Raw genomic sequence first — 56,561 nt, forward strand, 5'->3', positions numbered from 1 at the left:
CAACTCGATGGCGCTACCCATCTCCTCACGTACCACGGCCTCGATCGCATCGCGTTCACCATTGGCCACTTCGACGACGAGCTCGTCGTGCACCTGCAGCAGCATGCGCGAATCGAGCTTCTCCGCGCGAACCCGCTTCTGCACGTTGATCATTGCAACCTTGATGATGTCTGCTGCAGTTCCCTGGATCGGCGCGTTGAGGGCCATGCGTTCGGCGGACTGTCGACGCTGCCAATTGTCGCTGTTGAGGTCGGGCAGGTATCGGCGACGACCGAAAAGCGTTGCGGTGTACTCGTTTCGGCGTGCCTCCGCCACGACGTTGTGCAGGTAGTCACGGACCCCACCGAACCGGGCGAAGTACGCTTCCATCTGCTCCTTGGCCTCGTCACGGGAGATCTTCAGCTGCGCGGCGAGACCGAAGGCACTCAGCCCATACGCGAGGCCGTACGACATCGCCTTCACCCGATGCCGCATCTCCGTGGTCACCTCGTCGATCGGGACGCCGAACGCCCGCGAACCCACGAAGTTGTGCAGATCCTCCCCGGTGTTGAACGCCTCGATGAGCCCGGCATCCTCGGACAGGTGCGCCATGATGCGCATCTCGATCTGGCTGTAGTCGGCGGTCATCAGGCAGTCACTCTCGGCGCCCGCTACACCGGGCCCGCTCGCTACGCTCCCGGCGCCCACAATAAAGCCCTGCCGGATCTCCCGACCAGCCGCCGTGCGGACCGGGATGTTCTGCAGATTCGGCTCGGTCGACGACAGGCGTCCGGTCGCGGCGATCGTCTGGTTGAACGTGGTGTGGATACGACCGTCGTCGGCGACGGATTTCAACAACCCGTCGACGGTGACCTTGAGTCGGGTTGCGTCGCGATGCTCCAGCAGATGCGCGAGGAACGGATGCTCGGTCTTCTCGTACAGCGCCTGCAACGCGTCGGCGTCGGTGGTGTAGCCGGTCTTGGTCTTCTTGGTCTTCGGCATGTCGAGCTTGTCGAACAGCACGGTCTGCAGTTGTTTAGGCGATCCAAGGTTGATCTGCTCGCCGATCACGTCGTAGGCAGCGTCCGCGGCGACCCGAATCCGTTCGGCGAAGTTCTGTTCGAGCTCCTCGAAATGTGCGACGTCGACGGCGATTCCGGCCGCCTCCAGATCGGCGAGCACAAACGCCAGCGGCAGTTCCATGTCGGTCAGCAGGGGCCGCGAATCGATCCGGTCGAGCTCGGTGTCCAGGGTGTCGGCGAGTTCCGCGACGGCACGCGCCTCGAGCATGTGCTGTTCGGCCAGCTTCGCGGCACCGCCGTCGTCGTCGAGCAGCGACAACTGCCCGTCGTCGGTGGCCGTGTCGTCGCGCAGTTCCCGCCGCAGGTAGCGCAAGGCCAGATCATCGAGGTTGAAGGTGCGCTGACCGGGCCGGACGATGTAGGCGGCCAGTGACGTGTCGCTGGTGACGCCGGCCAGCGCCCAGCCACGCGACGCCAGTGCGTGGATCGCCCACTTCACCTCGTGCAGCGCCTTGCCGACGGCGTCGTCGGCCAGCCACTCGGCCAGCGCACGCTCGTCGTCGGGGTCGACCGCACTGGCATCGATGTAGGCCGACGTACCGTCGGCAGCGGCGATCGCCAGACCGGTGGGATCGGCCCCCACCACGACGTGCGGTGCGGTCACGGCGACTCCGCTGCGGCCAGTGCGCGCATGAGTGGTCAGCCAGTCCGACACCTCACCCGGCGCCAAGATCGCGCCGTCCAGGTCGAATCCGGATTCCGCTTCTGGCTCAACAGAACTCAATGTCGAGAACAGCCGGTCGCGAAGAACCCGGAATTCGAGATCGTCGAAGAGCTGATGAATGCGGTCACGATCCCATCCGACCACGGCCAGCTCGTCGGGCGTCGCAGGCAATTGCATGTCCCGGACCAGTTCGGTCAGCTGACGGTTGGTCTGCACCGACGCGAGATGCGCGCGCAGGGCGTCGCCCACCTTGCCTTTCACCTCGTCGACGTGGTCGACGAGCGACGCAAGCGAACCGTACTCACGGATCCACTTCGAGGCGGTCTTCTCCCCCACTCCGGGGATGCCGGGCAGGTTGTCGCTCGGATCGCCGCGCAACGCCGCGTAGTCCGGGTACTGAACCGGCGTGAGCCCATACTTCTTCTCGACCTCTTCCGGGGTGAAGCGGGTCAGATCCGACACACCCTTGCGGGGATAGAGAACGGTGATTCGCTCGTTGACCAGCTGCAGCGAATCGCGATCACCGGTCACGACGAGCACCGAGAATCCCTCGGCGTCGGCCTGGGTGGCCAGCGTCGCGATGATGTCGTCGGCCTCGTATCCCTCGATGGCCATCACCGGGATGCCCAGCGCATCGAGGACTTCCTTGGTGAGGTCGACCTGCCCGTTGAACTCGTCGGGCGACTTGGATCGTTGCGCCTTGTACTCCGGATACATCTCGGAGCGGAACGTCTTGCGCGACACGTCGAAGGCCGCGGCGACGTGCGTGGGTTCTTCGTCGCGCAAGAGGTTGATGAGCATGGACGTGAAGCCGTACACGGCGTTGGTGGTCTGGCCGGTGGCGGTCTTGAAGTTCTCCGCGGGAAGCGCGAAGAACGCCCGGTAGGCCAGGGAATGCCCGTCGAGGAGCATCAGGACCGGCTTACGGTCGGTCGCCTTGCCACGAGTCGCGGATCGGGCGGGGCTGGAACTCTGCGCGGGGCTCACCTCTCAAAGTCTAGTGATGCGCCCCGACAGCCTGAGCGCCCATGCACCTCACGGCATGGGCCGATACATCAGCCACACCGTCGGACCGTCGAACGGCAGGACGACCTCCTCGGTCACCCGGAATCCGAACCGCTCGTAGAGCGGCAGATTGCGCTCGTTGGAACTCTCCAGATACGCCGGCGCGTCGATCTGCGACAGGCGTTGTTCGAGCAGCGCGGTCCCTGCTCCCAAACCTGGAGCAGCGGCACCGAGTTGACCGAGGTACCAGTGTGGCTCCTTGGGACGCCGTTTCATAAAGGTCTGTTCGAGTACGATCCCCCGACCAATCCGCGGTCCGAGGGCACGAATGAACCACAACGAGGACATCACCTGCCCCTTGGCGCTGATCGTGTGCCCGGGCGGGTCCCAGGCCGCCGCTCCGATGGTGGCGCCGTCGCGGACGGCGAGTTCCAGCGTGGCGGTCGGGCCGTGCACATTGCGCAACAGCGTATGGAAGATCATCCGGTGACGACGCGCGTCGGGCTGTATCCACAGCATGACCGGGTCGTCTGCGAACGCCTGCGTGAGCACTCGCTCAACGGTGTCCAGATCGGTCGCGGTATCCACTGTGACGTCCACCATGGCATCGACAGTACTCATCGACGACGGTGCGTTCGGTCCTCACGCCACGCCGAGGTACGCCTCTCGCACCGCGTCGTCGACCAACAGCGCTTTGCCCGGCCCCTCCTTGGTGATGGTCCCGGTTTCCATGATGTAGCCGCGGTCGGATCGGCTCAGCGCCTGCTGAGCGTTCTGTTCGACCAGCAGGACAGTGGTGCCATCGGCGTTGATCTGCGCGATGATCCGGAAAATCTGTTGAATCACCATGGGCGCCAACCCCATCGACGGTTCGTCGAGCAGCAAGAGCGTGGGTCGGGCCATCAACGCGCGACCGATTGCCAGCATCTGCTGCTCGCCGCCCGACATCGTGCCACCGTATTGCTTGCGTCGCTCACCCAGACGTGGGAACACGTCGAATACGTGGTCGAGCGCCTCTTTGTAGGCGGCCTTGTTGGGGAATTTCCTTCCGTAGCAACCCATGTCGAGATTCTCCAGGACGGTCATCCCCGGGAAAATCCGACGCCCCTCCGGTACTTGGACGATCCCACGGGCCACCCGCTCGTGCGGCGACCACTTCGTGATCGATTCACCGTGGAAGCGGATGTCTCCGGCGCTGAGTTTGTTGAGCCCGGAGACGCCGCGCATGGTCGTCGATTTCCCCGCCCCGTTGGCACCGAGCAGCGTGACGAGTTCGCCCGCGTTCACGTGCAACGAAATCCCGTGCAGGGCACGGATACGTCCGTAGTGGATGACGACGTCGGTCAGTTCGAGGACTGGCGTCCCGTTGTCGGCGGGCGTGGCTTCCGCGGTCGCTGCGTCCGACTCGATGGTGTTCGTTGTTTCGGAGTCGTCGTGCTCAGGCGATCTCGTCATCGGGAACTCCTAGGTAGGCGGCAACGACGGCAGGATTGTCGCGGACCTCGCGAGGACTGCCCTCGGCGATCTTGCGTCCGAACTCGAGCACCACGATCCGGTCCGTCACGCCCATGACCAGCCGCATGTCGTGCTCGATGAGCAAGATCGTGTATCCGTCGTCGCGAATCTTCTTGATCAGTCCCATGAGCGCCGTCTTCTCGCTCGGGTTGAAGCCGGCGGCCGGTTCATCGAGGCAGAGCAGTTTGGGTTCGGTCGCGAGTGCCCGCGCGATCTCGAGACGCCGCTGATCGCCGTAGGGCAGATTGGACGCCTTCTCCGCCGCACGCGGTCCGATGCCCACGAACTCCAGCAACGCCATGCCGCGATCGACTGCATCGCGTTCTTCACGGTAATGGCGTGGTGTGCGGAAGATTCCCCCGAAGACCGACGTCTTGTGTCGGGCGTCGGTGCCGACACACACGTTCTCCAGCGCCGTCATCTCACCCCACAGCCGCACGTTCTGGAAGGTGCGCGCGATTCCGCGGCGAGTGATCTTGTGCTGCTTGAGTTTTCCGAGTGGCGCCTGATCAAAGGTGATGATTCCCTTGGTGGGCCGGTAGACACCGGTGATCGCGTTGAAGCAGGTGGTCTTGCCCGCACCGTTGGGTCCGATGAGTCCGAGGATCTCGCCGCGCTTGATGTCGAAGCTGATGTCGTCGAGTGCGGCCAGCCCGCCGAACTCCACGGTGAGACCCTCGACCTTCAGTAGCGTCTCACCCTCTTCGGCAGCGATCTCGCGTTGCGGCGCAACGGCTTCGGCAACGGCTTCCGGATCGGCAAGAGCGGGGTCGACGTCTGCTGGGTTCACCACCACGGTGGCCTCGACGTCGGCGTGGGCTTCTGCCAACTGCTCGGCGAGGTCGGGTGTCGAGGGCGTCTGTTCTGGCTCGTCGGGCAAGCGGTGCGTCATGCGCGGGCCTCCTCACTGCCCGACGGTGCGGGCGCTGGTGTGCGCCGCGCAACCGAATACACTTGCCGACCGAAGGTGATCAATCGTGCTCGGGCCGGGAACAGCCCTTGCGGGCGGAAGATCATGAGCACCACGAGTGCGAGCCCGAAGAAGAGGTACTTGTATTCACTCAGCGCCTGCCCGCCGACCTCGACGCCCTGAACACGCGCAGGCAGGTACACGATGATGAACGCACCGGCGATGACCCCGAGCTTGTTTCCCTGACCGCCGAGGACGACGGCGCACAGGAACAGCATCGAGTTGATGACCGTGAACGCTTTGGGATCGATGTACTGCACTTGACCCGCATAGACCGCCCCGGACAGCCCGCCGATTCCCGCACCGATGACGAACGCCCAGAGCTTGTATTTGAAGGTCGGCACTCCCATGATTTCTGCGGCATCCTCATCCTCACGGATGGCGACCCACGACCGGCCGACGCGACTGCGCTCGAGATTTCCGACGACGATGAGCACGATGATCACCGCGACTATCCCAAGCCAGTACCACCACACGCCGTAGTTGAGGTCGGTCCTGTTGTTGGCGGTCGAGAACACACCGCCTGGGCTCTCGTCACTGCGGCCGAGTTCGGGGTACAGGACGCCCTGCAGGCCCGACGCCCCGTTGGTGACCTCGGTGAGATTGTCGGCGAGCAGTCGCACGATCTCACCGAAGCCGAGCGTGACGATGGCCAGGTAGTCGCCGCGCACACGGAGGGTCGGCGTGCCCAGGATGAGCCCGGTGACACCGGTGATCACGATCGCGAGCGGAACACACGCAAGCCAGGCCCAGGGGCCCGAGAAGAACCCATGGTCTGGGCTGTTCCACAGCGGACTCGACGGACTGGTCATCAGCGCAACGACGTAGGCACCCACTGCGTAGAAGCCGACGTAGCCGAGGTCGAGGAGGCCGGTTTGTCCGACCACCACGTTGAGGCCGATGGCAATGAGCGCGGTCATGGCGAACGTCGCCATGACCACTCCGAAGTTGGTGGCCGTCGTGGTGATCAGCGGCGGATTGATGACAGGCAGCAGCGCCAGGAGAAGGATCAATGGCGCACCGACCAGCCACTGCTGTACGCGCGGAAGTGCCTCCCACCACGTGCGGATCGCGTCGCCGAGTCCGTGGCGCTCGGGGGCCTGGGGCGTTGTCGTGCCGACCGGTTGCGTCGTCATACCCTCGCCTTTCCGAGCTTCTCACCCAGAATGCCCGTCGGACGGAACATCAGCACCAGGATCAGCAATGCGAAGGCCACCACGTCTTTCCATTGATTGCCGAACAGCACCGATCCGTAGTTCTCCATCACGCCGAGCAGCAGCCCACCCAGCAGAGCTCCGCGGACATTGCCGATGCCGCCGAGGACCGCGGCGCAGAACGCCTTGATGCCCAGGATGAACCCGCCATTGAAGATGATCCCGTTCGGGACACGCAGCGTGTAGAGCAGTGCTGCCGCACCGGCCAGAAGACCACCGATCAAGAAGGTGAGCAGAATGACCCGGTCCCGCGACACGCCCATGAGCAGGGCCGCATCCGGGTCCTGCGCCACCGATCGAATCCCGCGCCCTAGCCGGGTGTTGTTGATCATGAAGTCGGTGCCCAGCGCCAGAATCACGGCCGAGAAAATGATGACCATCGTCAGGTTGGTGACCGGGGCTCCGAAGATCGTGAACTGTTCGACCGGCGCGACCAAGCGAATTGTCGGCTGAGCCGACGAGCCGCCCAGCGGTGGCTCGACCGGGGCCTTCGGCAGCACGTAGTGCACGAATTCCTGCAAGACGAACGACATGCCGATGGCGGTGATGAGGAAGGCCAACGGCTTGGCGTTTCGCCGTCGCAGCGGCCGATAGGCCACGAACTCCAACCCCATGGCCGCACTGCCGGACACGATCATGCCGAACAGACCCGCCAGCACCAGATAGACCACCGTCATCAACGTGCCCTCGGCGTACGTGTTGCCGGACGGAGTGAATCCCAGCAGCAGCAATCCGACGTAGGTGCCGAACATGCCGAGCATGAAGACCTCGGAATGCGCGAAGTTGATGAGCCGCAAAACGCCGTAGACAAGCGTGTAACCGACCGCCACCAGGGCGTACACGGAGCCGTACGTCAGGCCCTCGATGGTCAGATACCAGAAGCTGTCGACAAGCGATCCGACGTCGAATCCAATGGTCGACGCCACCGCTGTTGTCGTCTCGGCCACCAGGTAGGTGGTGGTCATTCGTCCCCTTCAGCCGTCATCGTTCACGGGTGTACTTCACAAACACTCGGTGCGCCCGAACGCCGGTGGGCGGCACGGACGCACCGAGTGTTTGGTTGATGCGTTACTTGACCTCGTACACCCAGATCAGCGATGTCGAGAGCTCGCCGTTGGTCTGCCACGAGTACTGACGCGCAAGACCCGCGCCCTTGTATTGCCCGATGTACTGCAGGAGCTTCGGTCGGGTGGTGTTGCCCTCCTCGATGCCCTTCATCATGATGGCCGCGATGTCGTAGGCCTCGACGGAGTAGACGCCCGGAGCCTGGTTGAACGCCGACTGGTACTCCTGCGCGAACTGCGAGGGAGCAGGACCACACGGGCACGACAGGTAGGCACCCTTCGCCGAGTCGCCCGCCTGCGCGGTGAACTGCGGATCGTTGGCACCGTCACCCGACACGAAGGTCACGTTCGGGGCTGCGGTCTTCAGCTGCTGTGCGAGCGGCGCTGCCTCCGCGTAGTACCCCGCGTAGAACACCGCATCCGGTTGTGCCGCTGTAACTTTCGAGATGACCGCCGAGAAATCGCGCTCACCCTTCTTCACATCGCCGGAGCAACTGGCGTCGGCCTTGGCGCCCAGCGCCTCGGTCACCGCATTCTCCAGGCCCGCGCCGTAGTCGGTGTCGTCCTTGATGACGCACACCTTTTGCTTGCCGAGCTTGCCGGTCAGGTAGTTGGCGACGGCGGGACCCTGCACGTCATCGTTCGCCAGCCCGCGGAAGAAGGTCTTCCAGCCGTTTCCAGTGAGGCCCGGATTGGTGGCCGACGCCGTCACCGACACCAGCCCGGCCTGATTGAAGATGCCGCCGGTCGCCTTGGTCTCGCCCGAGAAGGCAGGACCGATCAGTCCGATGATCGAATCATCGTTGGTGATCTGCGGGGCTACCTGAGTTGCCTTCTGCGGATCGCCTTCGGTGTCGAAGGTCTTCAACGTGATCTGGCAGTTCGGGTTGGCCTTGTTGTGCTGGTCGACGGCCAGTTGAGCGCCGTACTTGATGTTGATGCCCAGAGCCGCATCGGCACCCGTGAGGGCACCGGCCATCGCGATGGTCGCGGGCGCACAGGTCTGGCCGCCGGGTTCGGCGGGATTGAGCGCGTTGGCCTCCTGTACCGCGGGCTGTTCCTCGCCTGCGGTATTGATCTGGGCCACAGGCGAGATCGTCAGTCCTGAGCCGGCAGATCCACTGGATTCAGATCCCGAATCCGTGGATTTGCTACTACATGCCGAAACGGCGAGTACAGCTGCCAGCGTCGTCGCCAGTGCAACTGTCGTCACGCGACGGTGCATTGTTCAGTACCTCTCTCCAAGAGCCGGCCCGACCCCGCGGTCGAGAGATCTGCTGAGCAGACCTTGAGAAAACATAGACCGCCCAAGCGCTGGGTGCGATGGATTGGGCGCAAACTCCCACGACAAACGCGGTGAGGTTTTCCCAGAATTTACGAGGCTCGCAATTCGCTCAGCCCTGGGGACCGAGCGTCTCCACGACGACTTGCGCCACCGCCTTCATCGTCGTCCGACGATCCATCGCTGCGCGCTGAATCCACTTGAACGCCTCGGGTTCGGACAAGCCCTGTTTTTCCATCAGCAAGCCCTTGGCCCGCTCGACGACCTTGCGTGTCTCCAGACGGTCGTTGACCGTCGCGACTTCACGCTCGAGCATCTTGAGTTCTTGGTAGCGACTCACCGCGACCTCGATCGCCGGGACCAGATCAGCCTTGGTGAACGGCTTCACCAGATATGCCATCGCGCCGGCGTCGCGAGCCTTCTCGATGAAATCGCGCTGGCTGAATGCCGTCAGCATCACCACCGGCGCCAACCGTTTCTGGGCGATCTCGGTGGCCGCGTCGATCCCGTCGCGGATCGGCATCTTGATATCCATGATCACCAGGTCGGGACCCAGGCTCTCGGTGAGTTCGACGGCCGCCTGACCGTTGGGCGCCTCCCCCACGACGTCGTAACCCTCTTCGCGAAGCATCTCGATGAGGTCCATCCGAATCAGCGAGTCGTCCTCGGCGACGAGCACCTTGTGTGCCGTCGTCGCACCGTCGGCATGTGCCTTGACGCTGTCGGTCACCGTCACTTCCCCTCCTCGATGTCGGCGACCCCGCAGGTCGGGCCGCCGAGCAAGGCCCGGCAGCACGGAGGTCGATGGTGGCAGAGTACCGGGTGACGTGCCCACCGGCCGATCATCTAGAGTTGGCTGTTGCAACCGGCACCGTCGCGCGCATGCCCTCGTAGCCCAATTGGCAGAGGCAACGGATTCAAAACCCGTCCAGTGTGAGTTCGAGTCTCACCGAGGGCACCAGAAAGACCAGTTCAGAGCCTTAATCGGCATCGCCGACGAGGCGCAGACCCTTCTCAGTCCGCAGCTGGTCCGCAGCAGAATCGAACGAGTCCGCAATCCGGTCCAGGTCATCCGGGAACAGGTGCCCATATCGGTCGAGCGTGAGGGTCGCAGTTTTGTGCCCGAGCAGCGTCTGTAGGACCTTCACGTTCCCACCTGCCTGTATCGCCAGCGACGCGCACGTGTGGCGCAGCTCGTGCGGTGTGAGTCCCTTCTCCCCTATCGCCTCGGCCGCGGTGTCGAACACCCAGCGCACCTGCCCCTCGGTCAGCCAAGAACCCTCACGGCCCGGAAACACCAACTCGCCAGCGCCCCGCACGCCGATCTCGGTCCTCAGCAGCGGAACGAGGAACTTCGGCACCGGCACCTTGCGGCTGGTCCGATTCTTCGGCGCTCCCTCGACCTGTCCCTGCCCGGTCACGTAGGTGACCGAGCGACTCACCGTGATACGCCGAGCCTTGAGGTCGACCGACCCGACGCGCAGCGCCGCCGCCTCACCGAAACGCAGGCCGCAGTACGCCAGCACCAGGACGAAGGTGCGGTAGTGGCCTGACGCCACCGCGAGCCGGTGAGCCTGCTCGTGCGACAGGTAGCGCTGCTCGACCTCGGTCCTGTCCGGGAGGTCGATGCCCTCGGCAGGATTGACTGCCAGATACTTCGACCGCACCGCGAACTTCATCACAGCGCCGACGACCTGGTGCGCCTGAATCACCCGCGAGGCAGACAGGCCGCGCTTGGCGAACCGAGTCGACCCACCCTTGACCGACAGCCCCGAGACCCACACCTGCATGTCGTCGTAACGGACGTCCCGCAGCGGCACATCTTCCCAGCGCGGAAGAATCACCGTGTCGAGCAGACTCCGGTATCCCGCAACGGTTTTCGGCTTGCGATTCGCCTTCGTCGCAATCCACTTCTCGGCCACCGCCCCGAACGTCTGCGTCGACAGGTCGGGGTCGGTCCACGTGCCGGTGACCTGACCCGAAATCTCTTTGTTGAGCCAGTTCTGTGCGTCTGCCTTGCGCCCGAAGCTCTTGGTGCGCTCCCGGCCATCATCAGCGACATATCGCGCCATCCAGCGCAGACCTTTGCCATTGCGAGCGGTCGGCACCCTGGTCTCGTTGTTGTCGTCATCGCGGACGGTTTTCGTCCAACGGTCCTCGACGCCCGCCCGCCTATTGCGTCTCATCTCCACCGTCATCCTTCTTCGTTTTGGCAGCATCGAGGTACGAATTGAGGCTGCCCCACACGTCGTATCCCAAGGCATCTTCGGCCGCGTTCATGCTGGCAGCGAATGTTCGCCCCCTGCGCTCATGCTCGTCTGCCTTCTGGTCACCAAGGGTCACCGAATCAGGGATTTCGAACTGGGACGCGGCGTGGATCGCATTCATGGCCCTGTAGGCGTGCTCGTAAAACTCCGGCCCGATGGCCTTGAGGTCTTCCGCACCAACGAAATCCAGACCGTCGAGCCCACTGAACGCCGCATCGACCTCGCCCATATACTCCGCAAGCCGCCACTGAGAGCGTCGGCTCACTTCAACGACCTTCCGGATGGGGTAAACCAGGTCGTCCTCGGTGCGTTCCTTGAGTCCCAGAAGCCAATCGACCGAAACATCGAAGAGCTTCGCGATGCCGGCCGCTTCGTCAATCCTCACCGCCCGGTCGCCGGCCTCAATTTTCGCAATAGTGGTCGAGTGCATCGGAATCCCGTTGTCCGTCAACATCTTTGCCATTGCGCTCTGTGACCACTCCCTGCTCTCGCGCTCGGTTTTGAGCCTCTCCCTGAAATAGACCTCGGTGCGTTCACGTCTTCCCATATTCGCAACTCTACTGTTTTCGCATTGACCAACACAACCACCGCAAACTACAACGGTGTTAGTTCCAATTCGGGAACACTGCGAAATCAGAAAGGAACGAACCGTTGGACAAGGACTATCTCGACGCCAACGAGCTGGAAGGGATGACCGGCACGCCCGCAAGCACGTGGCGCTACTGGGCACACATCGGCGACGGACCTCAAAGCATCAAGCTCGGCCGCCGACGCGTGTGGAAGAAGTCGACCGTCCTCGACTGGCTGGCAGCGAAGGAGAGCGCTTAGACATGACCGACCTAAAAGGGAACGGCCCCGCTGGTGACGGGGCCGCTCAGACATCCAAGGCGTGGACTTACCGAGAGCATAGCGCAGCGATGCGACGTCGCCGAGCCGCCGCGCTTCGGCTCGAACCAATCCGGTGCCCTGCCTGCCAGGCGTGGCACCGGGACCCGCTCGAACACCGTTGCACCGGTCCTCGGCTGCCGGTCAACGACTGCCCGCAGCACGGCATCGTGCTCGGCGCGTGCCCGTTCACCCATGACTGCGGGTGCGAAGACCCGATGCGCAAAGGCCACCGCAATGACACGTGCACCCAGCTCGGCGAACTCCCGCCGCCACGCGTCGGACCTGGGAGCCGCCGCCGATGACCGGATGCATCCCACCTAAGGGTACGGTTGCAACCCAACGCCCTGACCTGCACGTTTACAACGGCGCATCCGAAGTGCAGCCGGCCCCTGAACCTGACGAGGGTGTCAACCCGGATGCAACCGAGATGCACGACCAATGCGGCTACGTCGATGTCGCGGCACTCCTCGACGACGGCATACCCGAGCCGCCAGCTCCCGGCATCTGCAAACGCCGCGACGGCACAGGCATCTTCTACGCCCGCCAGTACAACGTCGTGTTCGGCGACCCCGAATCGGGCAAGACTCTGCTGTGCGACTTCGCGACCGTCGAGGCCCTGGCAGAAGGTGGCCGTGTGCTGCGCCTGGACCTTGACCACAACGGTCCCGAGTCCACCGTCAGCCGGCTCATCGACTTCGGAGCCGACGAGGACACACTGCGCGACCCCGACAGATTCCTCTACGTCGAACCCGTCGACCGTGTGCAGATGGCTCGCATCGTCGAGCACATGGAGACCTGGCAGCCCGTCCTGGTCATCGTCGACAGCATCGGTGAACTCATGCCGCTCTACGGCGCAGGCAGCAACTCAGCCGACGAATTCACCGACGTGCACACACGAGTCATCAAGCCACTGACCAGAACTGGCGCGTGTGTCGTCGCCATCGACCACCTGTCGAAGGGAGCCGACTCCCGCAAATTCGGAGCCACCGGCACCGCAGCCAAGAAGCGCGCCATCGGCGGCACTTCCATCCGGGTCACCGTCGACAGCGCATTCACCCCCGACAAAGGCGGCTCGGCATACCTCGCCATCCACAAGGACAGGCACGGCGGCCTACGCCGCCGATCACCAGGTGGAGACCGGGAACCGTTGGCCGGCAAGTTCACCATCCTCGGCGACGAACGCTTCATCAGCGCCCCGGACGCCAACGAACGCAACCCCGCCGAACGTGCCGACCCCGAGGACGTAGCCGCAATGGACGCCCTCGAACCACCACCCAAGTCAGCACGAGACGCACGAGAACGCCTGAAGTGGAACGACTCTCGCACACGCCTCGCCTACAGGAACTGGAAGGACCTGCAATGACAACCGGAACTATCCGCCGCCAGCCAGACGGCGAACTCTACATGGACGACCAGGCCACAGCCCTGCTGTTCGGCGTCGACATGGACACCATCACCTTCGTGTCGAAGAGGAGTGGACGAGCAGCGATGAACCTGCCCGACCAACTCCGCAAGGCTGGCATCCGCAGGCGCAAGGAATACGAGGCCATGACCGGCGACCCCAACCCGGACATGCTCGGATGCCTCGTCTACCACGCCCACCTCGAAGGCATCGGCCTCATCTACGACAACGGCGAAGGCGACCTCATCACCCTCGTCGAACCCACCAACCAGGAGGACCAGTGACCACGCCAGCCGACATGCCCGACGTCGCCGCCTACACCACGATCAGCCGCACCGAACACCGCAGACTGCAGCACACCGCAGCCAAGCGCCTCGAAGGCATCGGCCGCAAGGTGCGGCTGATGGACCCCGACAGCCTGATCCTGCTGCACCAGGCCCTCGACGACTTCCACGACGAGTCACGCGAACTCCGAGCCGAACAGGAGCAAGCATGACCGCCAAACCCTGCATCGTCTGCGGCACACCGGCATTCGGCACCCGCTGCCCCGACCACCGACTGCCAGACCACCAGCCACCGGCCAGCGCACGCGGATACGACACCGCATGGCGAAAACTCTCCGCACGCGCCCGCCGACTACAGCCGTTCTGTTCGGACTGCGGAGCCGTCGACGACCTCCAAGCCGACCACAGCCCCGAAGCATGGCAGCGCAAAGCCGCGGGCAAGACCATCCGGCTCCAAGACATCGACGTCGTATGCGGACCATGCAACCGGACCCGAGGCGCAGCACGCACCAACGGCAAGCTCCTGACCAGGGGGGATGCCCCAACCGAAGCGGACCACTACCGCGCGGCCAAGCCGCAGAGGGCAATGAAGGCCGGTGCTGATGCGCTCGGGTAACAAGGGGCGACTCGAGAATGCCGAGGTGCCGCTGCCTTTTCGGCCTCGTACCGACGTGGAGTCGGAGCGGTTCCTGAAGTTCTGCGAGAAGTTCTTGCGGGTGCCGAAGGGGACCGGTGCGAAGAAGGTGTTTCGACCGCGGGATTGGCAGGTCGACATCGTGTCGGACGTGCTCGATTCGGGTGCTCGCACGGTTGGCATCATGCTCCCGCGAGGCCAGGGCAAGACGACGCTGACCGCCGCCATCGCGCTCTACGTGTTCTTCTGCTGGGGAGAGGCCGCGAACGTCGTGTGTGTCGCGGTAGATGAACGGCAGGCCGGTCTGCTGTTCAACGCGGCCCGCCGCATGGTCGAGCTGTCCGACGACCTGTCGAGCCGGTGTTACGTGTATGCCGACCGCCTCGTGTTGCCGCTGACCGACAGCACGTTTCAGGTTCTCCCGGCCTCACCGGCCGCGCTGGAAGGGCTGGAATACGTGTTCGCGGTGGTCGACGAGGCCGGTGTGGTCAAGCGTGATGTTTTCGAGGTGGTGCAGCTCGCGCAGGGCAAGCGGGAGCGGTCGGTGCTTGTCGCGATGGGCACTCCGGGACCGGACCCGAACGATCAGGTGCTGGTTGACCTCCGCAACTACGCCGCCGAGCATCCCGAGGACACGTCGCTGCGGTGGCGCGAGTACAGCGCGGCCGGTTTCGAGGACCATCCTGTCGACTGTCCGCACTGTTGGCAGCTGGCGAACCCGGCCCTTGACGACTTCCTGCATCGCGACGCGGTTACCGCGCTGCTGCCTCCGAAGACACGAGAGAGCACGTTTCGGCGGGCACGCCTGTGCCAGTTTGCGACTGACACCGACGGTGCGTTTCTGCCGGCTGGTGTGTGGGACGGACTGTCGACCGGCCAGCCTGTCCCGGATGGTGTCGAGGTGGTCGTGGCGCTCGACGGCAGCTTCTCCGATGACACGACCGCGCTGCTTGTCGGCACCGCGACGACCGAACCGCATTTCGACAAGCTGCGGGTGTGGCAGCGGCCACCGCGTGACGACTCGTATCGGGTGCCGGTCGCCGAGGTCGAGGACGAGATCCGCAAGGCGTGCACCCGGTGGCGCGTCGTGGAGATCATCGCCGATCCGTTCCGTTGGACTCGTACGCTGCAGGCTCTCGAATCCGAAGGGCTGCCGGTCGTCGAATTTCCGCACAGCCCAGCACGGTTGACTGCCGCGACTGGCGACCTGTACTCGGCAGCGCTGAACGGTCGCATGTCGCATTCCGGTGACACGACGCTCGCTGAGCATGTCGCGGCCGCGGTCATCACCGAGGACGCCCGCGGTATCCGACTCAGCAAGTCCAGCCGCTCCCGAGCGGCCCGAAAGATTGACCTCGCCGCGTGCTTGGTCATGGCTCACTCGCGCGCCACCTGGCGAGCAACCCACCAAAAGCGAAAGAAGACAAGGAGTTTCAAATGACTGAACTACTCACCACACTGCTGCAGAAGCTCGAAGAACCATCGGCCCGCTACGCCGACCTCGAACGGTACTACACCGGCCGGCAGGCGCTGGCGTTCCTCGCTCCCGAGGCCCGCACCGCGCTCGGAGACCGCTTCGGCCGCATGGCCTCCAACATTCCGCGCTTGGCGGTCACCTCGCTCACCGAACGACTGCGGGTCATCGGCTTCACCGGAGTCGACATCTGGGACGACTGGCTACGCAACGACCTCGACCAAGAATCTGGGATCGCGCACCGCGAGGCCCTACTGCTCGGCAGCTCGTACGTGATCGTGTGGGCCGACCGCTACGGCCGGCCGAAAGTGAGCATCGAATCGGCACGACAGGTCACCACCCTGCACGACCCCGGTACCCGCACCATCACCGCTGCGGTCAAACGCTGGGAAACAGCGAACACGACCGAGGCGGTCCTGTACCTGCCGAACGAAATCGTGCGGCTACGCGCCGAGCAGACCGGCGCAACCCCGAACGGCCTTAAGGTCGTCGAGTCGCTGGCGAACCCGCTCGGCGTCGTCCCGGTCGTCCGGTTGCTCAATGCCGACCGACTACCGCTCGTGGACAACGTGTTTCGCCACGACTGGGGGTCATCGGAGATTGACGACCTGATGCCGCTGGTCGACGCCCTCAACAAATCGCTGACAGACATGATGGTCACGAGCGAGTACGTCGGCCGGCCGCGGCGTTGGGCCACCGGAATCGAGCTCGAAGAGTCCCCGGTCCTCGATGACGACGGCAACCCGACCGGCGACACCGAAGCGGTGAACCCGATCCCGGAGGGTGACCGGGCGATGATCTCGGAGAACCACGAGGCGAAGTTCGGTCAGCTCGATGCCGCGCGCCTCGACGGGTACGAGGCGGCCGTCCGGGTACTGCTTGGCCAGATCATGGCGGTCTCAGCGCTCCCCGCCCACTACATAGGACAGTTGGCCGACACTCCGGCATCGGCCGATGCGCTGCGGGCTGCTGAGGCGTCGCTGACCGCGAGAGCCGAAGCCCGACAGCAACAGTTCGGTCGGTCCTGGGAGGACGTGGCGCGGCTGATCGTCGCGGTCCGCGATGGTGCCGACCCGCTGACTGTCGACTGCCGGGTCTCGTGGGCTGACGCCGCGACCCGCAGCGTCGCGCAGGAGGCCGACGCGGTGGTCAAGCTGTACTCTGCGGGTCTGCTCCCAGCCTCGTATGCGCTGCAGCGTCTCGGCTACGGCGACGACGAGATTCGAGCCATCAGCGCGGCCCGACGAGCCGACAGCCTCGACGTCGCCGCGATCGACCTCGGCAAGCTGGTCAACTGATGGCCGGCTACCAAGAGTCGCTGACCGCGCTCGCCGCGGGAGCAGTCCGCCAGGTCGTCGCCGCCTACCTGTCATTCCTCGACGGCCTGCTGACCCGTGACGAGACCGTGCGCTACATCGCCTCGGCTATCGCGGTCGCCAACGGTCGCGCTCGAGCGCTCGCCGACGTCGCAATGGCTACCGAGGTCATGGCGCAGCTCGGCGAAGCCGTCCCGGTCCAGCCGTTGGAGCGGGTGGACGACACCGAACGTCTGATCCAGGCCGTAACCACCATCTTCGACGAGAGTGAACCCGAGGTCGTCGACCTGGACACATCCACGGAGACGACCGCACCTGCGGAACCCGCGCCGCGGGTCCGGGTCCGGCTGGAGCGCCTTGCCAAGAGTGAGCCGCTGGAGCAGGCAGCCGACGCGGCATCGGAGGCGCTGGCGAAGACACCTCAGGTGACCGGCTGGACCCGGCAACTGTCGGCGAACGCCTGCCAGCTCTGCCGGTGGTGGTGGCGCGAAGGCCGCATATGGCCGGCCGAACACCCCTTTCAACACCACAAGGGTTGCGCCTGCACACCGAAACCTGTTGTCACAGATCAGATTCAAGAAACCCGCTACACCAAGAAACTGAAAGGAATCCGATGACCGAGAACATCGAGCCCGAACCGCAAGAGGTCGACGAAGGTAGGGCACCAGCTCCCACCCCTGACGACGAAGGGGTACACGACAGCGTGCAGCCCGACGACGAACCAGAGACCTTCCCTCGCAAGTACGTGGAGGACCTCCGGCAGGAGAACGGCAAGTGGAGGCAGAAGGCTCAGCGCGCCGACGACCTCGCGACCCGCCTGCACGCTGCGCTCGTCGCCGCTGACGGCCGGCTCCAGGACCCCACCGACCTGCCGTTCGACGAAACCCACCTCGACGGCGACAACCTCACCACGGCCATCGACGAGCTAATCGTCCGCAAGCCTCACCTGAAAACCCGCCGCGTTCTCGGAGACGTAGGGCAAGGTGAAACAACCTCGACCAGCTCGGTCGATCTCGCCGCGCTCATGCGCGGCGGCAGATGATGGAAAGGTGACAAATGCCGGAGGAACGGAACTGGGTTGAGACGCCACACTACGACTTCGATCGGGATTGGCATATCAGCGGCGTCATGGAAGGCGACATCGTCAACGGCAAGAGCCTTGAGAGTCTTGCAGGTCTTGGAACCGGCTGGATGATCGTCGGCCTAAACATCTATCCACCTCGTGCGAGCGCGGATAGCTGCGACTCAAAGGGAGTCGTGCACGTCCACGCCGTCAACACGGAAGAACTCGGCCTCGACACGTACGAGGCTGTCCAGCGGTACGGTGCCGAGCACGGCGGTCTGCCGGTTACGGACATCTTGCTCCACGACGTTTCGTTACAGGATGTCTTGAGACAAATGGCGAAAATCCACATCCACATACGCGGGCATGGGCATGCGAACCTGAAGCTGTACGAGGTCAAGCGGACCGACTTTCCCAACATCGAGTACACGTGAACTAAACTCGCTGCGTTATCATCGAGGGGACCGGCCTGGTGCTGGTCCCCTCGAATCGTCCTGGTGGCGAAGGTGAACCGAATCCCTTCCCTCACTAGGAGACCCGCGTGACCACGCAAACCACTGCCACGTTCCCCACCCTGCAGCAGACCGAAATTCAGTCGCTGCTCGTCCAGCCCCTCGAATCCGAGAGCGTCTTCCTCGCCTCCGGTCCGAAGATCATCGACACCAACGGCCCGATCCGAATCCCGCGCGTAGCGTCCGGCCTCACCGTCGGATTCGTCGCCGAAGGCGGAACCATCCCCGAATCGAGCGTCGGGCTCGACGAGGTGACCATGCTCCCGAGCACCCTCAAGAGCCTCAAAGTCATTTCCCGCGTCACGGCCGAAGTGCTCCGCAGCTCCGCAGCCGCGCTCGATTCCATTCTGAAGCAACGCCTTTCGACCGACACCGCCGCCGCCCTCGATGCCGCGCTGTTCACCGGCACCGGCAGCTCCAACACCATCAAGGGACTGCTCAACCAGACCGGAGTCGCGACCGGCACCCTCGACGCCGACGACTCCGACAGCCTGCTCGACGGCATCGGCGTGGCACGCGCCAACGAGGTCAAGCCCAACCGCTGGTTCCTGTCGCCGGCCGACTACCTGTCGGTGCGGAAGATCAAGGACGCTGACGGCCGCTACATCCTGCAGCCGGACCTCACCGCCACCGGTCAAGAGGTGTTGTTCGGCGTGCCGGTCACCATCACCAGCCGAATCCCGACCGGTAAGGCCGTCCTCGCCGACATGAACCTCGTCGCCGTGGCGCGCGACATGTCGCCGAGCATCACCATCGACTCGTCGCGCTACTTCGACACAGACGAGACCGCGCTGCGCGTCGTGTGCCGGTACGACCTCGCGCTGCTGCAGCCCAAGGCGGTCACCATCCTCACAGCGTCGGGCAGCTGATGGTCGACGGGCAAGCCGTCGCCGACTTCCTCGGCCGTGGCAGCGAAGAAGCCCTCGCAGCGATGGCCGAACAACACGCGGCCATCGTGACGGCGATGGCGCAGGCATACACCCGCGGGGGAGGCTTCACAAACGGTGAGCCGACCGACGACGTGGCCGCGGTCATCACGACCGCGACCGCACGCCTGCTCACCAACCCGGGCCAGCTCGACACCGACGACAGCATGGGGCCGATGCGCGTCGTGATCCGGGGCAGCTTCACCGGATGGACGCTCGCCGAGCTGTTCGTCCTGAACCGCTACCGGAAGCGGGCGCAATAGACCTGGTGGGCGTCAAGCCCGACCATTCGGGCAAGGGCGGCCAGGACCGCAGTCCAGGGCGCTGCGCGAGCCCAACCCCTGCGCCCACCGGACACGACGAGACCCCGGCAGTCGCAAGCTGCCGGGGTCTCGTTGCGACCGCCAGTCCGCAGCCAGTCCGCAGTAGTTTCACGAACGGTCAACGCGGGCCAACGTCACCAACACTCTGACCTGCATGTTTCCAACACCGCCAACGGCGACAAACACAACAAACGCCAGAGGCAACGGATTCAAAACCCGTCCAGTGTGAGTTCGAGTCTCACCGAGGGCACCATGAAACCCCTGTTCAGCGGGGTTTTCTGCTCGCCACCCGACAACATGAAATGCCGGGTCATCGGCGTCAACCTGGCTTCCGCGATGCCGCGGAGGTAAGCGAGAACCGTCGGTCGCTCACGAATATCCCGCTTGCGCAATCCTTCTGGTGCGCGGGTGGGAGTTCTCCGGTCAGCCGTCGGCGTGGCCGACGCACTGTTCCGCGGGAAGATGACTGTGGGCCCACTTGACCAGCGCCTCGAAAACGGGTGAGATCGCCAGTCCGTCGTCGGTGAGCGCGTAGGTCACGGCGACTGGAGGTCCGGGGTCCACCTTGCGCTCGACGAGATTTGCTCTCGTCAGTTCGTTGAGTCGGTCCGACAGCATCGAATCGCTGATGCCCAGTCCGCGCTTGAGCTCGGCAAAACCTGCCGGCCCGTGCATCAACGTGCCCAGCAGAAGTCCGTTCCAGCGTTTGCCCAGAAAGGTGAACGCCCGGGTCAGCGTCGCATCGCAGGCGGGGGGCTGACCATCCGTCGACGATGCCACCGATGCAGCGCGACGAGTAGGCATGGGTCCGATCTTAGCAACTCTCGGTTTGGACTTAACTACTAGATTAGTAGTACCATCAAATTGAAGAGCCACACTGATTATAGGAGTAAATCGATGAGTGTAGATCTTGGGTATGACCTCGAACAGCTGGACGAGCGCGGCCGATCGCTGCTGTTCACCGAAGCGCGAACCGCCAATTCGTTTGCCGACATCCCCGTCTCCGACGACGAGTTGCAGGGCATCTGGGATCTCGCCCGGTGGTCTCCGTCGGGCGCCAACGCGCAGCCCCTGCGCGCGTTGTTCATCCGAACCCAGGGCGGGCGCGAACGACTGGCGCCGCACATGATGGAGACCAACGGCGACAAGGTTCTCGCCGCCCCCGCGCTGGCCATCCTGGCCTACGACGGACGCTTCTACGAACAGTTCCCAACGACATTCCCGGATCGTGCCGAGATGTACTTCCAGCACTTCTCCTCGATGCCGGAGGACGTCGTCAAGGACATGGCCGAGTACAACGCCGCTCTGCAGTCCGGTGTGTTCCTCATGGCGGTCCGCGCACAAGGGCTCGCTGCCGGCCCGATGGGCGGATTCGACCGCGCTGGTGTCGACGCGGAGTTCTTCGCCGGCACGACGTGGAAGAGCCATCTGGTTGTCACCATCGGACACCCCGGGGACAACCCGTGGTTTGACCGACTGCCGCGCGTCCCGGCGGAGACCGCCCTCGCCTGGGGGTGATCCATACCGACGGCAATAGACGTCGGTATGGATCGCGAGCGAGCGCCCGAAACCGAGCGCGAGCCGTGGCGACTACATCTCGCGGCGAATGGCACCCTCGGCGCGCAGGTCGGCCAGCGTCGGGTAGCCGTTGATCGCCATCAGGAGATCGGCCTCGGCCAGCACCGACCGGAGGTGATGCACCAGCCCGTCCGCGCCGCCGACGGCCAGCGCGTATGCATAAGAGCGTCCGAGACCGACCGCGGTGGCCCCGAGCGCCAGCGCGAGGACGACGTCGCTCCCGTTGCGCACCCCCGAATCGAACAGGACCGGCGTATCGCCCGCGGCGGCCACCACGCCGGGAAGTGCTGCAAGGCGGGTAGTCCTCCATTCGCCTGGCGCCCAACATGATTCGAGCAGTAGATCGCGTCGGCACCGACGTCAATGGCGCGGCGGACGTCGTCGGGGTGACATACCCCTTTCGGAATGACGAGGAGATCGGTCACCTCTCGAATCCAGGCGAGGTCGTCCCAAGTGACCGGCTGCCCGAAGTTCGCCGCCCACGTCAGGATCGCAGTGGGCAGGTCCTCCTCCGGGCTCTTGGCGAGCTTGGCAAGGAAATTGGGATCGGTGAAGTAGTTGGAGACGCACATCCCACGCAGCTGCGGAAAGTTGGATGTAATGAGGTCACGCGGCCGCCAGCCAGGCGTCCAGGTGTCGAGGGTGACCGCGATTCCCTTGTACCCGGACTGCTCGGCACGGCGGATGAAGCTCAGCGCGAGGTCACGATCCCTGGGCATGTACAGCTGAAAGAAGCCCGGCGTCTCCTGGTGGACGGCACCGGTCTCCTCGACCGGGTCCATGGACAGCGTGGACTGCACGGCCGGGATTCCGGTGCGGTCGGCGGCGCGTGCGACCGCGAGATCGCCGTGGAACTCCTGTGAGCAGATCCGGATCACCCCGATCGGCGCCATGAATACCGGCGACGGCAGCGTCATGCCGAACAATTCGACGGACAAGTCACGTTCGACCGCCCCCACACCCATTCGGGGCACTACGCCCCACTTCTCAAAGGCATCGACGTTTGCCCGCTGCGTCCGCTCGTTCCCACACCCACCGGCGACATAGGACCAGATCCAGGGCGGCAACACCTCCTGCGCCCGGTGTTCCAGGGACTCCGAATCCACGGGATACCTCGGAAGCCGGCCCTGGGTGCCGGCCAGGTATATCTCGAGTTGAAAAGCCCCGTAATCGGGTGTCATGTCAGTGCCTCCTCGTGGCGCAAGCCTGGGCGCCCAGATCAGCCTCCGAGTCTGGGCCGAAGCCTTGTGACTGTGGTCACAACGCGACGTTCGACTGGGTCGCTGAGCCCGACAAGCCGGCACGCCCGTCGCCAAGGGCCCGCGTGTCGACTTCTGGGAATCCGGGCCCGAGCACGCGTGAAGCGCCTGATCCGCCTTTCACCTGGTATTTCATCCCAATCGTGGCATTTGTCGCTCGCGGCGTGACGGGTGAGCCCCCTCACGTCCACCCCCTTCTCGCTGGCTTCGCCGACCTTTCCGTGAGTAGCCTCGCCGTGTCCTTGCCGATACCGAACTGTTACCAAAAGACGAAATGGACAACGACGTGCCACGAAACCAACTGAACGCACACAACTCGACAAAGCCCGTCACCCGCGCCTGGACCACCAAGGTCAAGACCGGCGCCGTCGTAGCCTTCGCGGGCACGATCGGCCTCACCATCGGAGGCGCAGCCCACGCGGCGGCGCAGCCCGCTCCCCCGATGCCCAAGCTGCCCGCGAACGTGACACTTCCGCCGCAGGTCGACAACCTGGCGCGCGGCATTCTCCCCCCGAACATCCTTCCGCCGCGCGTTCTCCCGCACGTGCCGGGCCGCGCCGTGGCGCCGACCAGCGGCACCGTCACCTCGGGCTACGGCGAACGCTGGGGCAGCCACCACAACGGAGTCGACATCGCCAACAAGATCGGGACCCCGGTCTACGCGGTGACCGACGGAGTCGTCCTCGAATCCGGTCCGGCGTCGGGCTTCGGCCAGTGGGTCCGCGTTCGGCAGGACGACGGCACCACCGGCGTCTTCGGCCATGTCGACAAGAGCTTTGTCCACGCCGGACAGAAGGTCAGCGCCGGCCAGAAGATCGCCACCGTCGGAAACCGTGGCCAGTCCACCGGGCCGCACCTGCACTACGAGGTCTGGGACAAGAGCGGCAACAAGATCAATCCGCAGGTCTGGCTGAACAAGCGCAACGTCCACCCGTGACCCGCTGACCAACCAACGCGGCCCGGGCGGAATCGTCGCTACGACGATTCCGCGGAACTCGCGACGACGCGACCCCGGTCGAGGACCTCGTTGAGCACGCGTGTGGCCGCCTCGACGTCTGCGGTGGGCAAGCCACCCCAGATCGGCGCGGTCAGCCGGGAGATCCTCGCTCCTGTTTGATCGAGGAACTCCCGGCCGCGCATGGTCAGCGCGTCGCCATCGAGCAACCCCTTCTCCGCCAGGCCACCGATGATCTGCTCGGCATCGGCAAAACGTGCCCGATCTGAGACGACCGCGGACAGGCCGGCGGGTCCGTTCGTGTTCTGCGCCGCGATCCGCAAGGTGACCCATTCCCTCTCGGAGATATTGGAGTCGCGCAGTACGGACTCCAGTAGTGCGCCGAGCGTCTTCTCGACCTGACCGATCAACTGGGGCCCGAACTCGATCATCCCGCTCTCCTCGCCGTCTTTATTCGTTGGTTGCACCAACAATACTCCGATAACGTTGGCCTGGCCAACGAACTGGTACGGTCACGACATGACGGATCGTCTCCGGCACCAGGCCACGTGGCTGATGAGTCGCGCGAACCTTCGCGCTCACACCCTCCTCCAGCAGGCGTTCTCCGCAGCCGATTCGCGGCCATACTTCTACCGCATCATGGCGACCCTGGAATCGGCAGATCGACTGAGCCAGGCCGACATCGGTCGAGCGACTGGCCTCGATCGCAGTGACGTGACCATCTCGCTGCGAACCCTCGATGCGCAGGGTTTCATTGCGCGAGAGTCGGATTCGACCGACGGTAGGCGAATGCTGGTCCGCCTGACCCCTGCCGGGCACCGCGAACTCGATCGCCTGGCCTCAGTCCTCGCCTCGGTACAAGAGGGATTCTTGGCGCCGTTGGCACCGACCGAACGAGAGACCCTGACACAGTTGCTCGACCGCCTCGGCTGATCCGAAGAGTACTGCTGTTGAGACGACAATGGACTCTCGCCAGGGGCTTCGAGGCTCGTCGTCAGGGCTCCTCACACCTCGGCCATCGGAGGGTCGATGCTCGCTGGAGTGGGGTTCACCCGAAGCGTTCAGTCCTGATCCGCGCAGCGTCGTGTCCCGCCGCGATCATCGCCCGCGCGCAGTGCTCGACGAAATCCGTAGGGCCACAGATGAAGACGGTCGGTTGACGCTCGGGCGCGATCGTGACGGCGCCGAGTTCATCTGCGGTCGCGCGACCGGGACGACGCGGATCACCGTCAGGTGCATTCCGGGTGTGGAAGTACGTGATCGGCATCCGGTGGTGTGACGACAGCTGATCGAGCTCGGCACCGAAGTAGCGTCGATCCGGGGCTCGTAGAGAGTAGACGAGGTTGAACGGCACCGACGGCGCGGCGACCTCGCGGAGACGAATCATCGACATCAGCGGCACGATTCCCGAGCCGCCACCGATCAACTGCACCGGCTCGGTGCCGGCCGGGTCCCACGTGAACCAATTTCCGTGTGGACCGCTGATCTCCAGAGGGTCGCCTCGTTCCACGACATCGACAAGGTAGGGCGACACCTCCCCGTCGTCGGCCCTCTCGACAGTGACCTCGATGGTGCGGGTCTCACGAACATCGGACAGCGAGTAGGCACGCGAGGTGGAATAGCCGTCCTCGGCGGTCAGTCGGATGTCGACATGTGCACCCGCGTCGGCCTTAAACGGTTCGCTCAAGGCCAATCGGAAGGAGCGGGCGGTCGGCGTTTGCAGCTCGGCTGCGATCACCGTGGTGACCTGCCAGTGGGTGGTCATGAATAGCGCTGCTCACGCCAGGGGTCGCCGTAGATGTGGTATCCGCGTTCCTCCCAGAAACCTGGCGCATCGTGGGGCATGAACCGAAGGCGCCGAACCCATTTGGCACTCTTCCAGAAGTAGAGGTGCGGTACCAGAAGGCGTACCGGACCGCCATGTTCGGGCGCGAGGGGCTCGCCGTCGTAGGTGTCGGCGAGCCATCCCTTGCCGTCGACCAAGTCGGCCAACGGCACATTGGTGGTGTATCCGCCGTAGCAGTGCGCCATCACGTAGGCGTCGGGCTGCCAGGGCAGAACTCCCAGTAGGTCATCGAAAGCCACACCACGCCAACGGGTGTCGAACTTTGACCAGCGGGTCACGCAGTGAATGTCGGTGGTGAGGTCCCGATGCGGCAATGCACTGAAGGCCGCCCAGTCCATTGAGTGCGCGCGATGCTCGGACGATTGGATGGTCAGTCGCCAAGAGTCATGGGGCAGAACAGGTGTCGGCTCCGCGGAGAGCACCGGGAAGTCGACGGTCGAGTATTGTCCGGGCGGAAGCCGATCGGCGGCGCGGTCTCGACGGCCGACAAAACCTCGATTGACAATCGCCATCGGGCGCAACCCCCACTTTCACGATCACTTCCCCTTTCACCATATACCGAGGTAGGGGGCTTGCGGCAAGGCCCCCATCGTGGTGCACCATGGTCGACTCCGCCACCTCACGGAAGAGACTGCATGCCGTTCGACCGCCCCATCTTCACCCTTGCCGCCGACCATCCCGCTCACGCCAACCCGACTCTGATCACCACTGACACCGAATGGATGGCGCGTATCGCCCAACACCTGGAGCACTCTGTCAGCACGCTCACCGCCCGGCTCGACGAGCTGCGCCGAACACTGTCGGGCAACGAATGGCAGGAGGCGTCCGATCGTGATCTGGAGATCCGCGGTCTGACCTCGAGACTCGCCGTACTCCGACGCCACGAGCGCGACGTCTGCCTCGGGCGTTTCGTCTGTCGCGATGGCAGCATCGTCTACATCGGCCGCGTCGGTCTCGTTGACTTCGACGGCGACGTACTGCTCGTCGATTGGCGCACTCCGGAGGCCGAGCCATATTTCGGAGCGACGCAGGCTCATCCCGCAGACCTGGAGAGTCGGCGTAGGTATCGCTGGTCGCAGGGCAGCATCGTCGACTTCTGGGACGAGATCCTGGTCGACGCCCCGCTCACCCACCCGGTCGCTCCGGACGACGATTCCGCGTTCCTTGCCACGCTGTCGGTCGGACGTTCGCCTCGGATGCGCGATGTCCTCGGCACTATCGCATCAGATCAGGACCTCGCGGTGCGCGCGCCGTCGCAGGGCGCACTCGTCGTCGACGGCGGTCCCGGAACGGGCAAAACCGTTGTCGCACTACATCGTGCCGCGTACTTGCTTTACGCCGACGAGCGCGTGAGCGGGCACCGTGGCGGCGTGCTGGTGGTGGGACCGCACGAGCCGTATCTGGGCTACGTCGCCGACGTCTTGCCCAATCTCGGTACCGACGGGGTGCGGCTGTGCACACCGAACGACATCGTCGCCGAGGGCGAACAGTCTCGGCCAGAACGCGATCCGGGCGTGGCGCACCTCAAGGGCTCGCTGGCGATGGTGCGCGCAGTGGAACGCGCGGTGCTGTTCTATGAGCAACCACCGTCGACGACCACGGTCGACACACTCTGGGGCGAAGTCACGTTCACGGCCGCCGACTGGTCGGAGGCCTTCGATGCCGCCGGCGACGCGCCACACAACGAAGCCCGCGAACACATCTGGGAGACGCTGAGCGATATCGCCGTGGATTCGATTCGCGCCGTTGTCGGGGACATCGCGAGTGAAATGGTCAGCGCCGCACTGCAGTCCGACGAGGACCTGGCTGCCCTGGTCAGCCGCTCCTGGCCCATCGTGCACGCCACCGACATCGTCGGCGATCTGTGGACGGTTCCGGCATTCCTGCGCTGGTGCGATCCCGACCTCACCGAGGACCAGGTCCGGCTACTCCAACGCCCCGATGGAGCGGCGTGGACATCCGCGGATCTCCCCCTCCTCGATGCTGCCCGTCGCCGCCTCGGCGACCCCGGGGCCGAGCAGCGTCGTCGGCGCCGCGCAAAGGTACTGGCCGCCCAGCGGGCAGAAATGGATGACGTGGTGAGCCACTTGATTTCATCGAGAGAGTACGACGACGGCGAAGGCTTGATGTCGATGCTCCGGCAAGGTGACCTGCGCGACGCGCTCGTCGACGAGAGCGAAGTGCCTCGTGCAGATCCCGACCTGTTGGCCGGTCCCTTCGCACACATCATCGTCGACGAAGCGCAGGAACTCGCCGACGCACAGTGGCACATGCTGACCGACCGATGCCCGTCCGGGAGCATGACCGTCGTCGGCGACCGCGCACAGGCTCGGCGAGGGTTCTCGGAGTCGTGGACAGAACGCCTCACCCGCATCGGGCTGGGCGAGGTCCGAATCGCGCCTCTCAGCGTCAACTACCGCACCCCGGCGGAGATCATGGAGACCGCCGAACCCATCATCCGCGCCGCCCTCCCCGACGCCAATGTGCCCACCTCCATACGCCGATCCGGCCGGCCCGTCGGGCACATTCCGATCGTCGACCTCCACGGGTTCCTGGACAAGTGGCTCGCGGATCATCCCGACACGACGGCATGTGTCATCGGCGACGCCACGTTCGACGAGAGGCCGCGCGTCCGGTCACTGAGCCCCGAACGAGTCAAGGGCCTCGAATTCGACCTGGTCATCGTGGTGCGGCCGGAAGACTTCGGCTCTGGTATCACCGGATCGGTGGACACCTATGTGGCCATGACCCGGGCCACGGCAGAATTGGTCATCGCACGGTGAGCGAGTATGCAGGGAAACGAGGATGCAGGAGCAGGCGATGGACCATCGACGTCTGACAGTCAACTGTTCGATCCTCTTCCGGTCGTTGCCACTGCATCAGCGCCCGCAGGCAGCCCGAGAAGCCGGTTTCGACGCCGTCGAGTTCTGGTGGCCGTTCGAGTCCGCAGTGCCCAGAGACAGCCATGTCGACGCGTTCGTCACGGCGATCGGCGACGCCGGTGTTCGACTGACCCATTTGAACTTCGCTGCGGGCAACCTCGCGGCTGGTGACCGCGGCCTGGTCTCCGATCCTCGAGCATCCGGCGAGTTCCGAGACAGCGTCGACGTGGCGGTCGGCATCGGTAAGCTTTTGGGGACAGTCGGTTTCAATGCGCTCTACGGCAACCGGATCGAGGGCGTCGGTGCCGACAGCCAGGATCACCTGGCCGCCGAGAACCTCGCATTTGCCGCGCGGGCCGCGGCGACGATCGACGCGGACATTCTGATCGAGCCCCTCAGTGCGATTCCCACGTACCCGCTGCGGCGTGCCGCCGATGCGATACAAGTCATCGAGCGCGTGCGACGAGAACACGGGTGCCGCAACCTCAAGCTGCTCGCCGACCTCTACCATCTGGCGGTCAATGGCGAGGATCTCGGGATGGTCTTATCCGGTCTCACCGATGACATCGGTCACGTGCAGATCGCCGATGCTCCCGGCCGAAGCGAACCCGGCACCGGGACATTGGATCTCGCCGGCCACCTGAGGACCCTGGCGGCCGAAGGCTATCGGGGATGGATCAGTCTCGAGTACGAGGCGACGCGCCCGGATCCGTTCGACTGGCTCCCGGGGTTCGCCTGGGGCACAACGTAATCAGCAACCGACCAGGGAGCGGAAGTGACATCGATCGCATTCATCGGACTCGGCGTGATGGGCAGCCCCATGGCGATCAACATGGTCCGGGCCGGCCATCGGGTCGTCGGCTTCAACCGGACACCGTCGCGAGCCGCAAATCTCGTGGAGGCCGGGGGCACGGCCGCGGATTCGATCGCCGAAGCGGTTTCCAACGCCGAGTTCGTCGCCACCATGGTGCCCGACTCCGCCGATGTCGAATCGGTTCTGACCGGCCCCGACGGTGTCTTCACCCATGCCGCACCGGGAACCGTGGTCATCGATTTCTCCACCATCAGCCCTCACGTGGCCATGGGCATGGCCGACGCAGCAGCCGAGCACGGCCACGTCTTTCTCGACGCACCGGTCTCCGGCGGCGAGGAGGGCGCCATCGACGCAAAGCTGTCGATCATGGTCGGCGGACCCGACGACGCGTTCGCGAAGGCCCGGCCCGTGTTCGATGCGGTCGGTACCACTGTCGTTCACGTCGGATCCAGCGGCAGTGGCCAACTCGTCAAGGCCGCCAATCAACTGATCGTCGCAGCGAACATAGCGGCACTGTCCGAGGCCATCGTCTTCCTCGAAGCCCACAACGTGGACACGTCGTCTGCTGTTCGCGTCCTCGGTGGTGGGCTTGCCGGGTCGACGGTTCTCGACCACAAGGCGCAGCGGATGATCGACCGCGACTTCGCTCCGGGCGCACGAATTGACTTGCACCACAAGGATCTCGGGATCGTCACCGCGTCGGCACGCGACGCCGGGCTCGCGCTTCCGGTCGGAAACCTCGTCGCCACGCTGATGGCGTCGGCACGCGCCAACGGCGACGGCGGACTCGATCACAGCGCACTGTTCCGCGGCGTCGAACGACTGTCCGGGCGACTCGGCTGAGAGCCTCCTACCCGTTAGCCGCGTTCCTCGCCACAAACCGCTAGTGTGGTCGGAAACCGCTGGTGCGCATAGGGTTTATGACCATCCACGCGGCTTCTGACATTGCGCCACGCCGATAGCCGGCACCCACGACAACCGGTGCCGAGTTGGAGAACGCGAGTGCTGCAGCACTCGCGTTCTCCAACTCAACTCGAGTTCTCGTAGATCAACGTGGTAGGTGGCCAGACAGAAGCCCAGGCCGCGCCCGACCGGGCGGTGATGTGCCATGGATGCCCTCAGGCCACACCCTGTGCCGAATCGGGTAAACCGTGTGCTGCAGCGCACAGATTCTCCAACAGGACACAGAGTGTCCGGCGCGCCTCCCGCGACAGTCTGCATCTCTCCAGGTCATAGCGGTGGTCACCGAACTCGTCGAGTCAGCGGCCCCGTCGAGGTGGTCGTGGTGAACGCGGGCGATTGCGGCGTCGTCACTCGCGTGAGGCATCCGCCCCAGAATCGTCAGAAGGCACCCCGGGACACGATCGACTTTCCACCGCCGTGATCCGAAGGCCCCCGCGCACCTCACCGCAGGTCAAACCTGCCGTCGGACAATCCAGGGCTCCCGACGATGACACAATATGGCTCGAAATCGTCGGAGTCGATGCGGTGAACGATCAGCGCAGGTACGGGTTGGGTGAGTCGGGTGAGTAAGTACGCGATCATCGGGGCAGGGCCCAGCGGGCTGGCAGCCGCACGGGCATTGCAAGCTGCGGGCATCGCATTCGTCGGGTTCGAGGCGGCGTCCGGGGTCGGTGGGCTGTGGGACATCGACAACCCGCGCAGCACCGTGTACGAGTCCGCTCATCTGATCTCCTCGCGAACCACCACCGAGTTCAGCGAGTTTCCGATGAACAGCACGATCGAATATCCGGGTCACCGCGTGCTCAAGCGCTACTTCGACGACTACGCCACCCATTTCGACCTCACGCGGCATTTCCACTTCGACACCCGTGTGGATCGAGCTGAACCCAAGGGCGACGGATGGTTGCTCACGGTCACCACACGTGACGGCGAAGTCACCGAGTTCGTCGATGGTGTGATCGCGGCCAACGGCACCCTGGCCGAGCCGAATGTGCCGGAGTTCGCGGGCGAGTTCACCGGTGAGATCCTGCACTCGAGCAACTACAAACGTGGAGAACAACTCGCCGGCAAACGAGTGCTGCTGGTCGGCGCGGGCAACTCCGGCTGCGACATCGCCGTCGACGCCGTCCACCACGCCGATACCGTGGACATGAGTGTGCGACGCGGCTATTACTTTGTGCCCCGATATCTCTTCGGGCGTTCATCAGACACCCTCAACCAGGGCCGGCCACTGCCCCGGCGTATCAAACAATTCATCGACACCCGCCTTCTGAAGCTGTTCACCGGTGACCCCATTCGGTTCGGTTTCCCCACACCGGACCACCGGATATACGAGTCGCATCCGGTCGTGAACACGGCGATCCTGAATCACCTGGGCCAGGGTGATCTGCGGATCCGCCCGGACGTCGAACGCTTCGACGGCACCACGGTCACCTTCCGCGACGGCAGCAGCGGGGACTACGACGTACTCCTACTGGCCACCGGCTACCGACTCGACTACCCGTTCGTCGACTCTGCCCTGCTGAACTGGACCTCGGACGCACCCGAACTGTTCATGAACATCTTCCCGCCGGACTTCTCCGGCCTGTTCGTGATGGGAATGGTCGAGGCGTCCGGTTTGGGATGGCAAGGACGGTACGAACAGGCCGAACTGATCGCGGCCTACCTACACGCCGTCGAGCACGACCCGGCCGCTGCCGAAGCGTTTCGGTCCCGGGTTCGCGAGAATCCGTGGCCGGACCTCACGGCAGGCTATCGCTACCTCGGCCTGGCGCGAATGTCCTACTACGTCAACAAGGACGCCTACCGTCGAGCTGTGCTGAAGGAAACTGCGGTGCTTGCGGGCGAGACCGGAGCACACCCATGACACTCGCCGCCGGTATCGACGAGGTCACCGTCAACTTCACGCCAGGATCGCTGACTCTCTTGAGCATCCTGCTCGCGTTCATCATGTTCGGTATCGCCCTGGACACCACACCACGGGACTTTCGGGTGGTCGCACGGCATCCGCGCCCATTCGTCCTCGCCATCGCGGCCCAATTGCTGATCCTGCCGGCGATCACCTTCGTGTTGACGTTGATCCTGCCCGTAACCCCCTCGATGGCGTTGGGCATGCTGCTGGTGGCGTGCTGCCCACCGGGCAACATCTCGCAGATCCTGACGCATCGTGCCGGGGGCAATGTGGCGTTGTCGGTCTCGATGACCGCCGTGAGCAATGTGATCTACATAGTCGCTCTGCCACTGAGCATTTCCTTCTGGGGATCCATCCACCCCGACGCCGGCGATCTGCTGACCGACGTCCGACTCGACCCAATGCGCATGTTGGTCGAGATCGCACTCATTATCGGGGTGCCCTTCGCGTTGGGCCTAGGACTGCGAAGCGCGTACCCACGCTTCGCCGACCGCGTGCAACCCACCGTGAAATGGGTTGGGCTGCTTGCTCTTGTCGGGTTCGTCGTGGCCGCCTTGGCCGGAAACTGGGAGGCCTTCGTCTCTCACCTCGGCATCATCTTGGTGGTCGTCGCCATCCACGACTCCGCGGCACTGGGGATCGGGTGGTCGACCGCGGCGGTCGGTGGCCTCGGCACTCGTGAGCGCAAGGCGATGACCTTCGAGGTCGGCATCCGCAATGCCGGCCTGGGACTCGGTCTGGTGATGACCTTCTTCGACGGACTGGGCGGGATGGCAGTCGTGGCCGGCTGGTGGGGAGTGTGGGACGTCCTCGCCGGGTTGGTGCTGGCAACTGTGTGGGGCCGTCACACGCTCAGGCGGACCGGCTCGGCGAAAGGTGACGCTGCCGTGGCCAATCCGGTGGCGTCCTGATGACCAACGTGCTGGTGACCGGCGGGGCCGGCTTCCTCGGGTCGACTGTGGTGCGTGAACTCGTCGGACGTGACGAGGTGGACACGGTGGTGTCCGCGGACATCCGGATACCCGACGCACCCCGTGCGGGCGTCGTCGACGTGCTCCTCGACGTCACCGATCCCGATCGCATCGAGCCGCTGCTGCGCGAGCATCACATCGACGTGGTCGTGCACCTGGCCGCCATCGTCAATCGTGGACGGGACGTCGACCTGGAGTACCGGGTGGACGTGACGGGAAGTGCGAATGTGCTGCGCGCGTGTGTCTGTGCGCAGGTTCGGCGAATCGTGGTGTCGAGTTCGGGTGCGGCATACGGCTATCACCCGGACAATCCGGGGTGGATCAGCGAGGACGAACCGACGCGAGGCAACGACGAGTTCCCGTACTCGCGGCACAAGCGACTGGTTGAAGAGATGCTGGCCCGCACGCGCGTCGAGCACCCGGGACTCGAGCAGGTGGTGTTTCGGATCGGCACCATCCTCGGCCCCACCGTCGCCAATCAGATCACCGCCCTGTGGGATGGCAAGCGAATCTTGGCGATTCGAGGTTCGGACTCGCCGTTCGTCTTCGTCTGGGTCGACGACGTGGCGCGTGCCATGGCGCGCGCCGCCACCGACGGGCCGGCCGGGATCTTCAACGTCGCCGGCGACGGCGCATTGACCGTCGAACAGATCGCCGCGCGACTCGGCAAACCGCGCTTGACAGTTCCTGCACCGCTGTTGGCCGCAGGGCTGCTCGTGGCGCGTGCGTTGCGTCTGACGCCCCACGGTCCCGCCCAGGTCCGGTTTCTGCGCTACCGCCCTGTGCTGGACAACACCCGCTTGAAGTCCGAGTTCGGATACACCCCGGAGCTCACCACCGCCGACGCATTCGACGCGTACCTGAACACACATCCGGACGTCGTCGCACGCTGAGCGGCGCCCATCGGCCACCGGGCCATTGATGTCCCACGCACGGGACCCCGAGCGAACCGGCGACAGGTGCGGCTGCCACGAACAGTGTTGTCTCGCAGATGAATCGGTAGGCCAGCATGGCGCCGTTCGACATACCGAAGACGAACACTCTCGACTCGTGGATGTCGACCGTGCGTTTGACGTCGGCGACAACCTGTTTGACGAAGCCGACATCGTCAACGCCGTGCAGAGAAGCCGTGCCACAGCACGCCCCGGCGTTCCAGAAACCATTCAGTCCGTCGGGGAAGGCCGCGACAAAGCCACCACGGTCGGCCGCCGCATCCCCAACCGAAGCGTTCCTCGGCCTCGTGTCCGCTGCGAAGTGCACCGTGCAGCACCACGACCAGCGGGGCCGGAACCCGCAGACCGGCAGGCCTGTACAGGTCGTAGCCGCGGTCACCGATCCGATGGATGTCAGGAGTGGAGGGCGAGCACTAGCGTTGCGCGACGCGCACCCACTTCATCCCGGAGTATCCGGTGTTGGTGCAGCGCACTGTCTGACCGCCGGGAGCCGTGCGGAACTTGCCTTCCTCGGACAGCAAGCAGGGTGCCCCGACGCGTGGTTTGGTGGCGGCATCGGCATGCCCGGCCACACCGAGAACGGTTCCGCCTGCGATGAGGACCGACAAGACGAGGGTGCGCATTTTCATGGGCTGGATGGTAGTTCGAGTGCCTGGTAGTCAACAAAAACGGGTCATTCATTCGGCAACATCGGTGCCGGAGTAGATCTACTTCGCGTGTTCGTCGGTCAGGTAATGCGCCGACGCGGCCGACCTGGGTGAGAGGTCGGCGGTGCGCAAGTCCACCGCCGGTAGTCGGGTGACGAGTTTGTGTCCCCACCACAGCCCCAGAAACACGAACAACGCGCCGTAGGCGGTCAGCCATAGTTCGAGATTGCCTGCGCTGCCGTCGCGGATGGCGGGCAGGTTCTGGCCGGCGATGACGGCCACGCACATGACCAGCGCGATGATCGGGCCGGCCGGATACAGCCATGCCTTGTACGGCAGGTCGTCGAGCGGTCGCTCTTGCGCATGCCAGGCCCGCCGGAAGCGGTAATGGGCCCAGGCGATTCCCATCCAGGTGACGAAACCGGCCACCGACGACGCGGTGACAAGCCACACGTACGCACGTCCGTCGCCCACCCTGCTGGCGAGGAAGCAGAGAGCTCCGATGGCCGCGGTGGCGGCCACTGCCAGTATCGGGACTCCGGTGCGAGTGACGTGCGCGAAGGCGCGTGGAGCGCTGCCTTCCAGGGACAGGCCGAACAACGCCCGGGTCGCGGCAAACAGGCTGGCGTTGCCGGCCGAGAGAATGGCGATCAGGATCACGGCGTTCATCATCGACGCGGCGACCGAGATGCCCGCCTGACTGAACACCAGGGTGAACGGCGCGATCGCTATGTTCTCCTCGGAGGCATTCAGCAAGTTGGGATTGGTGTACGGGATCAGGAATCCGATGATGGTCAGGGTTCCCACGTAGAAGAGCAGGATCCGTACGAAGACCGTGCGGACGGCACGCGGGATGGCTGTCTTCGGATTGACCGCCTCACCTGCCGCGACCGCGATCATCTCCGTGCCCTGGAACGCGAAGCCCGCGATCAGGAACACCGACAGCATGCCGAGCGGAAAGTCGACGAACGGCGCGTCGCCGACCGTCCAGTTGCTGAACCCGGGCGAGGGCATGTCACCGACGACACCGAGAATCAACAGGACGCCCACGAACAGGAAGACCACCACCGCAATCACCTTGATGGTGGCGAACCAGAACTCCGCCTCACCGAAGGCCTTGACCGCGAACAGGTTCAGAGCCAACAGACCCGCCAGGAAGACCACCGACCAGACCCACGACGGGACGTCGGGCAGCCAGTACTTCATGATCAGCCCGGCAGCCACCACCTCCGCGGCGAGAGTGATGGACCAGTTGAACCAGTAGTTCCATCCGGCCGCGAAGCCGAAGGACGGGCTCACGAAGCGCTTGCCGTACTCCTCGAACGGGTTGCTGCACGGGATGTACGCCGACATCTCGCCCAGGCTCTGCATGAGGAAGAACACCATAGCGCCCATGAGCAGGTATGCCGTGATCGCGCCACCCGGTCCGGCGTCGGCGATGGTCGCACCCGACGCCACGAACAGACCGGTACCGATGGCGCCGCCGAGGGCGAGCATGCTGATGTGACGGGTTTGCAGCCCCTTGCGCAGGGACTCGTCCGGGGTGATCCCGAGAGGACTCGACATTCGCTGAGCTTAACCGCGATTCGACGGCCTGACGCGCATTCCCTGACGGACACACCACTAGCGACGAAAGAGCTTGTTCCCCAACCACACCAACGGGTCGTATCGACGATCGACCACCCGTTCCTTCATCGGGATCAGCGCGTTGTCGGTGATCTTGATGTGTTCGGGGCACACCTCGGTACAGCACTTGGTGATGTTGCACAGTCCCAGACCATGCTCGGTCTGTGCCGAGTCGCGGCGTTCGGCGACGTCGAGCGGATGCATGTCGAGTTCGGCGATTCGCATCAGGAAACGAGGTCCGGCAAAGTTCTGCTTGTTCTCCTCGTGGTCACGGACCACATGGCAGGTGTCCTGACATAGGAAGCACTCGATGCACTTGCGGAACTCCTGCGACCGTTCCACGTCGACCTGCTTCATCCGGTACTCCCCCGGCTCCAAGCCTTCGGGTGGGGTGAACGCCTGGATCTCGCGGGCTTTCGCATAGTTGAACGAGACGTCGGTGACCAGATCGCGGATCACCGGGAAGGTGCGGAGCGGTGTCACCGTGATGACCTCGTCCTCGGTGAAGGTCGACATCCTGGTCATGCACAGCAGCCTCGGGCGACCGTTCACCTCCGCCGAACACGAGCCGCATTTGCCGGCCTTGCAATTCCAGCGCACAGCCAGGTCGGGGGCCTGTGTGGCCTGCAGACGGTGGATGATGTCGAGCACCACCTCGCCGTCGTTGGCGAGCACCGTGTAGTCCTGGAGATCACCGCTGTCGGTGTCCCCGCGCCACACCCGAAACTTCGCGTCGTAGCCCATCTTGTCTCCTCGTGACCGTCAGTTCTCCCCGTGGCCGTCCGCGTCGGGGTGCCCGGCGATCTCGTCGGCGGTGTAGTACTTCTCGATTTCGGAGAAATCGAACAGCTCCAGCAGGTCCGGGCGCATCGGGATCTGATCTTCGCGGACCACGGTGACCTCGGGGACCGGCGAATCGTCACCGGCGTCAGCGGTGCACACCAGCAGCGTGTTACGCCACGTCGCGTCCATCGCCGGGTGGTCGTCGCGGGTGTGACCGCCTCGGCTCTCGGTACGGATGAGTGCCGCCTTCGCGACGCATTCACACACCAGCAGCATGTTGCGCATGTCGACCGCCAGATGCCAGCCGGGGTTGAACTGCCGGTGACCCTCGACCTGCATGCCGCCCAACCGGTTTCGCATCTCTTCCAGGTCGGTGATCGCCTCTTGCACCTCCGCCTCTTTACGGATGATGCCCACCAGGTCGTTCATGAACTGCTGCAGTTCGGTGTGCAGTGTGTAGGGATTCTCGGGCTTCCCTTGGGCCGGAGGATCGAAGGGAGCCAGCGCGAAGGAAGCTGCACGCTCGACGTCTTCGGCCGCGATCTCCGGTCGTCGGTCCAGCGATTCGACATAAGACGCGGCGCCCAGTCCGGCCCGGCGCCCGAACACCAGCAGGTCCGACAATGAGTTGCCGCCCAACCGATTTGACCCGTGCATTCCACCGGAGCATTCCCCTGCGGCGAACAGGCCGGGCACGCGCGACGCAGCGGTATCCGGGTCGACCTCGATCCCACCCATCACGTAATGACAGGTCGGACCCACCTCCATGGGCTCGGCGGTGATGTCGACGTCGGCCAACTCCTTGAACTGGTGGTGCATCGACGGAAGCCGGCGAACGATCTCGTCGGCGGGCATGCGGGAGGCGATGTCGAGGTAGACACCCCCGTGGTCGGTGCCACGGCCCGCCTTGACCTCTTCGTTGATCGCCCGGGCCACCTCGTCACGGGGCAGCAGATCGGGAGTGCGCCGCGCACTGTCGTTGTCGGCAAGCCATTTGTCGGCTTCCTCTTCGGTTTCGGCGTACTGCCCTTTGAACACCGGCGGGATGTAGTCGAACATGAAGCGCTTGCCCTCGGTGTTCTTCAAGACACCACCGTCACCTCGAACACCTTCGGTCACCAGGATGCCCTTGACCGACGGCGGCCACACCATGCCTGTCGGATGGAATTGGATGAACTCCATGTTGATGAGGCTCGCGCCGGCGCGCAGGGCGAGTGCATGTCCGTCGCCGGTGTACTCCCATGAGTTGGACGTCACTTTGAACGACTTGCCGATGCCGCCGGTCGCGAGCACCACCGCGGGTGCCTCGAACAGGACGAAGCGGCCCGATTCGCGCCAGTAGCCGAACGCGCCGGCGATGGCGTCGCCGTCTTTGAGTAGCTCGGTGATCGTGCATTCGGCAAACACCTTGATCCGCGACTCGTAGTCTCCGGTGGCCGCGTAATCCTCTTGCTGCAGCGAGACGATCTTCTGCTGCATCGTCCGGATCAGTTCGAGGCCGGTCCGGTCGCCGACGTGGGCGAGCCTCGGGTAGGTGTGACCCCCGAAGTTGCGCTGGGCAATCCGCCCGTCGGCCGTTCGATCGAACAGGGCGCCATAGGTTTCCAGCTCCCAGACCCGATCCGGCGCTTCCTTGGCATGCAGTTCGGCCATGCGCCAGTTGTTGAGGAACTTACCTCCGCGCATGGTGTCTTTGAAATGCGCCTGCCAGTTGTCCTTGGAGTTGGCGTTGCCCATCGATGCGGCACAACCACCCTCGGCCATCACCGTGTGTGCCTTGCCGAACAACGATTTGCACACCACGGCAACCGAATAGCCCTTCTCACGAGCCTCGATGACCGCACGCAGCCCGGCACCGCCCGCACCGATGACGACGACGTCGTAGCTGTGGCGTTCCGGTTCAGTCATCTAGCCAAGACCCCCTACTGTGAAATCGATTGCACGACAGTGATTGTGAACATGTCAGTCGTTGTGAAATCCAAGGGGTGTCACCCTACGAATCTCAGGTCAGAGATCGTGTCGCTGGCCACCAGCATGATGTAGAAGTCGGTGAGCACCAGGGTGCCGAGGGTGATCCAGGCGAACTGCATGTGCCGGGTGTTGAGCTTCGACACCTGGGTCCAGATCCAGTACCGGACCGGGTGGGCCGAGAAGTGCTTGAGCCGGCCTCCGGTGACATGCCGGCACGAATGGCACGACACGGTATAGGTCCAGAGCAGCAGCACATTCGCCACCAAGATGACGTTGCCCAGCCCAAAGCCGAACCCGCCGTCTTTCCCGTGGAACGCGGTGATCGCGTCGTAGGTGTTGATCAGCGAAACGATCACCGCGACATAGAAGAAGTAGCGGTGCACGTTCTGCACGATGAGCGGTAGCCTGGTCTCTCCCGTGTAGCGGCCGTGCGGCTCGGCCACCGCACAGGCCGGCGGGGAGAACCAGATCGAACGGTAGTAGGCCTTGCGGTAGTAGTAGCAGGTCAGGCGGAATCCCAGCAGGAACGGGAGCACCACGAAACCGAGCGGGATCCACATCGGGAGTTCCGGAAACGGGGTCCCGAAATGACTCGAACCCGGCACGCACGACTCACTCAGGCACGGCGAATAGAACGGCGTCAGATAGTGATAGTCGGCAACCCAGTACGCGCTGCGAACAAACGAACGCACCGTCGCATAGACGATGAAAGCCGACAGACCGAGCACCGTCAGCAGCGGCGACAGCCACCACCTGTCGACCCTCAGGGTTCGCGCCAGAATGCGCGCCCGTCCCGGAGAAAAGACCCCGGTTGCCTCCCGCTCAGCTGCGGGGGCGCTCACTTCGTTCGCTCACGCGAGTGGAAGCCCAGCCCTTCGTCTTGTGCACCGAGCCACGCCGACTCATCCGACTTGCTGTCCGGTACGTATATGACGTCGTCCTTGCCGCTCTTGGCCTTGAGGAGGGGCGGCGGCGCATGTTCGAAGTCGTGCAGATCGATTTCGAGCCGGTCGAGGTCGTTCGTCATCCGTCGAACGGCGTCGACATCGCCATACCGTGCTTTGAGCTTGACGATGTGGTGCCGCAGCGTCCCGATGCTCCGATGGAGTTCATTCATCTCGGCCGTTACCATGGGACTCCCTCCAAGAACTATGTGATACGCACCACAGTACCGTCGGGGACCCCTCAGTCAACGACATTCCACTACAACATGTCGTATTGACCTCTCCTGGGTACCCTTCCTCGCAAGCATGCGAACAAATGCATGCTCGTGGAGGCGCCGCAGAGGTGACCGGCTCCCGAACCTGAGCGTTGCCCGACCGGAAGGGAACCGAGGTGGCGGACGACACCGCGCCCGACGACACGGGGCCGGGCGAACAGAGACCACGCGCGGAACGACGCTGGGCCGCATCGGCGTGCGTTCTCGTCTCGATGTCGGTGCCGTTTCTTCTGCCCGGCCACTACGGCCCGGGCACCGACTGGTTCATCCCCTGGTTCTTCCCCACCATTCAGGGAGTGGCACTCCTCGCTCTCGTGATCGCGGACCCCGGCCGCATCGACCGGCCCGGTCCGTGGGTTCGCGGACTGTCGCTCGCGTTGGTCGCAACGATCGCCGCGGGCGCGGCGTGGGGATCGGCGAGACTGGTCTGGGATCTGCTCCACGGCAGCCCGCAGACGACCAACGCCCTGGAACTCCTCGTGTCCGGTGCGCTCGTCTGGATCCAAACCATCATCGCGTTCGCGTTCCTGTATTGGGAACTCGACAACGGCGGGCCGGTCAACCGGCATCTGCATCCCCGCGAGTACACCGATCTGGCGTTCCCCCAGCAACTCAATCCCGAACTTGCCGCTCCGGGCTGGCGGCCGGTGTTCTTCGACTACCTCTACCTCGGCCTGAACAACGCCACCGCGTTCAGCCCGACCGATGTCCTGCCACTCGCCCGATGGGCGAAGCTCGCCATGGCTGTGCAGTCGATGCTGTCGATCGTCATCCTGAGCCTCGTCGTCGCCAACGCGGTCAATCTGCTCGGCTGACACCATCCGCCGGGCCATGGGCGTTCCCGGTCGTCGCGCGCGCTCGAAAGACTGCCGGCGAGACACCGTGTTGCCGCTTGAACGCCGCGCTGAAGGCAAACGGGCTGCCGTAGCCGACCTGTCGCGCAATCGATGTCAGGGTCTGCTCTGGATCGGCGAGGAGGTCGGCGGCGGCCGACAGCCGCCAGTCGGTGAGGTAGGTCATCGGGGGCACACCGACGAGGTCGGTGAAGCGTCTGGCCATCGCCGCGCGTGACACGCCGGCCGCGGTGGCCAGCGAGGCCACCGTCCATGGCTGGTCAATCCCGTTGTGCAGCAGGCGTAGAGCATGGCCGACGACCGGGTCGGAGTGTGCGCGATACCATTTTGCGGCGCGAACATCGCCGCGTTCCATGGCTTGTCGCAGCCCCGTGATGAGAAGTAGATCGAGCAAACGGTTGAGGACGGCGTCTTGGGCAGGCGAGTCACGGACGATCTCGTCTTCCATGAGCGCGATCAGCGGATGGTCGCGCAGGGACACCAGGGTGAAACGGTCGAGAGCGTCGAGAAGGCGTCGGCTCACCTCCCCACTCGCATACGTGCCGATCAGCATGATCGCTTGCGCCGCAGTATCGTCGGCGCAGTTTCCCCACGAACGCACGCCGAAGCACATGTCCTCGGCGACACTGTGCGTGCCCGTCGGGTCGAAGCACTGACCACCGGTGTCGATGCGCGCAACCCACTCGTGTTCGGGTTCGTCGGCGATCACATACGGATGAGTCCCACGCACCAGCGCGACATCGCCGGGTCGCACCCGATAGCTCACACCGTCGTCATAGGACAGCGTCGACTCCCCTCGCGTGACCGCCACGACGGTGAGCGGAGCCGTGTCCTCGATGCGAACCGACCAGGGCGACGCCATCACCATGCGCAGCATCATGGGGCTGTGCGCGCGCGGACCGTTCAGCAGACTTCCCAGAGCATCCACGACCACGAGAGTACGCCGCGATGAGACGATCGGACATGCAACTGATCCTATGAGCCATGGATCGTCTCGCCTGAGGGCGGTGTACTCGATGCATGACACAACTCTCGACACTCCCCGACGCAACCATTCAACGCCCCGACCTTCGCCCGGCCCTCATCGTCGGCGCGTCCGGCAAGACCGGACGGCGCATCGCCGATCGACTCGATGCGCGCGGGGTTCCCGTCCGCCGGGCCGGCCGGTCAACCGAACCCCGGTTCGACTGGACCGACCGCACCACCTGGGCGTCCGCTCTGGAAGACGTTGGTCTGGTGTACATCTCCTATCAGCCCGACCTGATCGCCGACGGAGCGGTCGCCGACATCGCGGAGTTCGTGCGACTCGCCGACAAGGCGGGTGCGGCACGGCTCGTTCTGCTTGCCGGGCGCGGTGAACCCGAGGCCGAGCATGCCGGCCGTGTCGTGCATGCCGCGCAGGCAGATTCGACCGTCCTGTCCTGTGCGTGGTTCGACCAGAACTTCTCCGAAGGCGGCTTCGCCCCGGAGGTCGACGCCGGGTCGTTGACGCTGCCGGTGGGCGAGATTGGTGAACCGTTCATCGACGCCGACGACATCGCCGACGTGGCCGTCGCCGCTCTCCTCGACACGACGTCAGACGGTGAGAACCCACACGCCGGCAAGACCTACGACCTGACCGGCCCGCGGCTACTCACCTTCGCCGAGGTGGCCACCGAACTCGGCGGGGCCACCGGAGCCGCAATCGCCTTCCACCGCGTGACCCACGATGAGTACCGCGCGATACTGGCATCGGCAGGTCTCGACGCGCCGACGATCGAACTCATGTCCACCCTGCTGACGAACCTCTTCGATGGGCGGAACTCCAGCGTGACCACCGATGTCGCCGACGTTCTCGGCCGCCCGGCCCGCGACTTCACCTACTTCGCCGCCGCCTTCGCGGAGCGTCATCGATGATGTCCGACAACGTCATCCGGACTCCGCGGCCATCCGTCCGGCTCGCACGGCCTCTGCCAGCACAGCATGGTCGGCCTCCACGTGGTCGGCGTAGCGAACCGCGAAGCGGCCGATGACCTCGTCGAGTTCCTGGTCGCCGGCGAGGTAGCCACTCAACAGCCGAGGATCGAGCGAGCGTGAATGTGCGCGGGCGAGCAGCGCCCCGGCGAGTCGGCCGTAGTCGTCGAGGTGATCTGCTTCCAACGCACTCGGGTCGATGTCACCCTTCAGATTCCGGAACTGGCGCACGATGTACGGGATTCCGTCGATGGTGGTCCAGCCAAGCAGAATGTCGGTCTCGGCCTGAACGAGCCTGGCGCCGTGCACAATCCGCTTGCCCTCGTGTGACGGCTCTGCCGCCGACAGATATGGCGCCAGCGACGACGGTTGAGCCTGCTCGATCTGCAGGACGAGTACCTCGTCGGTGTTGCCCAGCAACAGCGCGACATAACTGCGGAGGCCGACGCTTCCGGTACCCACGATCCGAAATGCCACGTCGGCCACCGAGTAGCGGCCGATCAGGTTGCGCCGGGATTCACGCAACGTGTCGACGTACCGCTCGAGTCCATCGATCACAGCGTCGGCCACGTCTGCGTCCACCGAGGTGAGCGTGGGTGGCTCTTCGACGAATCTGCGGTGCTTGACACCCGTTTCGTGGTCGTCGAAGTGTGCGGTCCACTTCTCTGCCACCCGCGCGCTGGTGTTGCGGCTGGCCTTCTTCGCGGCCTTGGCGAAATCGTCGAGCAACGCATCCGCCTTGGCGCGCGTGATGACCGACTGATCGGGCAAGGCACTCCAGGATTGGAGGAAGGGTTGCTGCGCGAGTTCACGAATGGTTCGCCGGTAAGACTTCACCGCGTCCTCGGCGGCCTCCACGCACTCCGTGTCGGGCACACCACCTTCCCGACCCGCGAGCACCAGGCTGGTCGACAGCCGTTTGAGATCCCACTCCCACGGGCCGACGATCGTTTCGTCGAAATCGTTGATGTCCATGACGATGTCACCCTCTGGGGTGCCGTATAGACCGAAGTTGGCGGCATGGGCATCGCCGCACAGCTGCGCTTCGATGCCGCTCACCGGAGACGCGGCCAGGTCAGCCGCCATGAGTCCGGCCGAGCCGCGGTAGAACGCGAACGGTGACGACACCATTCGGCCGATGCGGAGTGGAATGAGGTGCGGCAGCCGACCACGATTGCTGGCGTCGATGAAGTCGAGGACACCGGGGCGCTCAACGGATTCGACGACCCGGTCGTGTGCCTCGATCGGGATGGTGTGGCGCAGTTGCTTGCCGCGCTCGAACAGGGACGTTCCGCTGACTGTCTGACGCAGGTTCACCTGCGACTTCTCCTTGGCCACAAGGAGAATCTAACCGGATCAGTGGTGCGGCCTGCGTTGTCTGAACGAATCTGCTTTCGTCCCCGACGAAACCGGTGATCGGCGTGTTTGAATACTGCAATGTTCGGACTGCTCTCACCGTGCCGCCACGCGTTCGACGATGAGTTGATGTCGCAGTGGCGCAGTCACATGTGCGGGTTGTGCGTGTCCTTGCGCGACAACCACGGCCAGGCAATGCGCCTGACGACCAACACCGATGCGGTCATGGTGTCCGTGCTGACCGCGGCACAACGCGTCGAGGCGCCCGCCTCCACGGAGGTGGGCAGGTGCGCGCTGCGCGGAATGCGCCCGGCCACGGTGGTCGCCGCGTCGGAACCTGGAGTGCGACTGGCGACCACCACGTCGCTCACCCTCGCCGCCGCAAAGGCTTTCGATGTCACCGCCGAACAGGACCACGCGCTGGCACCTCGGTCTCGGGTGCGGTCGGCAGCGCTGCGCCAGGCGGGCCGGCGCCTCCGCTCGAGTGCCGGCGCAGACGAGTCGACCGCGATGCAGCTCGGCGTCGACGATATCCTCGAGACGCTGTCTCACCAGGCCGAAATCGAGTGTGATAGTTCAGAACTCGACCAGATCACCCAGGCATCCGGTCAGGCCTGCGCGCAGGTGTTCGCATCCTCCGCCGAGTTGTCGGGAACGCCCGCCAACGCCGACCATCTCGCGGCAATCGGATTCGACTTCGGCCGCATCGCGCATCTCCTCGATGCCATCGACGACTACGAATCCGATCACGAGTCAGGCAGCTTCAATCCTCTCCGGGCCACGGACACGTCACGCGAGACCGCGCTCGCGGAATGTCGCACGCTCGCCGACGCGATTCGAACCCGCTATGCGAAACTGACCGTCCACGACGACCGGTTGCTCAGGGTCCTGCTGCTCGGCGGACTTCAGCGCGCGATCGGCAGGCGCGAACCCCGATCCGAGTGTCGCGCAACCCATCACCATCGCATCCCGACCGCCGCCGACACCCAATGGCCACCGATGCGACCACCCAACTATCCCGATGACTGGCCCTACCCGCCGCCATTCAAACCGAACCGCAAGCTCCACGAACGCATCCTGCCGTTCATCGGTGTCTCGTGCTTCGGCAAGGCCTGCGTCGTCGACCATTGGAACCACTGCAGCGACAAGTGGAAAGACGCCGCGTGCGACGACTGCGACTGCTGCGATTGTTGCGACTGCTGCGATTAGCGCCTGTCGGCTGATCGACGAGGTCGGTGACCACCGCTCTGAACTGGGCAAATGCAGCAGGCCGAGGAGTCGCTCCTGACACTCTGTGTCCTGTTGGAGAATCTGTGTGCTGCAGCACACGGTTGACCCGATTCGGCACAGGGTGTGGTCCGAGGCCACCCATGGCACACCACCGCCCAGGGCGGCCTCGGCTTCGGTCTGGCCATGTCCCGCGTCGTCCTGCGAGAACTCGAGCCGAGTTGGAGAACGCGAGTGCTGCAGCACTCGCGTTCTCCAACTCGGCTCCGGTTGTCGCGGGTGCCGGCCGCGCGGAGGCTCCGGGCCGCATGGGCGGCCACGTTCTTCCTGTCTCCACGATCGCCGACGACGTCGGCGGGTGGGTCGCTGATCCGAAGAGTCTGGTGACCACCGCGCTGACCTGGTCAAATGCGTCGGTGCCGTGCCCGCAAAATCTAGGGGAAGAGTTTCTTCCCCGGGTTTCACAGTCGTCCGCGAGAAATTTCTGGAGGAGGACACCAAGGGTAGGGGAAGAAGTTCTTCCCCTACTTTTCGTGGGTGCCGCGAGCGTGTGAAGCGTTCGACGGGACGCGTCGGTCGACAATGCGCGGGCTCGACGAGGCAGGTGGCAGCGCCCTCGATGTGAGGTGTCTGCGCGCGGGCGAGATGGCGTCCCGAGGCGCGACATCGGCGTGGCGTGAGTGCAGAAACTGCGTGTCTGGTCAGAAACCCGGTGCACACCAGCGGTTTCCGACCACACCTGCGGTTTCTGGCGACAAGTGCGGTTTCTGCGGCGAGACCGCGCTCCTCCCACTGTGAAACTATGATCACGTCGAAAAGGAGGTGGTCCATGTCTGAGACACCCGTATCCGAAGTACACGGCGCCAACGGCGAATCGATTCTCTGCGATGGCCTCACGGTCGCCAAGTTCCGGCATCACGGCAAGGACGAGGCCGCCCGTAATCCGGTCTCGACCTTTCGGGAACTGAAGATCTCGGAGAACACCTCGCTGTTCGGCAAACCCCGCAAACCGCGGGAGTTCACGGTCCTGCTCGCGATGTCGTCGATCATGAGTCTCACCGTCGACGAGGCCGGCAAGGCCGCGGTCGAATCGATGGTTGCCGGATTCCGACAGTGAACCGCCGGGACGGGATTCAGCTCGACGGGCGGCGGTAACGTTCGACGAACCGCTGCAGGATCGCGGCTGGGTGGCGGGCATCGCGTTCGCGGGCCGCGGCTTTCAGCGAGTCGGCCTCCTCCGGTGCGAAGTATCCGAACTCGCGGTAGACGTCGATCCGGGTCGACAGGCTGTCGGCGTCGAGTTCCGGATGAAACTGGGTTGCGTAGACGTTGTGCCCCACCCGAAAGGCTTGCACGGGGCACGTGGGCGAGGTCGCGAGGTGGACCGCGACGTCCGGCAATGTCGCGGCAGCTTCCTTGTGACCCCCGTAGGCGTCGAAAGTGTCTGGTACATCGGCGAACAGCGGATCACGCCGACCTTCGTCGGTCAGGCTGACCGTCACCGCCCCGACCGGTTCGCTGTACGCGCGATCGATCGTTGCCCCGATCGCCGAACCGACCGCACCGACTCCGTAGCAGCAACCCAAGAACGGGAAATCGGCCTCGACGACCCGGCCGACCAACTCCAGCAACTCCCCCTCGACACGACGCTGGGTGTCGGTCTTGGTGTCCTGCGGGTCGCTCACGTTGTACGGACCGCCGCCGAGAATGATGGCCGACCAGTCGTCCAGATCGATCGACCCAAGCGAACGTTGTGTGAGGTTGACGGCCGCGATGTCTGCCGGCGCGAGGCCACCGAGGCGTATAACCGACCGGTACTCATCGTCGGCCGCTTCGGTCTCGGCGCGGATCGACAGCAGCAGAAACGGCAGGTTGGACATCGTCATGTACGGCACACTACCTACGTCGCCACCCCGCCAGACACCAAGACCGCGGGCGGAAACCCGCGCTTTGACCCAAAGTCATCTGACCGGGAGGTCGATGTCGACCAGAACGAATTGGCGCACCCGGCCGGCGATCCCGGCCGTGCACGTCGACAACAGGGGCTCGGAGAACTGCTCACCGAGCACCACGTCGATCGGGCCGAGTTTCCCGGCGAGCCGCACCTGAATCTGATGATCGGCGTGCGTGACCGCGAGCGGCGCAAGGGAATCGATCAGATCGTCACCGGTCTCTTGCCGCACGAAATACTGTGCCGCCTGTACCGCGTGGGGCAGCGAGGTTCGGCCACGAAGCAGGGAATTGTTCAGCCGCCCTTGGGTATAGCGTCGGATCAGATCCGCGGCGTCCGCCGCTGTGTCGACGCGGCCGTAGCACAGGCCGTGCGGCAGCACGATCATCGTCGCGGCGAATCGGTCACCGCCCAGGTGCGAACACTCCCACGTCCATTCCGGGTATGCGGCGGCGATCGCCGCCGTCGCAGCCCGTCCGCGCACCGCGCAGCACCGGTCGTGTTTCCCGTGAGCGCATACGGCGATCACCGGATCGGCAGATGGTTCGCCGTCCGACCCGTCCAGGGCCAGATCCAGGTAGCCCTCGGGCCCGGCGACCTCGCCACCGAACACCGCCTCCGCACCCGGTTCGGCGTGCGCGATGAACCATCGCCAGCGCGGGGTGGCGTCACGTCGACCGGGTCGGCGGATGGCGACGATACGCATCTTGGCGGTCTCGACGCGGCGGACAATCGACCAGCCCAGGTCGGGGTCGATGGTGGTGGGTGACGTCAGGAACGCGGAGTGCCCCCACGGACCCGACAGCTCGAGCAGCACCCAGGAAACTCCCGCCGAGGCCGTCCCGTACATCGGGTCAGCACGATCGATGGACTGGTCACTGCACGGGCGGCGCTCAGCCATCAGCTGCGCTCGGAATCGCCGGATGCAAACGAGTCAGACGAGGCCGATTCCGCGGGCCGGGACACCACGACCACCGCTTCACGCAGGAGTCGACGTAGTACGACGAGGGCGTCGTGGGTGTCGAGGCCGGGTAGTTCTGGCGCGGTGTACACATGACCAGTCTGCAGTGCTCGCAGAGCTGGGGCACACAGCCCGGGGAAGGTCACCACGCGGTCAGGTAGCCGCAACTCGACTCGTTCGCCGTGTACCCGCACGGACGCGATGAGCCCGCGCCGCCATCGCACGGCAGTGTCGTCTCCGAGGGCGGAGACCTCACGCAGTGTCGCGATGGGTCGCACGGCCGCGGGGCGAGTTCGTTCGGAGAAGCGCGCGGTGACCTTTGCGCCCACCGCCTCATCGAAGAAGGTCTCGCGCTCCCGAAGAACGTCGATCAACCCGGCGACCGCCTTGGTGGCGATCGCCGTGGTCTCATCCGGGTCGGTGAGATCGACGCCCATCGGAAGCGAGCTCCGTAGTTCGGAGTTGGCTGCGAGCTTGTCCGTGACCGCTCGGACGACATCGAAGACGGTGATCGCCGCGACACCGATTGTGAGGTGAATCGACGTGTGTCCCAGCGCTTTCGCGGAGTGCACCCAACCGCGCGGCAGATAGAGGGCATCCCCGGGTTCGAGGACCGTGTCGAGGATCGGCTCGTCGCGGACGCGTTCCTCGATCGCTTCGCGATGATCGGTCCACGGTTGTGAGACAAGCGGATCGGTGTGCACCGGCGCGTGCACCGTCCACCGTTTGCGGCCGTCGGCCTGCAGGACGAAGACGTCGTGCACGTCGTAATGCGGATCGAAACCTCGATTTGCCGGTGGCGTGATGTACGCGTTCGCCTGCACCGGGTGGCCGAGGTCGTCGATGAGTCCACGCACGAAATCGATGATCGGGGGCCACAGTCGGTGCAGGCCTTGCAGCACGATCGTGGCGCCTGCCGCGAATTCGGCCAGCACCTTGGCCGAATCGACCTGGTCGGGCATCTCGGCACCGAATCCGGCCGGCCCGGCGTAACAGTCGCGCGAGATGAGATCGCCGTCCTTGGCCATCCGGATGAACGGCGTGCGCACCCCGCGTTCGGCGATCAGTTCGTCGACGTTCTCCGACGACAGCAGATCGCCGAAATCACGGGGCAGCGCCGCAGAACGAGTGAGCAGCGGACGTCGACCCCAGACCTCGCGCGCGAACACGTTCGCATCGGTGCTGATGCAGCGACTCAGCATCGTTCTCGAGTGATTACGTTGCGGTTCAGGCAGTTCCGTCGGCACCGCCATCGTGACCATCGGGGTTCGACCCGCCATCGGCCGGACCTTCGCCGGGATCGGCGCTGCCGTCGGCGCCACCGTCATGTCCCCCGGGGTTGGAACCACCGTCGGCCACGCCCTCACCCGGTGCGGCGCTGCCATCGGCGCCACCGTCGTGACCCCCTGGGTCGGAACCACCGTCGGCCACACCTTCACCGGGTTCGCCGACGCCCGTACCACCTGTTTCGATGTCATCATCTTCGATTGCCATCGGACATCCTCTCGTCATGTCGGAGTCGCGCGGATCCGGACTCCTCTCTCCAATATGGCGAGATCCATCTGAGGTTTCGTTGGTTTGACCAGATTCGCGTCTCATTCGTCACGCGAATCCGCTCCGATCAGAGTTCGGTCATGATGTCCGACGGAGAGGACGCCACATCGTCGAGGATTCGAATGTTCGCGGCAACATCGCGGCTCTCTCGGTCGGCGATGGCCTTGATTGCCGCGTCGAGCACACCGACGATGCCCGGCGGGTCGAACACCGACGCGCACTGCCGCGACACTTGAATATCGCGGGCAAGGATCGTCGGGCGTCGCGCGAACGACGGTTCGAGGGCCAGGACCGTCGCGAATCGCCAGGCACTGTCCCGCAACGCCTTGATCGCCTGGTTGATCACGAAGATCTGATTGTCCCGGAGCACCGCGTAGATGTCGGCCAGTGCCGGCGAGATGTCGTTGATGTCGGCGACGACCCCGTTGATCTGACTCGCCAACACCGCGTTGATGACGTCGAAATCATGCTTGACCGCGCGTAGGCCGCGCCGGCCCGTCACGTCGAGCGCGGCGATCCCGAGATCGAGGACGATGTGGCTGGTGATACCAGAGAGCATGTGCTGCACCACGATTGGTTTGACATCACTCGCGTGGTCGAACGTGGTGCGCCACGACCGCGTCGGCTTGGGGCACTCGCTCGGATGGAAGTATCCGTTGAACGCGTCGAAATACCTGGCGGCGAAGGCGACGTCGAGTCGTTCCAATCGCGGACCGTCGTCGAATGCGCCGTCGTCGATGGCCTTGCCCACGGCGAGCGTGATCCGCTTGTACAGCGCGGCGAAATAGCCCAGACGGCTGGCCTCGGCACCGGCCCATTCGAGGATGCCGTCGAGTGCCGCCACCACGTCGTCGATGGTGGTGACGGTCGGGACCGGCTGCGGAACAGCTTGCGCCACATTCGGGGGCATGAAACCGATTGTCGGCTGTTCGGTGGCATTGCGACAGTGTGGACGCCGCCGAGTCGGTTGATGAACCGACTCAGCGTGGTGCGGCTCAACGTGTCTGGTCGAGAACAAACCGCTTGATGTGGCCGGTCACCGTGTCCGCGGCGGCGAACCACACCGCGTCGACGCCGTCGACGAGTTGAAGAGTCGCGTTCGGCAGGTGGTCGGCCAGGTGGCGGCTATGACCCGGATCGACGTTGGTGCAGGCTCGACGATGAATCACCAGGACACGGGACTCTATGTCGGACAGCCTGTTTCGAAGGTCCGTGGTCGTCGCGGCCAGTCGAATCGCCCGCGCGGTTCCCGGCCCCGCCCCACGACGACCGATCCTTTCCCACCATGCGCGAAATCCAGGGTCGGCCGCCAAACTCGGTGCCACCAGCGAGGCTGTGTCCACCGGCTGAGTTCGCGCCGGGTCAACCGTCTCGTCGATGAGATCTCGCGCCGTCATCGGATCGAGGCCATGTGGGTAGTCCGGACCTCGCTGATAGCGCGCGTAGCAGTTGACCAAGACGCACCCAGCGATGTCGGCCGGGTGCCGCGCCGCATACTCCAGCGCGATCAGACCGGTGTCGAAGTTGGCGACCAGGATTGGCCTCTGCAGGCCGGCCGACTCTGCGACACTTTCCACGTCGTGCACCCAGACGTCGAGGGGCGAGCGTCGGTCGAGTGGTTCGGACAAACCCACCCCACGTCGGTCGAGACAGACGAGTCGGGCCACCGAAGCGAGGTCGCGGTGCGCGGCGCGCACATGCGGCTCGTCGAGAATCCCGTCGATCGTGATCATGGCGGGATTGAGCAGCAGGACGTCGGGCCCCGCGTCCGACAGCGCGACGTAGGCCGTGGCGCCGTCGGCGGTGTACCGAGTAACTGTCGGCGGCCCTCCCCCGCGTTCGACGCTCGACTCGGCGGGCGGCTCCAGCCCACCCAGAACCCGCGCGTGCGCAGCGACCAATGCGGGTCCTGGGTCGAGTCCGACGTCGAGCAGCGCAGCGCGTGCACGGGACACCGCCGCCAGCGCCTCGGCTTGCCGGTTCGAACGGCTCAGGGCGACAACGTAGTCCACCCACGACGACTCATCGACCGGATCGGCAGCCGTGATCGCTGCCAACTCTCCGAGCGCACGGTCGGGGTGATCGCCGCGAGCCAGGGACGCCAGATGCTCGCGCACCAGTTGTGTACGCTCACGTTGCCAACCGACCAGCAGTGCCTGTCCGCCACGAGTCGCGGGCAACTCCGGATCACCTCGCCAGCGCGCTCGTGCATCCGCGAGAATCGTTGCAGCCGAGTCAGATTCGGTGGGAACCAGGTGTCGGGCCCGCTCCCGGAGGTCGCGAACCTCGCTGATGTCGGTGGCGACGTCCAGGCGATAGGCATTCCCGACGGTCACGATCCCGTCGGGCAGGCCGGCATCGCCCAATGCTCGTCGGATGCGCGAGATGTGGGCGCGTACGGATTTCGCCACCGACGGCGGTGGATCATCCCAGAGCACATTGGCAATCTCGGCAAGTGAGAGCGTGGCGGGCCGGTGAAGTGCCAACAATGTCAGCACCTCACGCGCCTTGCGTTCGAGCACCAACCGGCACTCTCCTGCCGCACTCGCAGTCACCTCGGCATCGACGATGCGAAGGCCACCCAGCACGCCGATCACGGTCACATCACCAGTGTCACCCGGTCACCGCATCCAGACCACATCCATTTCGGGCGAATGCGCTGATCTCCTATTGGACATGAGCACGTACTACACAACCAATCGCTCGACGAGGCTGGTTTCCCGATTGAGCGCACGCGTCGATTGTCCCGTCATCACGCCCACCGACACGGACTACGATTCCGCGCGTCTGGGATGGAATCGCACCGTCACGGCGTCGCCCGACGTTGTGGCAATGCCTTACGGCCGCACAGACATTCAGGCGGTGGTGCGAACGGCGCGTGAGCTCGATGTCCCGCTGCACGTCCAGGCCACCGGGCACGGCACGCTGACATCGAGCACTTCTGGACTACTCGTCAACCTATCGTCGATGAACGACGTGCACGTCGACACCGAACGCATGCTCGCGACCGTCGGGCCAGGGGCAACCTGGAACGACGTCAACCGCGCTTCTGCCGCACATGGACTCGGATCGCTCTCCGGTCGTTGTGGAACGGTCGGAGTCACCGGCTACACCCTCGGCGGCGGGTCGGGCTGGCTGTCACGCACCTACGGATACGCGGCCGACTCCGTTATGGAAGCCGAGATCGTCACCGCCACAGGATATATGGTCACCGTCGACCGGTACCGGCACGACGATCTCCATTGGGCGATCCGGGGTGGCGGCGGCAACTTCGGCATCGTCAGTTCACTCACGTTCCGGCTGTTCCCCGCTCAGCGTGTCTTCTCCGGGATGTCGTTCTTCCCTGCTGAGCGTGCTGCCGACATCTTCCGCGCCTATCGTGACTGGTCGCTCGACGAGCCTGACGGGATGAACACCGCGGTGCTCCTGATGCGCCTGCCACCTGCGCCGACGATTCCCGACGCGGTGCGGGGACGCCAGGTGGTCGCGCTGCGGGCCTTCGCACTGTGCGACGAACGGGAGGGTCGTCGTCAGCTCCACGCGGTCCTGCAAGCGGCCGGGCCGGCGCTGCACGACGGATTCGCCGAGCGCGGGTTCGCCAATGCGAGCACCGCCACCAACGGACCGGACGCCCCACCCATGCCACACCGTCAGCTGATCCACCTGTTCGACAGCCTCGACGACGACGTGATTGCGCGCGTCATCGACGACGAAGGCCGGGCACCGGACTCACCGTATGCGTTCATCGAGCTGCGACATTGGGGTGGCGCGATGTCCGAGCCGGCGTCGGACGCCGGGCCTGCCGGGCACCGGGACACCCCGTTCTCGATCCTCGCGGTGGCGCCGTACTTGACACCGGACCGGCAAGGCGTCGACTCTGCGGTCGATCGTCTCGATCAGATATGCCGTGCGCGCGCCACCGGCGGTTCCTTCTTGACGCTGCTGACCCGGCCAGAGCTCACCGCAACGGCCTTCACCGACAGGCACTTCCGCAAGCTTCGAGACATCAAGTCACGGTGGGACCCCGACGACATCTTCCGGCCCTCCCACCACGTCCCAGCACTGCCCGACCACCGGGCACACATCAATCAAGGAGTGAGCACATGTCCACAATTCTCGTCACCGGAGCCACCGGCAACGTCGGTTCCCGCGTGGTCGCCGACCTCGTCGCGGCCGGGGTCCGACCGCGCGTCTTGATCCGGGATACCGCCCGGCCGGTCAACCCATGGCTTGACGACGACTGTGTCGAGGTGGCGTTCGGCGACTTCGACGACGTCAGCAGTGTCGACGCCGCGATGAGCGGAACCGATCGGGTCTTCCTCACCTCCGCCGACGGACCGGACAAGGTCGCACACGAGAGCGCCGTCATAGCCGCGGCGCAACGCACAGGCGTCGAGCGGATCGTCAAACTCTCGGCGATGCACGCTCGCATCGGGTCGCCATTGCCCGCCTTCGACTGGCACGGGCGGATCGAACTCGAACTCGCCGACAGCGGGGTGCCGCACGTCCTCCTGCGTCCGGCGTTCTTTCTGGACAACCTGCTGATGGTTGCCCCGGGCGTGGCGGCGACCGGACACCTCGCTGCACCGACCGCAGGCGCACGGGCGGCAATGATCGACGTCCGCGACGTTGCCGCGTCTGCTGCGGGCGCGTTGATGTCGAACCGTGACTTGCGCGCCGGCTACTCGCTCACCGGACCGGAATCGGTGACCTTCGCCGAGGTCGCCGATGCCCTCGGTATCGCCACCGGACGGTCCGTCGTCTTCGACGACCTCACACCAGAGGAAGCCGCGCCCCGATTTGCGGGCGCCGGCCTGCCACCCTGGCTCGCTGCTCAGCTCAGCGGCGCGTTCGGCGTCATTCGCGACGGCGGGTTCGACGCGGTCTACGATGGGGTTTCAGAGCTGACCGGGCGCCCGGCGCACGACATTTCTTCGTGGGTGCACATGCACGCCCCAGCGTTCGCCGAACCTGCCACGGCTACCACGGCCGCGCGTCAAACCTGAGATCGTCAGCCGCTTGACGTGCCTTTGGGTACCGGACGTAGCGTGGTGCCATGACCTTTGCGGGATTTCCCGAGGCGGCGCTCGACTTCTACGACGATCTCGAGATCGACAACAGTAAGGTCTTCTGGGAAGCGCACAAGGAGATCTACACGAACGCAGTCGCCGCGCCGATGGCGGCTCTCACCGATGAACTGGCCGGGGAATTCGGTCCGGCCAAGATCTTTCGGCCCTACCGAGATGTCCGGTTCGCCAAGGACAAGACGCCCTACAAGACGCACCAGGGTGCGTTTGTCGCAGTGGGCCCGGCCACCGGGTATTACGTCCAGATCGGCGCACCCGGAGTGCGCGTCGGGGCGGGGTATTACGAAGCACTGGCCGAACGGTTGGCCGCGCTGCGCAAAGCCATCGACCACGATCGCCACGGACCGCAACTCGAGCGCATTCTCAAGAAGCTCAACACATCCGGCTGGGAAATCGGCGGCAATCGGCTCAAGACGGCACCGCGCGGATGGGATTCCGACCATCCCCGGATCGATCTGCTTCGACACAAATCGCTCACAGTCGGCAAGGATTACGGTTTCGACGAGGTCATCCACGGTCGCGCGCTCGTCGGCAAGATCCGCTCCGACTGGCGGGCGACAACACCACTCGTCGAGTGGATCGCCCGCCACGGAGCCAACTGACGTCCGCCGAGCGCCATCGTCAACCCAGCGTCTCAGAACACCAAGGGACCAAATACTCCTGCGCGGTCGGCTCGGCGATCGTATCGTCACACGCATGGAAAGCATGTGGATGATGCCCGCCGTTGCTCTGTTGTCCAGCGTGATCATCGGGATCGGTTTCTTCATCGGAATCCCGGGCAAGAAGGACCGCGACTGACACCCGCTTCGGCGCCCACTCCCTCACCACCGCAATTGCGACAGCGGCGGCGTTGGGAGCTGCCGCAATTGCGGCGCATCACGATTCGAACGCCGTCTTTCTCAACCTGACACCACGCGCGGACACGTCGTAATAGCATCGAGAAAGGTGCACGGGCACCGTGGAACTGCGGTGCCCGTGAGTGCACGAAAAGGTGCATCGCACCCGTGTTTCGGCACTCATAGGTTTCAGGCACTCAAAGGAGAGTCATGGCCACGAACTCCGCAGCCGATATCGTCGATAGTGTTGGCGGTCCCGGCAATATCGAAAGCCTCACCCACTGCGCAACTCGATTGCGTTTCCAACTGCGCGACTCGTCGCATGTGGATCAAGAAGTCGTCGAATCGGTTCCAGGCGTGCTCGGTGCCGTACCGCAACAGGGCAACCGTTATCAGGTGGTCATCGGCGGCGCTGTCGAGTCGGTCTACAACGACATCATGGCGCTGCCCGAGATGAAGGCCCGCGACTCCGCGGCCGCCATCAAGGCCGCCGAGCGCTCCAAGGGTCCGCGCGGGAAGTCCGCCTGGCTCGACTCACT

At 64.8% G+C, this 56,561-nt stretch carries 57 protein-coding genes, 1 tRNA gene and 1 pseudogene (2 of these 59 cut by a window edge); 30 read left to right on the forward strand and 29 right to left on the reverse strand.

Translation table 11 applies throughout. The annotated features are described in order from the left end of the window. From polA to MKW15_RS02140, 8 genes are all read right to left on the reverse strand, one after another. Positions 1 to 2,712, reverse strand: partial view of a DNA polymerase I gene (gene polA / locus MKW15_RS02105; protein WP_240855680.1) — the 5' portion only. The gene continues 60 nt to the left of window position 1, outside the view; 2,712 of the gene's 2,772 nt are visible here — the first part of the coding sequence; the start codon lies at positions 2,710 to 2,712; the stop codon falls past the left edge of the window. A 48-nt stretch (positions 2,713 to 2,760) separates the two neighbouring features. Continuing rightward, positions 2,761 to 3,333, reverse strand: a complete 573-nt coding sequence (locus MKW15_RS02110; protein WP_240855682.1) for a GNAT family N-acetyltransferase — start codon at positions 3,331 to 3,333, stop codon at positions 2,761 to 2,763. Between the two features lie 39 nt (positions 3,334 to 3,372). Next, positions 3,373 to 4,185, reverse strand: coding sequence for an ABC transporter ATP-binding protein (locus tag MKW15_RS02115; protein WP_240855684.1), 813 nt, complete (start codon positions 4,183 to 4,185; stop codon positions 3,373 to 3,375). Continuing rightward, a complete protein-coding gene (locus MKW15_RS02120) occupies positions 4,169 to 5,137 on the reverse strand; it encodes an ABC transporter ATP-binding protein (RefSeq protein WP_240855686.1) in 969 nt (322 codons plus the stop codon). Before MKW15_RS02120 ends, MKW15_RS02115 begins: the two co-directional genes overlap by 17 nt. After that, positions 5,134 to 6,351: a branched-chain amino acid ABC transporter permease gene (locus MKW15_RS02125; protein WP_240855688.1), complete on the reverse strand. Its 1,218-nt coding sequence runs from the start codon at positions 6,349 to 6,351 to the stop codon at positions 5,134 to 5,136. Before MKW15_RS02125 ends, MKW15_RS02120 begins: the two co-directional genes overlap by 4 nt. Then, entirely contained in the window at positions 6,348 to 7,394 is a 1,047-nt protein-coding gene (locus tag MKW15_RS02130) for a branched-chain amino acid ABC transporter permease (RefSeq protein ID WP_240855691.1), read from the reverse strand. Before MKW15_RS02130 ends, MKW15_RS02125 begins: the two co-directional genes overlap by 4 nt. Positions 7,395 to 7,497: 103 nt before the next feature. Continuing rightward, positions 7,498 to 8,718 (reverse strand): branched-chain amino acid ABC transporter substrate-binding protein, encoded by a 1,221-nt coding sequence (locus tag MKW15_RS02135; RefSeq protein ID WP_240855693.1) that lies wholly within the window; start codon positions 8,716 to 8,718, stop codon positions 7,498 to 7,500. Positions 8,719 to 8,887: 169 nt separating this feature from the next. Further along, positions 8,888 to 9,511 (reverse strand): ANTAR domain-containing response regulator, encoded by a 624-nt coding sequence (locus MKW15_RS02140; protein ID WP_240855695.1) that lies wholly within the window; start codon positions 9,509 to 9,511, stop codon positions 8,888 to 8,890. Between the two features lie 148 nt (positions 9,512 to 9,659). On the opposite strand from MKW15_RS02140, the gene MKW15_RS02145 reads away from it, so the two are divergent. Continuing rightward, positions 9,660 to 9,736 (forward strand) — tRNA-Leu (locus MKW15_RS02145). A 19-nt stretch (positions 9,737 to 9,755) separates the two neighbouring features. Here MKW15_RS02145 and MKW15_RS02150 read toward each other — a convergent pair. Further along, positions 9,756 to 10,967, reverse strand: coding sequence for a tyrosine-type recombinase/integrase (locus MKW15_RS02150; RefSeq protein WP_462476162.1), 1,212 nt, complete (start codon positions 10,965 to 10,967; stop codon positions 9,756 to 9,758). Next, positions 10,948 to 11,589: a helix-turn-helix transcriptional regulator gene (locus MKW15_RS02155; protein ID WP_240855698.1), complete on the reverse strand. Its 642-nt coding sequence runs from the start codon at positions 11,587 to 11,589 to the stop codon at positions 10,948 to 10,950. Before MKW15_RS02155 ends, MKW15_RS02150 begins: the two co-directional genes overlap by 20 nt. 104 nt (positions 11,590 to 11,693) lie before the next feature. Here MKW15_RS02155 and MKW15_RS02160 point away from each other — a divergent pair, with 104 nt between their 5' ends. The 12 genes from MKW15_RS02160 to MKW15_RS02215 all read left to right on the forward strand — a co-directional run bounded on the left by MKW15_RS02160 (position 11,694) and on the right by MKW15_RS02215 (position 19,804). Further along, positions 11,694 to 11,870, forward strand: a complete 177-nt coding sequence (locus MKW15_RS02160) for a helix-turn-helix transcriptional regulator (protein ID WP_240855699.1) — start codon at positions 11,694 to 11,696, stop codon at positions 11,868 to 11,870. Positions 11,871 to 12,228: 358 nt separating this feature from the next. Then, entirely contained in the window at positions 12,229 to 13,293 is a 1,065-nt protein-coding gene (locus tag MKW15_RS02165) for an AAA family ATPase (RefSeq protein ID WP_240855700.1), read from the forward strand. After that, the gene (locus tag MKW15_RS02170; RefSeq protein WP_240855701.1) at positions 13,290 to 13,616 is read left to right on the forward strand and encodes a hypothetical protein; all 327 of its coding nucleotides are present in this window, start codon (positions 13,290 to 13,292) and stop codon (positions 13,614 to 13,616) included. Before MKW15_RS02165 ends, MKW15_RS02170 begins: the two co-directional genes overlap by 4 nt. Next, positions 13,613 to 13,828 carry a hypothetical protein gene (locus tag MKW15_RS02175; protein ID WP_240855702.1) on the forward strand — a complete coding sequence of 72 codons (216 nt, stop codon included), beginning with the start codon at positions 13,613 to 13,615 and terminating at the stop codon, positions 13,826 to 13,828. Before MKW15_RS02170 ends, MKW15_RS02175 begins: the two co-directional genes overlap by 4 nt. After that, the gene (locus MKW15_RS02180) at positions 13,825 to 14,232 is read left to right on the forward strand and encodes a hypothetical protein (protein WP_240855703.1); all 408 of its coding nucleotides are present in this window, start codon (positions 13,825 to 13,827) and stop codon (positions 14,230 to 14,232) included. The genes MKW15_RS02175 and MKW15_RS02180 overlap by 4 nt, the downstream gene beginning before the upstream one ends. Beyond that, positions 14,219 to 15,691, forward strand: a complete 1,473-nt coding sequence (locus MKW15_RS02185; RefSeq protein WP_240855704.1) for a terminase large subunit domain-containing protein — start codon at positions 14,219 to 14,221, stop codon at positions 15,689 to 15,691. The genes MKW15_RS02180 and MKW15_RS02185 overlap by 14 nt, the downstream gene beginning before the upstream one ends. Continuing rightward, positions 15,688 to 17,022 (forward strand): phage portal protein, encoded by a 1,335-nt coding sequence (locus tag MKW15_RS02190; protein ID WP_240855705.1) that lies wholly within the window; start codon positions 15,688 to 15,690, stop codon positions 17,020 to 17,022. The genes MKW15_RS02185 and MKW15_RS02190 overlap by 4 nt, the downstream gene beginning before the upstream one ends. Next, positions 17,022 to 17,657 carry a hypothetical protein gene (locus tag MKW15_RS02195; protein ID WP_240855706.1) on the forward strand — a complete coding sequence of 212 codons (636 nt, stop codon included), beginning with the start codon at positions 17,022 to 17,024 and terminating at the stop codon, positions 17,655 to 17,657. Before MKW15_RS02190 ends, MKW15_RS02195 begins: the two co-directional genes overlap by 1 nt. Beyond that, positions 17,654 to 18,082: a hypothetical protein gene (locus MKW15_RS02200; RefSeq protein ID WP_240855708.1), complete on the forward strand. Its 429-nt coding sequence runs from the start codon at positions 17,654 to 17,656 to the stop codon at positions 18,080 to 18,082. Before MKW15_RS02195 ends, MKW15_RS02200 begins: the two co-directional genes overlap by 4 nt. 14 nt (positions 18,083 to 18,096) lie before the next feature. Further along, positions 18,097 to 18,537, forward strand: a complete 441-nt coding sequence (locus MKW15_RS02205) for a hypothetical protein (RefSeq protein WP_240855709.1) — start codon at positions 18,097 to 18,099, stop codon at positions 18,535 to 18,537. A 107-nt stretch (positions 18,538 to 18,644) separates the two neighbouring features. After that, entirely contained in the window at positions 18,645 to 19,484 is an 840-nt protein-coding gene (locus MKW15_RS02210; RefSeq protein WP_240855712.1) for a phage major capsid protein, read from the forward strand. After that, positions 19,484 to 19,804, forward strand: a complete 321-nt coding sequence (locus tag MKW15_RS02215) for a hypothetical protein (RefSeq protein ID WP_240855714.1) — start codon at positions 19,484 to 19,486, stop codon at positions 19,802 to 19,804. The genes MKW15_RS02210 and MKW15_RS02215 overlap by 1 nt, the downstream gene beginning before the upstream one ends. A gap of 483 nt (positions 19,805 to 20,287) precedes the next feature. On the opposite strand, the gene MKW15_RS02220 is transcribed toward MKW15_RS02215, so the two are convergent. Further along, positions 20,288 to 20,668 (reverse strand): winged helix-turn-helix transcriptional regulator, encoded by a 381-nt coding sequence (locus MKW15_RS02220; RefSeq protein WP_240855716.1) that lies wholly within the window; start codon positions 20,666 to 20,668, stop codon positions 20,288 to 20,290. Positions 20,669 to 20,761: 93 nt separating this feature from the next. Between MKW15_RS02220 and MKW15_RS02225 the strand changes: the two genes are divergently transcribed. Continuing rightward, positions 20,762 to 21,382 carry a malonic semialdehyde reductase gene (locus tag MKW15_RS02225; protein ID WP_240855718.1) on the forward strand — a complete coding sequence of 207 codons (621 nt, stop codon included), beginning with the start codon at positions 20,762 to 20,764 and terminating at the stop codon, positions 21,380 to 21,382. A gap of 72 nt (positions 21,383 to 21,454) precedes the next feature. Here the strand turns inward: MKW15_RS02225 and MKW15_RS02230 are convergent. Beyond that, positions 21,455 to 22,623, reverse strand: a pseudogene (locus MKW15_RS02230) (alpha-hydroxy-acid oxidizing protein). Positions 22,624 to 22,975: 352 nt separating this feature from the next. On the opposite strand from MKW15_RS02230, the gene MKW15_RS02235 reads away from it, so the two are divergent. Then, positions 22,976 to 23,638, forward strand: a complete 663-nt coding sequence (locus MKW15_RS02235; RefSeq protein WP_240855720.1) for a M23 family metallopeptidase — start codon at positions 22,976 to 22,978, stop codon at positions 23,636 to 23,638. A gap of 38 nt (positions 23,639 to 23,676) precedes the next feature. On the opposite strand, the gene MKW15_RS02240 is transcribed toward MKW15_RS02235, so the two are convergent. Further along, positions 23,677 to 24,087 carry a hypothetical protein gene (locus MKW15_RS02240; RefSeq protein WP_240855722.1) on the reverse strand — a complete coding sequence of 137 codons (411 nt, stop codon included), beginning with the start codon at positions 24,085 to 24,087 and terminating at the stop codon, positions 23,677 to 23,679. Positions 24,088 to 24,175: 88 nt separating this feature from the next. Between MKW15_RS02240 and MKW15_RS02245 the strand changes: the two genes are divergently transcribed. Next, positions 24,176 to 24,589, forward strand: coding sequence for a MarR family winged helix-turn-helix transcriptional regulator (locus tag MKW15_RS02245; RefSeq protein ID WP_240855724.1), 414 nt, complete (start codon positions 24,176 to 24,178; stop codon positions 24,587 to 24,589). Between the two features lie 115 nt (positions 24,590 to 24,704). On the opposite strand, the gene MKW15_RS02250 is transcribed toward MKW15_RS02245, so the two are convergent. After that, on the reverse strand, positions 24,705 to 25,421 hold the full coding sequence (locus MKW15_RS02250) for an FAD-binding oxidoreductase (RefSeq protein ID WP_240855725.1): 717 nt from the start codon (positions 25,419 to 25,421) through the stop codon (positions 24,705 to 24,707). Beyond that, on the reverse strand, positions 25,418 to 26,014 hold the full coding sequence (locus MKW15_RS02255; RefSeq protein WP_240855727.1) for a sulfite oxidase-like oxidoreductase: 597 nt from the start codon (positions 26,012 to 26,014) through the stop codon (positions 25,418 to 25,420). The genes MKW15_RS02250 and MKW15_RS02255 overlap by 4 nt, the downstream gene beginning before the upstream one ends. Before the next feature lie 123 nt (positions 26,015 to 26,137). On the opposite strand from MKW15_RS02255, the gene helR reads away from it, so the two are divergent. The 6 genes from helR (at position 26,138) to MKW15_RS02285 (ending at position 33,937) form a co-directional block, all read left to right on the forward strand. Continuing rightward, entirely contained in the window at positions 26,138 to 28,285 is a 2,148-nt protein-coding gene (gene helR, locus MKW15_RS02260) for an RNA polymerase recycling motor ATPase HelR (protein WP_240855729.1), read from the forward strand. A 37-nt stretch (positions 28,286 to 28,322) separates the two neighbouring features. Continuing rightward, on the forward strand, positions 28,323 to 29,135 hold the full coding sequence (locus MKW15_RS02265; protein ID WP_240855730.1) for a hydroxypyruvate isomerase family protein: 813 nt from the start codon (positions 28,323 to 28,325) through the stop codon (positions 29,133 to 29,135). 24 nt (positions 29,136 to 29,159) lie between these two features. Next, the gene (locus tag MKW15_RS02270) at positions 29,160 to 30,041 is read left to right on the forward strand and encodes a 2-hydroxy-3-oxopropionate reductase (protein WP_240855733.1); all 882 of its coding nucleotides are present in this window, start codon (positions 29,160 to 29,162) and stop codon (positions 30,039 to 30,041) included. A 682-nt stretch (positions 30,042 to 30,723) separates the two neighbouring features. Continuing rightward, on the forward strand, positions 30,724 to 32,028 hold the full coding sequence (locus MKW15_RS02275; RefSeq protein ID WP_240855734.1) for a flavin-containing monooxygenase: 1,305 nt from the start codon (positions 30,724 to 30,726) through the stop codon (positions 32,026 to 32,028). Further along, entirely contained in the window at positions 32,025 to 32,984 is a 960-nt protein-coding gene (locus MKW15_RS02280) for a bile acid:sodium symporter family protein (RefSeq protein WP_240855735.1), read from the forward strand. The genes MKW15_RS02275 and MKW15_RS02280 overlap by 4 nt, the downstream gene beginning before the upstream one ends. Further along, positions 32,984 to 33,937 (forward strand): SDR family oxidoreductase, encoded by a 954-nt coding sequence (locus MKW15_RS02285; RefSeq protein WP_240855736.1) that lies wholly within the window; start codon positions 32,984 to 32,986, stop codon positions 33,935 to 33,937. The genes MKW15_RS02280 and MKW15_RS02285 overlap by 1 nt, the downstream gene beginning before the upstream one ends. Positions 33,938 to 34,410: 473 nt before the next feature. Here MKW15_RS02285 and MKW15_RS02290 read toward each other — a convergent pair whose 3' ends face one another. The 6 genes from MKW15_RS02290 to MKW15_RS02315 all read right to left on the reverse strand — a co-directional run bounded on the left by MKW15_RS02290 (position 34,411) and on the right by MKW15_RS02315 (position 40,156). After that, on the reverse strand, positions 34,411 to 34,626 hold the full coding sequence (locus MKW15_RS02290) for a hypothetical protein (RefSeq protein ID WP_240855737.1): 216 nt from the start codon (positions 34,624 to 34,626) through the stop codon (positions 34,411 to 34,413). Between the two features lie 78 nt (positions 34,627 to 34,704). After that, positions 34,705 to 36,210, reverse strand: a complete 1,506-nt coding sequence (locus tag MKW15_RS02295; RefSeq protein ID WP_240855739.1) for an amino acid permease — start codon at positions 36,208 to 36,210, stop codon at positions 34,705 to 34,707. Between the two features lie 57 nt (positions 36,211 to 36,267). After that, the gene (locus MKW15_RS02300) at positions 36,268 to 37,014 is read right to left on the reverse strand and encodes a succinate dehydrogenase/fumarate reductase iron-sulfur subunit (RefSeq protein ID WP_240855741.1); all 747 of its coding nucleotides are present in this window, start codon (positions 37,012 to 37,014) and stop codon (positions 36,268 to 36,270) included. A gap of 18 nt (positions 37,015 to 37,032) precedes the next feature. Beyond that, positions 37,033 to 38,961, reverse strand: coding sequence for a fumarate reductase/succinate dehydrogenase flavoprotein subunit (locus MKW15_RS02305; RefSeq protein WP_240855743.1), 1,929 nt, complete (start codon positions 38,959 to 38,961; stop codon positions 37,033 to 37,035). Between the two features lie 80 nt (positions 38,962 to 39,041). Further along, positions 39,042 to 39,866, reverse strand: a complete 825-nt coding sequence (locus tag MKW15_RS02310; protein ID WP_240855745.1) for a hypothetical protein — start codon at positions 39,864 to 39,866, stop codon at positions 39,042 to 39,044. Beyond that, positions 39,863 to 40,156: a hypothetical protein gene (locus MKW15_RS02315; protein WP_240855748.1), complete on the reverse strand. Its 294-nt coding sequence runs from the start codon at positions 40,154 to 40,156 to the stop codon at positions 39,863 to 39,865. Before MKW15_RS02315 ends, MKW15_RS02310 begins: the two co-directional genes overlap by 4 nt. A gap of 203 nt (positions 40,157 to 40,359) precedes the next feature. Between MKW15_RS02315 and MKW15_RS02320 the strand changes: the two genes are divergently transcribed. Further along, positions 40,360 to 41,058, forward strand: coding sequence for a hypothetical protein (locus tag MKW15_RS02320; RefSeq protein ID WP_240855750.1), 699 nt, complete (start codon positions 40,360 to 40,362; stop codon positions 41,056 to 41,058). On the opposite strand, the gene MKW15_RS02325 is transcribed toward MKW15_RS02320, so the two are convergent. Further along, positions 41,042 to 42,025 carry an AraC family transcriptional regulator gene (locus MKW15_RS02325; RefSeq protein ID WP_240855752.1) on the reverse strand — a complete coding sequence of 328 codons (984 nt, stop codon included), beginning with the start codon at positions 42,023 to 42,025 and terminating at the stop codon, positions 41,042 to 41,044. The genes MKW15_RS02320 and MKW15_RS02325 overlap by 17 nt on opposite strands. Before the next feature lie 92 nt (positions 42,026 to 42,117). Here MKW15_RS02325 and MKW15_RS02330 point away from each other — a divergent pair, with 92 nt between their 5' ends. Beyond that, positions 42,118 to 42,993 (forward strand): Rossmann-fold NAD(P)-binding domain-containing protein, encoded by an 876-nt coding sequence (locus MKW15_RS02330; protein ID WP_240855755.1) that lies wholly within the window; start codon positions 42,118 to 42,120, stop codon positions 42,991 to 42,993. 12 nt (positions 42,994 to 43,005) lie between these two features. Here MKW15_RS02330 and MKW15_RS02335 read toward each other — a convergent pair whose 3' ends face one another. Continuing rightward, complete coding sequence (locus MKW15_RS02335) at positions 43,006 to 44,388, reverse strand: DUF2252 domain-containing protein (protein ID WP_240855757.1); 1,383 nt, start codon at positions 44,386 to 44,388, stop codon at positions 43,006 to 43,008. Positions 44,389 to 44,487: 99 nt separating this feature from the next. On the opposite strand from MKW15_RS02335, the gene MKW15_RS02340 reads away from it, so the two are divergent. After that, entirely contained in the window at positions 44,488 to 45,615 is a 1,128-nt protein-coding gene (locus tag MKW15_RS02340; protein WP_240855759.1) for a DUF5685 family protein, read from the forward strand. Positions 45,616 to 46,462: 847 nt separating this feature from the next. Further along, positions 46,463 to 46,750 (forward strand): hypothetical protein, encoded by a 288-nt coding sequence (locus tag MKW15_RS02345; protein WP_240855761.1) that lies wholly within the window; start codon positions 46,463 to 46,465, stop codon positions 46,748 to 46,750. Between the two features lie 16 nt (positions 46,751 to 46,766). Here MKW15_RS02345 and MKW15_RS02350 read toward each other — a convergent pair whose 3' ends face one another. From MKW15_RS02350 to MKW15_RS02375, 6 genes are all read right to left on the reverse strand, one after another. Then, positions 46,767 to 47,513 (reverse strand): glutamine amidotransferase, encoded by a 747-nt coding sequence (locus MKW15_RS02350; RefSeq protein ID WP_240856030.1) that lies wholly within the window; start codon positions 47,511 to 47,513, stop codon positions 46,767 to 46,769. An 81-nt stretch (positions 47,514 to 47,594) separates the two neighbouring features. Then, entirely contained in the window at positions 47,595 to 48,485 is an 891-nt protein-coding gene (locus MKW15_RS02355; protein WP_240855763.1) for a sucrase ferredoxin, read from the reverse strand. Continuing rightward, a complete protein-coding gene (locus MKW15_RS02360; RefSeq protein WP_240856031.1) occupies positions 48,485 to 49,747 on the reverse strand; it encodes a cupin domain-containing protein in 1,263 nt (420 codons plus the stop codon). The genes MKW15_RS02355 and MKW15_RS02360 overlap by 1 nt, the downstream gene beginning before the upstream one ends. A gap of 25 nt (positions 49,748 to 49,772) precedes the next feature. Further along, positions 49,773 to 50,039 carry a BatC protein gene (locus MKW15_RS02365; protein WP_240855766.1) on the reverse strand — a complete coding sequence of 89 codons (267 nt, stop codon included), beginning with the start codon at positions 50,037 to 50,039 and terminating at the stop codon, positions 49,773 to 49,775. Between the two features lie 127 nt (positions 50,040 to 50,166). Continuing rightward, on the reverse strand, positions 50,167 to 51,009 hold the full coding sequence (locus MKW15_RS02370; protein ID WP_240855769.1) for a DUF5995 family protein: 843 nt from the start codon (positions 51,007 to 51,009) through the stop codon (positions 50,167 to 50,169). Positions 51,010 to 51,094: 85 nt separating this feature from the next. Next, complete coding sequence (locus tag MKW15_RS02375; protein WP_240855770.1) at positions 51,095 to 52,702, reverse strand: bifunctional AfsR/SARP family transcriptional regulator/alpha/beta hydrolase; 1,608 nt, start codon at positions 52,700 to 52,702, stop codon at positions 51,095 to 51,097. A 73-nt stretch (positions 52,703 to 52,775) separates the two neighbouring features. Here MKW15_RS02375 and MKW15_RS02380 point away from each other — a divergent pair, with 73 nt between their 5' ends. The 4 genes from MKW15_RS02380 to MKW15_RS02395 form a co-directional block, all read left to right on the forward strand. Then, positions 52,776 to 54,296: an FAD-binding oxidoreductase gene (locus MKW15_RS02380; protein WP_240855772.1), complete on the forward strand. Its 1,521-nt coding sequence runs from the start codon at positions 52,776 to 52,778 to the stop codon at positions 54,294 to 54,296. Then, positions 54,203 to 55,105 (forward strand): NmrA family NAD(P)-binding protein, encoded by a 903-nt coding sequence (locus MKW15_RS02385; RefSeq protein ID WP_240855773.1) that lies wholly within the window; start codon positions 54,203 to 54,205, stop codon positions 55,103 to 55,105. The genes MKW15_RS02380 and MKW15_RS02385 overlap by 94 nt, the downstream gene beginning before the upstream one ends. A 50-nt stretch (positions 55,106 to 55,155) precedes the next feature. Then, positions 55,156 to 55,788 (forward strand): DUF2461 domain-containing protein, encoded by a 633-nt coding sequence (locus MKW15_RS02390; RefSeq protein ID WP_240855775.1) that lies wholly within the window; start codon positions 55,156 to 55,158, stop codon positions 55,786 to 55,788. 444 nt (positions 55,789 to 56,232) lie between these two features. Continuing rightward, positions 56,233 to 56,561, forward strand: partial view of a glucose PTS transporter subunit IIA gene (locus MKW15_RS02395; RefSeq protein ID WP_240855777.1) — the 5' portion only. The gene runs 1,795 nt beyond the window's last position; 329 of the gene's 2,124 nt are visible here — the first part of the coding sequence; the start codon lies at positions 56,233 to 56,235; the stop codon falls past the right edge of the window.

Source organism: Gordonia gummivorans (genome assembly GCF_022513585.1).
Classification (GTDB): Bacteria; Actinomycetota; Actinomycetes; order Mycobacteriales; family Mycobacteriaceae; genus Gordonia.

Bases quoted from the DNA above. Each gene is read 5' to 3' on its own strand.
- MKW15_RS02110 (WP_240855682.1), bottom strand. From the start codon at position 3,333: ATGGTGGACGTCACAGTGGATACCGCGACCGATCTGGACACCGTTGAG.
- MKW15_RS02115 (WP_240855684.1), bottom strand. From the start codon at position 4,185: ATGACGAGATCGCCTGAGCACGACGACTCCGAAACAACGAACACCATC.
- MKW15_RS02120 (WP_240855686.1), bottom strand. From the start codon at position 5,137: ATGACGCACCGCTTGCCCGACGAGCCAGAACAGACGCCCTCGACACCC.
- MKW15_RS02125 (WP_240855688.1), bottom strand. From the start codon at position 6,351: ATGACGACGCAACCGGTCGGCACGACAACGCCCCAGGCCCCCGAGCGC.
- MKW15_RS02130 (WP_240855691.1), bottom strand. From the start codon at position 7,394: ATGACCACCACCTACCTGGTGGCCGAGACGACAACAGCGGTGGCGTCG.
- MKW15_RS02135 (WP_240855693.1), bottom strand. From the start codon at position 8,718: ATGCACCGTCGCGTGACGACAGTTGCACTGGCGACGACGCTGGCAGCT.
- MKW15_RS02155 (WP_240855698.1), bottom strand. From the start codon at position 11,589: ATGGGAAGACGTGAACGCACCGAGGTCTATTTCAGGGAGAGGCTCAAA.
- MKW15_RS02165 (WP_240855700.1), top strand. From the start codon at position 12,229: ATGACCGGATGCATCCCACCTAAGGGTACGGTTGCAACCCAACGCCCT.
- MKW15_RS02170 (WP_240855701.1), top strand. From the start codon at position 13,290: ATGACAACCGGAACTATCCGCCGCCAGCCAGACGGCGAACTCTACATG.
- MKW15_RS02180 (WP_240855703.1), top strand. From the start codon at position 13,825: ATGACCGCCAAACCCTGCATCGTCTGCGGCACACCGGCATTCGGCACC.
- MKW15_RS02185 (WP_240855704.1), top strand. From the start codon at position 14,219: ATGCGCTCGGGTAACAAGGGGCGACTCGAGAATGCCGAGGTGCCGCTG.
- MKW15_RS02190 (WP_240855705.1), top strand. From the start codon at position 15,688: ATGACTGAACTACTCACCACACTGCTGCAGAAGCTCGAAGAACCATCG.
- MKW15_RS02195 (WP_240855706.1), top strand. From the start codon at position 17,022: ATGGCCGGCTACCAAGAGTCGCTGACCGCGCTCGCCGCGGGAGCAGTC.
- MKW15_RS02200 (WP_240855708.1), top strand. From the start codon at position 17,654: ATGACCGAGAACATCGAGCCCGAACCGCAAGAGGTCGACGAAGGTAGG.
- MKW15_RS02205 (WP_240855709.1), top strand. From the start codon at position 18,097: ATGCCGGAGGAACGGAACTGGGTTGAGACGCCACACTACGACTTCGAT.
- MKW15_RS02215 (WP_240855714.1), top strand. From the start codon at position 19,484: ATGGTCGACGGGCAAGCCGTCGCCGACTTCCTCGGCCGTGGCAGCGAA.
- MKW15_RS02220 (WP_240855716.1), bottom strand. From the start codon at position 20,668: ATGCCTACTCGTCGCGCTGCATCGGTGGCATCGTCGACGGATGGTCAG.
- MKW15_RS02225 (WP_240855718.1), top strand. From the start codon at position 20,762: ATGAGTGTAGATCTTGGGTATGACCTCGAACAGCTGGACGAGCGCGGC.
- MKW15_RS02235 (WP_240855720.1), top strand. From the start codon at position 22,976: ATGGACAACGACGTGCCACGAAACCAACTGAACGCACACAACTCGACA.
- MKW15_RS02240 (WP_240855722.1), bottom strand. From the start codon at position 24,087: ATGATCGAGTTCGGGCCCCAGTTGATCGGTCAGGTCGAGAAGACGCTC.
- MKW15_RS02245 (WP_240855724.1), top strand. From the start codon at position 24,176: ATGACGGATCGTCTCCGGCACCAGGCCACGTGGCTGATGAGTCGCGCG.
- MKW15_RS02250 (WP_240855725.1), bottom strand. From the start codon at position 25,421: ATGACCACCCACTGGCAGGTCACCACGGTGATCGCAGCCGAGCTGCAA.
- MKW15_RS02255 (WP_240855727.1), bottom strand. From the start codon at position 26,014: ATGGCGATTGTCAATCGAGGTTTTGTCGGCCGTCGAGACCGCGCCGCC.
- helR (WP_240855729.1), top strand. From the start codon at position 26,138: ATGCCGTTCGACCGCCCCATCTTCACCCTTGCCGCCGACCATCCCGCT.
- MKW15_RS02265 (WP_240855730.1), top strand. From the start codon at position 28,323: ATGGACCATCGACGTCTGACAGTCAACTGTTCGATCCTCTTCCGGTCG.
- MKW15_RS02280 (WP_240855735.1), top strand. From the start codon at position 32,025: ATGACACTCGCCGCCGGTATCGACGAGGTCACCGTCAACTTCACGCCA.
- MKW15_RS02285 (WP_240855736.1), top strand. From the start codon at position 32,984: ATGACCAACGTGCTGGTGACCGGCGGGGCCGGCTTCCTCGGGTCGACT.
- MKW15_RS02290 (WP_240855737.1), bottom strand. From the start codon at position 34,626: ATGAAAATGCGCACCCTCGTCTTGTCGGTCCTCATCGCAGGCGGAACC.
- MKW15_RS02295 (WP_240855739.1), bottom strand. From the start codon at position 36,210: ATGTCGAGTCCTCTCGGGATCACCCCGGACGAGTCCCTGCGCAAGGGG.
- MKW15_RS02300 (WP_240855741.1), bottom strand. From the start codon at position 37,014: ATGGGCTACGACGCGAAGTTTCGGGTGTGGCGCGGGGACACCGACAGC.
- MKW15_RS02305 (WP_240855743.1), bottom strand. From the start codon at position 38,961: ATGACTGAACCGGAACGCCACAGCTACGACGTCGTCGTCATCGGTGCG.
- MKW15_RS02315 (WP_240855748.1), bottom strand. From the start codon at position 40,156: ATGGTAACGGCCGAGATGAATGAACTCCATCGGAGCATCGGGACGCTG.
- MKW15_RS02330 (WP_240855755.1), top strand. From the start codon at position 42,118: ATGACACAACTCTCGACACTCCCCGACGCAACCATTCAACGCCCCGAC.
- MKW15_RS02340 (WP_240855759.1), top strand. From the start codon at position 44,488: ATGTTCGGACTGCTCTCACCGTGCCGCCACGCGTTCGACGATGAGTTG.
- MKW15_RS02345 (WP_240855761.1), top strand. From the start codon at position 46,463: ATGTCTGAGACACCCGTATCCGAAGTACACGGCGCCAACGGCGAATCG.
- MKW15_RS02350 (WP_240856030.1), bottom strand. From the start codon at position 47,513: ATGTCCAACCTGCCGTTTCTGCTGCTGTCGATCCGCGCCGAGACCGAA.
- MKW15_RS02355 (WP_240855763.1), bottom strand. From the start codon at position 48,485: ATGGCTGAGCGCCGCCCGTGCAGTGACCAGTCCATCGATCGTGCTGAC.
- MKW15_RS02360 (WP_240856031.1), bottom strand. From the start codon at position 49,747: ATGCTGAGTCGCTGCATCAGCACCGATGCGAACGTGTTCGCGCGCGAG.
- MKW15_RS02365 (WP_240855766.1), bottom strand. From the start codon at position 50,039: ATGGCAATCGAAGATGATGACATCGAAACAGGTGGTACGGGCGTCGGC.
- MKW15_RS02370 (WP_240855769.1), bottom strand. From the start codon at position 51,009: ATGCCCCCGAATGTGGCGCAAGCTGTTCCGCAGCCGGTCCCGACCGTC.
- MKW15_RS02380 (WP_240855772.1), top strand. From the start codon at position 52,776: ATGAGCACGTACTACACAACCAATCGCTCGACGAGGCTGGTTTCCCGA.
- MKW15_RS02385 (WP_240855773.1), top strand. From the start codon at position 54,203: ATGTCCACAATTCTCGTCACCGGAGCCACCGGCAACGTCGGTTCCCGC.
- MKW15_RS02390 (WP_240855775.1), top strand. From the start codon at position 55,156: ATGACCTTTGCGGGATTTCCCGAGGCGGCGCTCGACTTCTACGACGAT.